Source organism: Micromonospora cabrerizensis (assembly GCF_022230955.1).
In the GTDB taxonomy this organism is placed as follows: domain Bacteria; phylum Actinomycetota; class Actinomycetes; order Mycobacteriales; family Micromonosporaceae; genus Micromonospora; species Micromonospora cabrerizensis.
The window spans coordinates 1-57533 of sequence record NZ_JAKKFI010000013.1 but is presented as its reverse complement, the minus strand read 5'-3'; the positions used below and the strand labels follow the sequence as shown (position 1 = coordinate 57533).

Annotated in this window: 48 protein-coding genes, 4 tRNA genes and 2 pseudogenes; 23 read left to right on the top strand and 31 right to left on the bottom strand. The window is 70.8% G+C overall.

Annotated elements, in window-relative coordinates; all coding sequences use genetic code 11:
* Positions 1-227: 227 nt before the first annotated feature.
* From LADH09A_RS01925 to LADH09A_RS01890, 8 genes are all read right to left on the bottom strand, one after another.
* Positions 228-301: transfer RNA gene (locus LADH09A_RS01925), tRNA-Phe, on the bottom strand.
* 102 nt (positions 302-403) lie between these two features.
* Positions 404-477: transfer RNA gene (locus tag LADH09A_RS01920), tRNA-Asp, on the bottom strand.
* Positions 478-508: 31 nt separating this feature from the next.
* Positions 509-581, bottom strand: a tRNA-Glu gene (locus LADH09A_RS01915).
* Between the two features lie 154 nt (positions 582-735).
* Positions 736-1515: a polysaccharide deacetylase family protein gene (locus LADH09A_RS01910; protein WP_238643001.1), complete on the bottom strand. Its 780-nt coding sequence runs from the start codon at positions 1513-1515 to the stop codon at positions 736-738.
* Positions 1516-1591: 76 nt separating this feature from the next.
* Positions 1592-2536 carry a MerR family transcriptional regulator gene (locus LADH09A_RS01905; protein WP_238643000.1) on the bottom strand — a complete coding sequence of 315 codons (945 nt, stop codon included), beginning with the start codon at positions 2534-2536 and terminating at the stop codon, positions 1592-1594.
* On the bottom strand, positions 2526-3143 hold the full coding sequence (idi, locus tag LADH09A_RS01900; protein WP_238642999.1) for an isopentenyl-diphosphate Delta-isomerase: 618 nt from the start codon (positions 3141-3143) through the stop codon (positions 2526-2528). The genes LADH09A_RS01905 and idi overlap by 11 nt, the downstream gene beginning before the upstream one ends.
* A complete protein-coding gene (gene crtI / locus LADH09A_RS01895; RefSeq protein WP_238642998.1) occupies positions 3140-4621 on the bottom strand; it encodes a phytoene desaturase family protein in 1482 nt (493 codons plus the stop codon). Before crtI ends, idi begins: the two co-directional genes overlap by 4 nt.
* 28 nt (positions 4622-4649) lie before the next feature.
* Positions 4650-5792 (bottom strand): polyprenyl synthetase family protein, encoded by a 1143-nt coding sequence (locus tag LADH09A_RS01890; protein ID WP_238642997.1) that lies wholly within the window; start codon positions 5790-5792, stop codon positions 4650-4652.
* A 64-nt stretch (positions 5793-5856) separates the two neighbouring features.
* Here LADH09A_RS01890 and LADH09A_RS01885 point away from each other — a divergent pair, with 64 nt between their 5' ends.
* The gene (locus LADH09A_RS01885; RefSeq protein ID WP_238642996.1) at positions 5857-6780 is read left to right on the top strand and encodes a phytoene/squalene synthase family protein; all 924 of its coding nucleotides are present in this window, start codon (positions 5857-5859) and stop codon (positions 6778-6780) included.
* On the top strand, positions 6777-8102 hold the full coding sequence (locus LADH09A_RS01880) for a cryptochrome/photolyase family protein (RefSeq protein WP_238642995.1): 1326 nt from the start codon (positions 6777-6779) through the stop codon (positions 8100-8102). Before LADH09A_RS01885 ends, LADH09A_RS01880 begins: the two co-directional genes overlap by 4 nt.
* A gap of 7 nt (positions 8103-8109) precedes the next feature.
* Here LADH09A_RS01880 and LADH09A_RS01875 read toward each other — a convergent pair whose 3' ends face one another.
* Positions 8110-9189, bottom strand: coding sequence for a serine hydrolase domain-containing protein (locus tag LADH09A_RS01875; RefSeq protein ID WP_238642994.1), 1080 nt, complete (start codon positions 9187-9189; stop codon positions 8110-8112).
* Between the two features lie 91 nt (positions 9190-9280).
* On the opposite strand from LADH09A_RS01875, the gene LADH09A_RS01870 reads away from it, so the two are divergent.
* The 9 genes from LADH09A_RS01870 (at position 9281) to LADH09A_RS01830 (ending at position 24387) form a co-directional block, all read left to right on the top strand.
* A complete protein-coding gene (locus LADH09A_RS01870) occupies positions 9281-10756 on the top strand; it encodes a dihydrolipoyl dehydrogenase family protein (protein WP_238642993.1) in 1476 nt (491 codons plus the stop codon).
* A gap of 72 nt (positions 10757-10828) precedes the next feature.
* Positions 10829-11074, top strand: a complete 246-nt coding sequence (locus LADH09A_RS01865; RefSeq protein ID WP_238642992.1) for a hypothetical protein — start codon at positions 10829-10831, stop codon at positions 11072-11074.
* Complete coding sequence (locus LADH09A_RS01860) at positions 11055-12059, top strand: LacI family DNA-binding transcriptional regulator (RefSeq protein WP_238642991.1); 1005 nt, start codon at positions 11055-11057, stop codon at positions 12057-12059. The genes LADH09A_RS01865 and LADH09A_RS01860 overlap by 20 nt, the downstream gene beginning before the upstream one ends.
* A gap of 332 nt (positions 12060-12391) precedes the next feature.
* Positions 12392-13771 (top strand): ABC transporter substrate-binding protein, encoded by a 1380-nt coding sequence (locus LADH09A_RS01855; protein ID WP_238642990.1) that lies wholly within the window; start codon positions 12392-12394, stop codon positions 13769-13771.
* Between the two features lie 87 nt (positions 13772-13858).
* Positions 13859-14815, top strand: a complete 957-nt coding sequence (locus LADH09A_RS01850; RefSeq protein WP_238642989.1) for a carbohydrate ABC transporter permease — start codon at positions 13859-13861, stop codon at positions 14813-14815.
* A gap of 11 nt (positions 14816-14826) precedes the next feature.
* Positions 14827-15714 (top strand): carbohydrate ABC transporter permease, encoded by an 888-nt coding sequence (locus LADH09A_RS01845; protein WP_238642988.1) that lies wholly within the window; start codon positions 14827-14829, stop codon positions 15712-15714.
* Positions 15715-15854: 140 nt separating this feature from the next.
* The gene (locus LADH09A_RS01840) at positions 15855-17459 is read left to right on the top strand and encodes a glycoside hydrolase family 13 protein (RefSeq protein ID WP_238642987.1); all 1605 of its coding nucleotides are present in this window, start codon (positions 15855-15857) and stop codon (positions 17457-17459) included.
* A 145-nt stretch (positions 17460-17604) separates the two neighbouring features.
* Positions 17605-20499 (top strand): galactose-binding domain-containing protein, encoded by a 2895-nt coding sequence (locus tag LADH09A_RS01835; protein WP_238642986.1) that lies wholly within the window; start codon positions 17605-17607, stop codon positions 20497-20499.
* A gap of 189 nt (positions 20500-20688) precedes the next feature.
* Positions 20689-24387 (top strand): discoidin domain-containing protein, encoded by a 3699-nt coding sequence (locus LADH09A_RS01830; RefSeq protein WP_238642985.1) that lies wholly within the window; start codon positions 20689-20691, stop codon positions 24385-24387.
* A gap of 1 nt (position 24388) precedes the next feature.
* Here LADH09A_RS01830 and LADH09A_RS01825 read toward each other — a convergent pair whose 3' ends face one another.
* The gene (locus LADH09A_RS01825) at positions 24389-25189 is read right to left on the bottom strand and encodes a crotonase/enoyl-CoA hydratase family protein (RefSeq protein WP_238642984.1); all 801 of its coding nucleotides are present in this window, start codon (positions 25187-25189) and stop codon (positions 24389-24391) included.
* Between the two features lie 176 nt (positions 25190-25365).
* Here LADH09A_RS01825 and LADH09A_RS01820 point away from each other — a divergent pair, with 176 nt between their 5' ends.
* Complete coding sequence (locus LADH09A_RS01820; protein WP_238642983.1) at positions 25366-26220, top strand: Rieske (2Fe-2S) protein; 855 nt, start codon at positions 25366-25368, stop codon at positions 26218-26220.
* Between the two features lie 756 nt (positions 26221-26976).
* On the opposite strand, the pseudogene LADH09A_RS01815 reads toward LADH09A_RS01820, so the two are convergent.
* Positions 26977-28014 (bottom strand): annotated as a pseudogene (locus LADH09A_RS01815) (LysM peptidoglycan-binding domain-containing protein); the annotation flags it as partial.
* Positions 28015-28028: 14 nt separating this feature from the next.
* Positions 28029-28490, bottom strand: coding sequence for a pilus assembly protein TadG-related protein (locus LADH09A_RS01810; protein WP_238642982.1), 462 nt, complete (start codon positions 28488-28490; stop codon positions 28029-28031).
* A 71-nt stretch (positions 28491-28561) separates the two neighbouring features.
* Here LADH09A_RS01810 and LADH09A_RS01805 point away from each other — a divergent pair, with 71 nt between their 5' ends.
* Positions 28562-29110 (top strand): HIT family protein, encoded by a 549-nt coding sequence (locus LADH09A_RS01805; protein WP_238642981.1) that lies wholly within the window; start codon positions 28562-28564, stop codon positions 29108-29110.
* Here LADH09A_RS01805 and LADH09A_RS01800 read toward each other — a convergent pair.
* The 10 genes and pseudogenes from LADH09A_RS01800 to LADH09A_RS01755 form a co-directional block, all read right to left on the bottom strand.
* Positions 29035-29559 carry a TadE/TadG family type IV pilus assembly protein gene (locus tag LADH09A_RS01800; RefSeq protein WP_238642980.1) on the bottom strand — a complete coding sequence of 175 codons (525 nt, stop codon included), beginning with the start codon at positions 29557-29559 and terminating at the stop codon, positions 29035-29037. The two genes, LADH09A_RS01805 and LADH09A_RS01800, sit on opposite strands and share 76 nt — an antisense overlap.
* Positions 29556-30005 carry a TadE/TadG family type IV pilus assembly protein gene (locus tag LADH09A_RS01795; protein WP_238642979.1) on the bottom strand — a complete coding sequence of 150 codons (450 nt, stop codon included), beginning with the start codon at positions 30003-30005 and terminating at the stop codon, positions 29556-29558. Before LADH09A_RS01795 ends, LADH09A_RS01800 begins: the two co-directional genes overlap by 4 nt.
* Before the next feature lie 8 nt (positions 30006-30013).
* Positions 30014-30223, bottom strand: coding sequence for a hypothetical protein (locus LADH09A_RS01790; protein ID WP_238642978.1), 210 nt, complete (start codon positions 30221-30223; stop codon positions 30014-30016).
* A 23-nt stretch (positions 30224-30246) separates the two neighbouring features.
* Positions 30247-31116 (bottom strand): type II secretion system F family protein, encoded by an 870-nt coding sequence (locus LADH09A_RS01785; protein ID WP_238643043.1) that lies wholly within the window; start codon positions 31114-31116, stop codon positions 30247-30249.
* A pseudogene (locus tag LADH09A_RS01780) lies at positions 31116-32059 on the bottom strand (type II secretion system F family protein). The gene LADH09A_RS01785 and the pseudogene LADH09A_RS01780 overlap by 1 nt, the downstream one beginning before the upstream one ends.
* Positions 32020-33561 carry a TadA family conjugal transfer-associated ATPase gene (locus LADH09A_RS01775; protein ID WP_238642976.1) on the bottom strand — a complete coding sequence of 514 codons (1542 nt, stop codon included), beginning with the start codon at positions 33559-33561 and terminating at the stop codon, positions 32020-32022. Before LADH09A_RS01775 ends, LADH09A_RS01780 begins: the two are co-directional and overlap by 40 nt.
* Positions 33551-34351 carry a CpaE/TadZ family protein gene (locus LADH09A_RS01770; protein ID WP_238642975.1) on the bottom strand — a complete coding sequence of 267 codons (801 nt, stop codon included), beginning with the start codon at positions 34349-34351 and terminating at the stop codon, positions 33551-33553. The genes LADH09A_RS01775 and LADH09A_RS01770 overlap by 11 nt, the downstream gene beginning before the upstream one ends.
* A 2-nt stretch (positions 34352-34353) precedes the next feature.
* Positions 34354-35013: an SAF domain-containing protein gene (locus LADH09A_RS01765; RefSeq protein WP_238642974.1), complete on the bottom strand. Its 660-nt coding sequence runs from the start codon at positions 35011-35013 to the stop codon at positions 34354-34356.
* 40 nt (positions 35014-35053) lie between these two features.
* Positions 35054-36004 (bottom strand): hypothetical protein, encoded by a 951-nt coding sequence (locus LADH09A_RS01760; RefSeq protein WP_372492206.1) that lies wholly within the window; start codon positions 36002-36004, stop codon positions 35054-35056.
* On the bottom strand, positions 35998-36564 hold the full coding sequence (locus tag LADH09A_RS01755) for a hypothetical protein (protein ID WP_238642973.1): 567 nt from the start codon (positions 36562-36564) through the stop codon (positions 35998-36000). The genes LADH09A_RS01760 and LADH09A_RS01755 overlap by 7 nt, the downstream gene beginning before the upstream one ends.
* A 743-nt stretch (positions 36565-37307) precedes the next feature.
* Between LADH09A_RS01755 and LADH09A_RS01750 the strand changes: the two genes are divergently transcribed.
* Positions 37308-38039, top strand: coding sequence for a prepilin peptidase (locus tag LADH09A_RS01750; RefSeq protein WP_238642972.1), 732 nt, complete (start codon positions 37308-37310; stop codon positions 38037-38039).
* 34 nt (positions 38040-38073) lie between these two features.
* On the opposite strand, the gene LADH09A_RS01745 is transcribed toward LADH09A_RS01750, so the two are convergent.
* A complete protein-coding gene (locus LADH09A_RS01745; protein WP_238642971.1) occupies positions 38074-38703 on the bottom strand; it encodes a phosphatase PAP2 family protein in 630 nt (209 codons plus the stop codon).
* A 170-nt stretch (positions 38704-38873) separates the two neighbouring features.
* Between LADH09A_RS01745 and LADH09A_RS01740 the strand changes: the two genes are divergently transcribed.
* The gene (locus LADH09A_RS01740) at positions 38874-41270 is read left to right on the top strand and encodes a glycoside hydrolase family 65 protein (protein ID WP_238642970.1); all 2397 of its coding nucleotides are present in this window, start codon (positions 38874-38876) and stop codon (positions 41268-41270) included.
* A 6-nt stretch (positions 41271-41276) separates the two neighbouring features.
* Here the strand turns inward: LADH09A_RS01740 and LADH09A_RS01735 are convergent, their stop codons facing one another.
* Positions 41277-41741 carry a DUF8243 domain-containing protein gene (locus LADH09A_RS01735; RefSeq protein ID WP_238642969.1) on the bottom strand — a complete coding sequence of 155 codons (465 nt, stop codon included), beginning with the start codon at positions 41739-41741 and terminating at the stop codon, positions 41277-41279.
* Positions 41742-42004: 263 nt separating this feature from the next.
* Here LADH09A_RS01735 and LADH09A_RS01730 point away from each other — a divergent pair, with 263 nt between their 5' ends.
* The 3 genes from LADH09A_RS01730 to LADH09A_RS01720 all read left to right on the top strand — a co-directional run bounded on the left by LADH09A_RS01730 (position 42005) and on the right by LADH09A_RS01720 (position 44901).
* Positions 42005-43168 carry a low temperature requirement protein A gene (locus tag LADH09A_RS01730; RefSeq protein ID WP_238642968.1) on the top strand — a complete coding sequence of 388 codons (1164 nt, stop codon included), beginning with the start codon at positions 42005-42007 and terminating at the stop codon, positions 43166-43168.
* A gap of 10 nt (positions 43169-43178) precedes the next feature.
* Positions 43179-44075 (top strand): helix-turn-helix domain-containing GNAT family N-acetyltransferase, encoded by an 897-nt coding sequence (locus LADH09A_RS01725; protein WP_238642967.1) that lies wholly within the window; start codon positions 43179-43181, stop codon positions 44073-44075.
* An 85-nt stretch (positions 44076-44160) separates the two neighbouring features.
* Positions 44161-44901 carry a hypothetical protein gene (locus tag LADH09A_RS01720; RefSeq protein ID WP_238642966.1) on the top strand — a complete coding sequence of 247 codons (741 nt, stop codon included), beginning with the start codon at positions 44161-44163 and terminating at the stop codon, positions 44899-44901.
* A gap of 34 nt (positions 44902-44935) precedes the next feature.
* Here LADH09A_RS01720 and LADH09A_RS01715 read toward each other — a convergent pair whose 3' ends face one another.
* Complete coding sequence (locus LADH09A_RS01715) at positions 44936-45814, bottom strand: LysR family transcriptional regulator (RefSeq protein ID WP_238642965.1); 879 nt, start codon at positions 45812-45814, stop codon at positions 44936-44938.
* Between the two features lie 135 nt (positions 45815-45949).
* On the opposite strand from LADH09A_RS01715, the gene LADH09A_RS01710 reads away from it, so the two are divergent.
* Together LADH09A_RS01710 and LADH09A_RS01705 are read left to right on the top strand one after the other, a co-directional pair.
* Entirely contained in the window at positions 45950-46561 is a 612-nt protein-coding gene (locus LADH09A_RS01710; protein WP_238642964.1) for a dihydrofolate reductase family protein, read from the top strand.
* Complete coding sequence (locus LADH09A_RS01705) at positions 46558-47505, top strand: GNAT family N-acetyltransferase (RefSeq protein WP_238642963.1); 948 nt, start codon at positions 46558-46560, stop codon at positions 47503-47505. The genes LADH09A_RS01710 and LADH09A_RS01705 overlap by 4 nt, the downstream gene beginning before the upstream one ends.
* A gap of 97 nt (positions 47506-47602) precedes the next feature.
* On the opposite strand, the gene LADH09A_RS01700 is transcribed toward LADH09A_RS01705, so the two are convergent.
* The 4 genes from LADH09A_RS01700 to LADH09A_RS01685 all read right to left on the bottom strand — a co-directional run bounded on the left by LADH09A_RS01700 (position 47603) and on the right by LADH09A_RS01685 (position 53822).
* Positions 47603-49189: a hypothetical protein gene (locus LADH09A_RS01700; protein ID WP_238642962.1), complete on the bottom strand. Its 1587-nt coding sequence runs from the start codon at positions 49187-49189 to the stop codon at positions 47603-47605.
* Between the two features lie 79 nt (positions 49190-49268).
* Entirely contained in the window at positions 49269-51176 is a 1908-nt protein-coding gene (locus LADH09A_RS01695) for an ABC transporter permease (protein WP_238642961.1), read from the bottom strand.
* A gap of 125 nt (positions 51177-51301) precedes the next feature.
* Complete coding sequence (locus LADH09A_RS01690) at positions 51302-52732, bottom strand: extracellular solute-binding protein (protein ID WP_238642960.1); 1431 nt, start codon at positions 52730-52732, stop codon at positions 51302-51304.
* Between the two features lie 319 nt (positions 52733-53051).
* Entirely contained in the window at positions 53052-53822 is a 771-nt protein-coding gene (locus LADH09A_RS01685; protein ID WP_238642959.1) for an IclR family transcriptional regulator, read from the bottom strand.
* 291 nt (positions 53823-54113) lie between these two features.
* On the opposite strand from LADH09A_RS01685, the gene LADH09A_RS01680 reads away from it, so the two are divergent.
* Positions 54114-54272: a hypothetical protein gene (locus LADH09A_RS01680; RefSeq protein WP_238642958.1), complete on the top strand. Its 159-nt coding sequence runs from the start codon at positions 54114-54116 to the stop codon at positions 54270-54272.
* Positions 54273-54337: 65 nt separating this feature from the next.
* On the opposite strand, the gene LADH09A_RS01675 is transcribed toward LADH09A_RS01680, so the two are convergent.
* Positions 54338-54409 (bottom strand) — tRNA-Lys (locus tag LADH09A_RS01675).
* Between the two features lie 162 nt (positions 54410-54571).
* Here LADH09A_RS01675 and LADH09A_RS01670 point away from each other — a divergent pair.
* Entirely contained in the window at positions 54572-54874 is a 303-nt protein-coding gene (locus LADH09A_RS01670) for a hypothetical protein (RefSeq protein ID WP_238642957.1), read from the top strand.
* Between the two features lie 141 nt (positions 54875-55015).
* A complete protein-coding gene (locus LADH09A_RS01665) occupies positions 55016-56098 on the top strand; it encodes an NAD-dependent epimerase/dehydratase family protein (protein WP_238642956.1) in 1083 nt (360 codons plus the stop codon).
* Between the two features lie 124 nt (positions 56099-56222).
* On the opposite strand, the gene LADH09A_RS01660 is transcribed toward LADH09A_RS01665, so the two are convergent.
* Positions 56223-57419 carry a hypothetical protein gene (locus LADH09A_RS01660; protein WP_238643041.1) on the bottom strand — a complete coding sequence of 399 codons (1197 nt, stop codon included), beginning with the start codon at positions 57417-57419 and terminating at the stop codon, positions 56223-56225.
* Between the last annotated feature and the right edge of the window lie 114 nt (positions 57420-57533).

The following is a 57533-nucleotide window of genomic DNA, read 5'->3' as shown; positions in this document are numbered from 1 at the left end:
GACGGTGACGCCGCGCAACCGACCCGCGTGGCCCCGCATGATCGACTCGTCTTTCAGGAAAGCGCGGTATTCCGCCGCCTCTGATGCCCCGATTTCCAGAAAGTCGAGTGGATCACACCCGCATCGGGCAATCACCTCCGCAACTGGCGGATCCGCACCCGTAAACAGCAAGATCCCCACCTGCGTTTCCGCTGGTGGGGACCTCTGTAGCCCGGCGAAAGGCTATGTGGCCAGGGGCGGGGTCGAACCGCCGACCTTCCGATTTTCAGTCGGACGCTCGTACCAACTGAGCTACCTGGCCGTATCGCTGCTCGGCTCATGCTACCCGGCAACCGGACGAACCGGTGGCAGGGCGACCTGCTCCGATACGCAGAACGCCGCGCGATGCGCGGCGTCAGCGCTGCGGTCCTGACGGGACTTGAACCCGCGACCTCCGCCTTGACAGGGCGGCGAGCACTCCAACTGCTCCACAGGACCTAGCTTGTGTTGCTCCGGCTTGCGCCGGTCGTGCCCCCAACGGGATTCGAACCCGTGCTACCGCCTTGAAAGGGCGGCGTCCTGGGCCGCTAGACGATGAGGGCGGCCCCGCCATCATTGCACACTCGCAACTTCAAGCGGACTTGCTCCCATCCGGCCCCGCCGGAGGCTTGGAAAGCATACGTGATGCCCGGTCGGTCGACAAAATCGGTATCGGCAAGGGCTTCGGGAGAGGTATAACCGCAGGTCAAAGCTGGTCTAGCGGAGTTTGATGATGCCGAAGCGCTTCTTCAGGTCGGCGATCAGGCTGGGGCAGGCGGCGAGCGTCGCGGCCCGGTCGCCACCCCCGTCGTGCAGCAGCACGATGGCACCGGGGCCGGCCGCGGTGTGGATCCGCTTGCCGATCGTGGCGGCGTTCGGCTTGTCCCAGTCCTGTGGGTCGACCGACCAGTGCAGCGGGCGCATGCCGAGATCCTTCGCCACCGTCAGCACCTCCGGCGTCCACCGGCCGCCCGGCTGGCGGTAGAAGGACACCTTGGCGCCGGGAGCCGCTTTCTGGATGGCCCTGTTCGTGCGGTCCAGGTCGGCCCGGATCTCGTTGACGGGCCGTCGGGCGAGGTCGAGGTCGTGTCGCCAGCTGTGGTTGCAGAGCTGGTGTCCCTCGCGGACGATCCGCCGGACCAGCTCCGGGTGGCGCTGCACCTCGCGACCGACCACGCAGAAGGTGGCGGTCACCTTGGATGCCCGCAGTTGGTCGAGCACCTTGGGCGTCCAGGTCGGGTTGGGCCCGTCGTCAAAGGTCAGGACCACCTGGCGTACGCCGGTGTTGCGCCGCAGGCCGGCCGGGAGCTTGGCCGGCAGCGGTCGCAGCGGAGGCTTGGGCGGCTTGGCGAGCGTGGGATGCGGTGACGGTGTGGGCGCGGTGGTGGATTCCACCGGGTGCGGCGCGGCGGGCGCGATGGTGTGGTCCGGCCCCGCACAGCCGGACAGGACCAGCGCCACGGCGAGGACGGACGCCAGGAAGGCGCGGGCTTGCATCTGCTCGCTCCCGGAGGGGTCGGGGTAGGCGGACCCGCCCGACGGTAGTTCACGCGATCATTGGGCGACAGTGCGATCAGTCACGCCTCGACTGGTCCAGGGAGTCACGGACCGCGACGGCGAGCGAGACCGCCTCGGCCAGGTCGACCGGCCGCACCACCCCGGCGGGCAGCGTGTCGGCGCGCCAACCGGGGCCGGCGGCGAGCGCCAGCAACGGGCGCCGGGGTGCGGCGAGCAATGCGCTGAGCTGTGCCGGATCGGCGGTGGCCCGGGTGTGCGACCAGAGCACCACGGCGGCCGGCCCGGTCCGGTTGACCGCCTCGACGAGAGCGGCCACCGGCACCCGGGCGCCGAGCATCCGGTAGCTCACCCCGGCCTCCGCGAGCGCGGCGGCCATCGCCTCCAGTGGCAGGGTGTGCTGCTCCTCGTCGGCGCAGGAGAGCAGGATCCGGGCTGGGCCGGCGGGAACCTTGGCCCGACTGGCCGCCGCGAGAGCCTCCGAGACGCAGCGGGACACCAGGTGTTCCACCTCGATCAGGCCGGTGGTGGCGGCGTGGCGTTCGCCGATGCCGGCGAGCACCGGGCGCAGCAGGCCCTCCCAGGTGGCGACGACCCCGCTGGTGGCCAGGGCGCGCGCGATCGTCTCGCTGATCGCCGCGGCATCCAGACGCATGGCGGCCCGGGCCAGTCCACGGGCTGCGGGGCCGGCTCGGCCGACCGGGATGGTGCCACCGCCGTCGCGGCCGGACGGGGGGATCCGGACCGGGGTGACGGTGCCGTTGGGTGTCGGATCGGGTGCCTGGCGAGCCCAGCGGGCCGCCTCGGCGGGGCTCACCCCCTCGGCGGTGAGCCGTCGCATGATTTCGAGACGGGCCAGGTCGGTCGGGGTGTACCGGCGGTGGTGGCCGGGGATGTGCTCACTGGGCCCGAGCCCGTAGCGCTGGTGCCAGGTGCGGAGGGTCGTCACCGCGACCCCCAACCTGCGTGCGACCGCGCCCGCGCTCAGCGCCTCATCGACCACCCGACCGCTCCGCCGAGTCATCCGCCGACGAGCCAGGCGGGGTCACGGCTAGGCCGGATGTGCCAGTCGTGCCCGAGGGGCGCAGCAGCCGGTCCACCACCCCGCCGAGCCAGGGCGCGTACGACCGGGGGTCGAGATCCAGCTCGGCCTCCAGCGCGGCCGGATCGGCCCACCGCAGCTCGGCAACCTCGTCCGGGTCCGGCAGGAGCGGGGCCCCGGGTAGGAAATCACCGCGCAGCACGTGGTCGTACTCGAATTCGACGCGACCGGTCGCCGGGTCCTCGGCGTAGTAGACGTAGACCCCGACCTCGGTCAGCTCGACGGGGCCCGCGCCAAGCTCCTCGCGTAGCCGCCGGTTGGCCGCCTCGGCGAGGGACTCGCCGGGCCGGGGGTGGCCGCAGCAGGCGTTGGCCCAGCGCAACGGGAACCGGGTCTTGACGGCGGCGCGGCGCTGGAGCAGCACCTGGCCGTCCGAGTCGACCAGCAGCACCGAGAAGGCCCGGTGCAACTGCCCCGGGGGCTGGTGCGCGGCCGCGACGGTCGTCTCGCCGTGGGCCTCGCCGTTCTCGTCGACCAACTCGACGAGGTGGTCCTCGCGGCTGCTCATCGGCCTTCCCCGGTGATCCGGCCGGCGGCGAGTTTGCCGGAGATGAGCACCATCGGTACGCCGACGCCCGGCTGGGTGCCGGAGCCGACGAAGACCACGTTCGACAGCTTGCGATGCATGTTCGACGGGCGGAACGGGCCGGTCTGGAAGAGGGTGTGGGCGGCGGCGAACGGCGTGCCCGCGGCCATGCCCTGCTCCTCCCACTCGGCCGGGGTGATCGCCCGCAGCACCTCGACCCCGGCGCCGAAGCCGACGTAGCCGCGCTCCTCCAGGGTGCCGATCAGCTGGTCGCTGTAGCGCTTCGTCAGGTCGCCGCGCCACTCGAACGGGGCCCGGTGCAGGTTGGGCACGGGGGCCAGCACGTAGTAGGTGTGCCGGTCGGGTGGGGCCACCGACGGGTCGGTCCGGCTCGGGTTGGTCACCAGCAGCGATGGGTCCGTCATCAGCTCACCCCGTCGGATGACCTCATCGAAGGTGCCCTTCCACGCGCGTCCGAAGTGGATGTTGTGATGGGCGATCTTGTCATATCCCTGTCGGGAGCCGACGTGCAGAACGACGCAGGACGGTGAGTAGGTGAGCCGGCGCTGCGGGGCGGCGGGCAGCAGGTCCCGGTAGGCCACCGGCAGGTCGGGGTTGAGCACCACCACGTCCGCCGGCACCAGTTCGCCGTCGGCGGTGAGCACGCCGGTGGCGCGGCCGTTGGCGGTCTCCACCCGGGTCACCGTGGTGCCGTAGCGGATCTGCACGCCGTGCTTCTCGGCCGCGCCGGCCATCGCCCTGGAGACCGCGTGGATGCCGCCGCGCGGGAAGTAGACCCCGGCCACCGAGTCGAGGTACGCGATGACTGTGTAGATCGCCAGCGCGTCGTGCGGCGCGAGGCCGGCGTACATCGCCTGGAAGGAGAAGATCCGCTGGGTACGCGGGTCCCGGAAGAACTGGTTGATCTTCGTTTGGAGGCGGCGGAAGGCCCCACCGGCCAGCAGCTTGAGCAGGTTGCCGGTGATCAGGTCGGTCGGCGCGTCCAGGTTGCGCTCGATGAAGTCGGCGCGCTCAAGGCGCCACAGCTCCCGCGCGTACTCGACGAAGCGCAGGTAGCCGTCGGCCTCGCGCGGCCCGCAGACCCGGGAGATCTCCGCCGCCATCCGGGTGGTGTCGGTGAGCACGTCGAGGGTGGAACCGTCCGGGTAGTACGCCCGGTAGGCAGGGTCGAGCGGGGTCAGGTCGAGCCAGTCGCGCAGCTCCTCACCGACCGCGCCGAGTGCCTCGGCGATCAGGTCGGGCATGGTGAGCACGGTCGGGCCGGTGTCGAACTCGTAGCCGTCGACCCCGAGCCGGCCGGCTCGCCCGCCCGGCACCGGCTCGCGTTCCAGCACGGTCACCTGCCGGCCGCTGCCGGCCAGGTGCAGCGCGCAGGCGAGCCCGCCCAGCCCGGCCCCGACGACCACCACCCGGTCCGTCCGTCCTGTCACCGTCCGCACGTGACCACCTCCTCGAGAAAGTCGCTCATCAGGCCCGCCGGTTCGTGGCGGCGGTGGCCAGACCGGTCAGCGCGGTCCGCGCCGTCCGGTCCACGGGCGCGGCGTCGAGCGCGGCCAGCGCGTCGCTCACCCGCTCGGCGATCATCCGCTCCACCCTGGCCACCGCGCCGGTCTCCACGACCAGCTCGGCGAGCCGGTCGACCGGCTCGTCGCCGGCCCGCTCGAGCACCCGGAGCTGGGCCGGCGTGGCCAGCTCGCGGGCCAGCATGAGCAGCGTGGTCGGCTTGCCGGTGCGCAGGTCGTCGCCGGCCGGCTTGCCGGTGGCGGCCGGATCGCCGTAGACGCCGAGCAGGTCGTCGCGGAGCTGGAACGCCTCACCGACGGCCAGGCCGTAGCGGGTGTACGCGGAGACCAGCGCGTCGTCGACAGACACCCCGGCCAGGCAGGCCCCGAAGAGCAGTGGTCGCTGGACGGTGTAGCTGGCGGTCTTGTAGCGGGCCACCCGTAGCGCCCGGTCGACCGACCAGCTCGCCGGGTCGTTCTCGCCGAGCACGTCGAGATACTGCCCGGCGACCGTCTCCACCCGCATCTGGTCGTAGCAGCGCCGCACCTCGAACAGCCGGGCCGACGGCACCGTGGTCTGGGCCAGCAACCGGTCGGCCCAGACCATGCAGAGGTCACCGATGAGCACGGCGACGGCTTCGCCGAATCGGCCGGGATCACCCCGGTGGCCTGCGGCGATGTGCTGTTCGGCGAGCGCGACGTGCGCGGTGGGCCGGCCCCGACGGGTGGTGGACGCGTCCATCACGTCGTCGTGCACCAGGGCGAAGGTGTGCAGCAGCTCCAGCGCGGCCAGCGCGGGCAGCACGGGCGGCAGCGCCTCGGTGCCGCCGACCGCGCCGCGCCAGCCCCAGTAGGCGAACGTGGAACGGATCCGCTTGCCACCGACGAGGACGGCTTCTCGCGCTGCGGCGGCGAAGCGACCCATCGAGGTGTCGATCTCGGCGAGGGAGTCGACCTCGGCGGTGAGGAAGGCGGCCAGGGTCTCGTCGACCGCGGTGATCAGGTCATGGGTGTACGCGGCCAGAACGGCGCGGACCGGATCGTCCCCGTCTCCCGACCCCGCCGGCGCCACGCGGGTCGCATTGCCCGCAACTGCGTCGTTGGCCATGCGGCTGAGCGTACCCTAGGCTACGAGTTGCGTCGATTGGTGCGTCGATAAATGAGGAGGGCCGGTGGAAACTGATCTCACCGCTGCCTATGACCGGTGCCGTGAGCTGCACAAACGTCACGGCCGCACCTACTATCTCGCCACCCGACTGCTTCCCGCTTGGAAACGACGACATGTACATGCCCTGTACGGGTTCACGCGGTACGCCGACGAGATCGTCGACCGCACCGAGGACCTACCGCAGGTCGAGCGGGCTGCCCGCCTCGATGACTGGGCCGGCCGATTCGTGTCCGGCCTGCACGGCGCGCCCGTCGACGACCCGTTGTTGCCGGCCGTGCTGCACACCATCGCCGTCTTCGATCTCGACCGGGACGACTTTGCGTCGTTTCTGAAGAGCATGGCGATGGACCTGACCGTCACCGCGTACCCGACGTACGACCACCTGCTCGACTACATGGAGGGCTCGGCGGCGGTCATCGGCACCATGATGCTGCCGATCCTGGGCACCTCCGACCCGGTGGCGGCACGGGAACCGGCGCGGCAGCTCGGCTTCGCGTTCCAACTCACCAACTTCATCCGGGACGTTGCCGAGGACCTCGACCGGGGCCGCACCTACCTGCCCGACGAGGACCTGGCGAAGTTCGGCGTCACCCGCGACGAGCTGGCCGAGGCCTGCGCCCGGGGCCGCGGTACGCCCCGGACCCGTGAGCTGATCGAGTACGAGGTGACCCGCGCCCAGGCGCACTACGCCGCCGCCGCACCGGGCATCACCATGCTGGCACCAGCCTCACAGGCCTGCATGCGCACCGCGTACGCCCTGTATGGCGGCATCCTCGACGAGGTGGCCGCGCAGGACTACGACGTCTTCGCCCGGCGGGCCCTGGTGCCGCAGCGGCGACGGATGGCGGTGGCCGCACGGGCACTGCTCACCTCGACCGGTACGCCGGTCACCATCCCGGGGCCGACGGTCCACCCGGAGACCCGGTGACCGCGAGCACCGCGATCGTGCTCCTCACCCGCGACCTGCGGGTGCACGACCACCCGGCGCTGGCCACCACCTGCGCGGCCTTCGACCGGGTGGTCCCGCTGTACGTGCTCGACCCGGCACTGGCCGGTCTGTCGGCCAACCGCACCCGGTTTCTGCACCAGGCGCTCGCCGAGCTGCGGGCCGAGCTGCGTGAGCGTGGCGGTGACCTGGTGGTACGCCACGGTGATCCGGTGGCCGAGACGATCCGGCTGGCCGACGAGGTGGGCGCCACCGCCGTCGCGCTCTCCGCCGACGTCAGCCACTACGCCCGACGCCGCGAGCGGCGACTGCGCGCGGAGTGTGAGCGGCACCGGCTGCACCTGCGGCTGTTTCCCGGGCTGACCGTGGTCGAGCCGGGCGCGTTGCGGCCCGGTGGAGGCGGCGACCACTACCGGGTGTTCAGCCCGTACCACCGGGCCTGGGCGGCCCAGCAGTGGCGCGAGGAGTTGGCCGCGCCGCACCGGGTGGCGCTGCCCGGCACAGTGAGCGTGGGCAGCCTGCCGAAGCCGCCGGCCGGAGACTCACCGGACGCGGCGGTCGGCGGCGAGCGGGTTGCCCGGCAGCGGCTCACCGACTGGCTGCCCGACCTGGACCGCTACGACGATCAGCACGACGACATGGCCGGCGACGACACGTCCCGGCTCAGCCCGTACCTGCGGTTCGGCTGCGTGTCCCCCCTGGCGGTGGCCAACCGCGCCGGGGACCGGTCCGGGCCGTTCGTCCGGCAGATCTGCTGGCGGGACTTCTACTACCAGGTCACCGCCGCCTTCCCGGAGATCTCGACCTCGGCGTACCGGCGGGGCGCCACCGAGCAGTGGCGCTACGACGACGACGCGTTGGCGGCCTGGGCCGAGGGGCGGACCGGCATGCCCATCGTCGACGCCGGGATGCGGCAGATGCGTACGCAGGGCTGGATGCACAACCGGGCCCGGCTGATCACCGCCGGCTATCTGACCAAGCACCTCGGGCAGGACTGGCGTCCCGGGGTGGCGGTCTTCTTCCGGTGGCTGCTGGACGGGGACGTGGCCAACAACTCCGGCAACTGGCAGTGGGTCGCCGGCACCGGCAACGACACCAAGCCGTACCGGGGGTTCAACCCCGTCCGGCAGGCCGAACGGTACGACCCGGACGGCGACTACGTGCGCCGGTGGGTGCCGGAGCTGGCGAAGGTGCGGGGCAAGGCCGTGCACCAACCGTGGCGACTGCCCGAGGCGCTGGGCCGGACGCTCGACTATCCGCCGCCGCTCTCGGTGCCGGGCACCGACCCCGTCTGGCTGCGTTGACCCGGCCTCAGAGGCAGGAGTGCAGCACCTCGACCAGCTCGTCCACGCGGTCGTGCTCGGCGAGGTGCGCCGTGGCGTACGCGAAGGTGTAGCCGCGCTCGGGGTCGGCCCACGCGCTGCTGCCGCCGATGCCGCCCATGCCCCAACTGCCGTCCGGCTCCCACTGCATGCCCAGCGTCCAGTGGGCGGGGCGGTCCAGCACCAGGTCGGGGCCGTCGTACTGGACCCGGGTCGCCTCCGCGACCAGGTCCGGGTCGAACAGCCGAACCCCGTCCAGGACGCCGCCAGCGAGCAGGCCGGCGTAGAGCCGGGCCAGGCTGGACGCGGTGGCGTGCAGATTGACCGCGGGCATCTCGGCCTTCCGCCAGAGCGGGCTGTTCAGCACGGCCAGGTCCAGCCCGCCGGCCGGGTTGCCCAGCGCGCGTGCCCGCAAAGATCCCGCCTTGCCGAGCTTGCCGGCCGGCCACTGCGGATCGCCGTAGCGCAGGTCGGCGCAGCGCGACTGGTCCGCCTCGGTCAACCCGAAGCCGAGGTCGAGCTGCCACCGGTCGGCGATCTCCTCGGCCAGGAACCGGCCCACCGACCGCCCGTCGACGCGGCGGACCACCTCGCCCACCAGGTGCCCGTACGTCCAGGCGTGTTCCCCGGCGACCGAGCCCGGCGACCACTCGGGGTCGGCGGCGGCCAGGTCGCCGGTGAGCAGTGCCCAGTCGGCGATCGCCGTGGCCGGTCGCGGCACCGGGAAGGCTGGCAGCCCGGCGGTGTGCGACAACACCTGACGCACGGTGGCGGGTGTGCGGAACTCCGGCCAGTACCGGTCGACGGGCGCGTCGAGATCCACCTGCCCCCGGTCGACGAGCATCAGCAGGCAGAGCGCGGCGACCGGCTTGCCGACCGAGTAGACGTTGACGAGTGTGTCCGGCCGCCAGGGCTGGCCGCCGGGCCCGTCACCGGGTCGGGACAGGCCCCCGACCAGGTCGACGACGGGCTGACCGTCGTACCAGACGACCAGGCTGGCGCCGGTCTCCCGGCCGGAGGTGAGCAGGTCGTGGAAGGAGTCCCGGACCGGGGCGAAGCGTGCGTGCATCCCGCCACGGTAGGCGTCGCGGACCGGTGAGCGCGCCGACTTTTCCGCGACCCCGGTGGTTCGGCCGGTGTCGCTGGGGGATGCTGTCGGGGTGGCAGAGCCGGAGCTGGTGGATGTGGTCGTGGTCGGGCTCGGGGTCGGCGGCGAGGAGGTGGCCGAGCGGCTCGCCGAGGCCGGCCTGAGCGTCGTCGGCGTCGAACGGGATCTGGTCGGCGGGGAGTGCCCCTACTGGGGCTGCATCCCGAGCAAGATGATGATCAGGGCGGCCAACGCCCTCGCCGAGGCGCGCCGGGTCGACGGGCTGGCCGGGACGGCGCAGGTCCAGCCGGACTGGGCGCCGGTGGCCAAACGCATCCGCGAGGAGGCCACCGACACCTGGGACGACACGGTTGCCGCCGACCGGTTCACGGGCCTGGGCGGCCGGCTCGTTCGCGGGAGTGGTCGCCTCGACGGCCCGGGCCGGGTCCGCGTCGGTGACCAGGTGTTCCAGGCCCGGCACGGGGTCGTGCTGGGCACCGGCACCCGGCCGTCGGTGCCCCCGATCGACGGCCTGGCCGACACTCCGTACTGGACCAACCACCAGGCGATCGAGGTCGAGGAGCTGCCGGAGTCGTTGCTGGTGCTCGGCGGCGGCGCGATCGGTCTGGAACTGGCACAGGTCTTCGCCCGCTTCGGGGTCCGGGTCACGGTGGTGGAGGCGCTCGACCGGGTGCTGGCCGTCGAGGAACCGGAGGCGTCCGAGGTCGCCGCCGCGGCGCTGCGCGCCGACGGCGTCGAGATCCACACCGGGGTACGCGCCGAGCGGGTCGAGCACGACGGCACCCGGTTCACCCTGTGCGGCAGTGGCGGTTCGGCGTACACCGCCGACCGTCTGCTGGTGGTGACCGGGCGCAAGGCCCACCTGACCGAGTTGGGGTTGGACACCATCGGCCTCGACGCCAGTCAGCGCTACCTGCCGGTCGACGACCGGTTGCACGTCACCGACCAGGTCTGGGCGGTCGGCGACCTGACCGGCGAGGGCGCCTTCACCCACATCGCCATGTACCAGGCCGGGATCGTGATCGCCGACATCCTGGCCCGCGCCCGGCAGGCGAGTGCGGGGGCGGACGCCAGCGGCACCTCCAGCGTGGTCGGCGGTGCGATGGGCGCGTCCAGCGCGTTGGCCTCCAGCGGATCGAGTGGGTCGGCCGGCACCGTCCCGCGCGCCGACTACCGCGCGCTGCCCCGGGTGACCTTCACCGACCCCGAGGTCGGGGCGGTCGGGCTCACCGAGCGGCAGGCCCGCGAGCGTGGCATCAACGTGCAGGTCGGTTTCACCAAGCTGGGCAGCTCGACACGCGGCTGGATCCACCGGGTCGGCGACGACGGCTTCATCAAGCTCGTCGCGGACGCCGACCAGGGCGTGCTGATCGGCGCGACCTCGGTCGGCCCGGCCGGTGGCGAGGTGCTGTCCGCGCTGGTCGTGGCGGTGCACGCGGCGGTGCCGCTCAGCCAGCTCCGGCACATGATCTACGCGTACCCGACCTTCCACCGGGCCATCGAGTCCGCGTTGCGCGACCTGTCCTGACGCCCGCGCGCCGCACCCGTCGCGCGTGCCATGCGTTGCCGTGCGCGCGTCGGGCTTGATCGACTCGGCTTCATGAAAGTCGCGGTGTCCGAGGCCTGTCGACACCGCGACTTCCTGAAACCCGAGTCGATCACTGTCCAGCCGGTGCGACCTTGCGTCGACGGGGCCGTGGACTCGCGGCCCGGCCCGATTTCGCGTGCCGTAATGGTGGGCGATGGGAAGAATGCGGCAGCCGGCCAGCAAACGCCGGGCAGTTTGCTGTTCATTTCTTTCATCCCGGTGACGTACGATTGCGACCGTGACCAAGCGGTTGACTGAAGTTGCCAAGAAGGCCGGCGTCAGCGAGGCCACCGTCAGCCGGGTGCTCAACGGCCGCGACGGGGTTTCCGAGGCGACCCGCACCGCCGTGCTGACCGCGCTGGACGTGCTCGGTTACGAGCGGCCGACCAAACTGCGCGGCGAGCGTGCCCGGTTGGTCGGGCTGGTGCTGCCCGAGTTGCAGAACCCGATCTTCCCGGCGCTGGCCGAGGTCGTGACCGGCACCCTGGCGCAGCGCGGCTACACCCCGGCTCTCTGTGCCCGCACCATCGGCGGTGTCTCCGAGATGGACTACGTGGAGATGCTCCTCGACCACCAGGTCTCCGGGGTGATCTTCGCCGGTGGTTCGTACGCGCTCGCCGACGCCCGACACGACCACTACCGTCGGCTGACCGATCGGGGTCTCCCGGTCGTGCTGGTCAACGCGGGTGTGGACGAGTTGGGCTTTCCCCGCGTCTCCACGGACGACGCGGTGGCGGTGGAGCAGGCGTACGGGCACCTGCGCTCGCTCGGGCACGAGCGGATCGGGATGGTGCTCGGCCCGGAGGGGCACGTGCCGTCCCGGCGCAAACTGGACGCGATGATCCGGGCCGCTGGCTGGGACGAGGGTGACGCCGAGTGCGTCGAGCGTTCCAGCTTCTCGATGGAGGGGGCGCGGGTCGCCGCGACGAAACTGGTCGAGCGTGGCGTGACCGGCATCATCTGCGCCAGCGACGTGCTCGCGTTGGGCACGATCCGCGCGGCCCGACGGCTGGGTCGCTCGGTGCCGGCCGACATCTCGGTGGTGGGCTTCGATGACTCGGCGTTCATGACCTGCACCGATCCGCCGTTGACCACGGTGCGGCAGCCGATCGAGACGATGGGGCAGGCTGCGGTGGATCTGCTGGTCACCCAGATCGAAGGCGCCGGCGTGCTGCACGACGAGCTGCTGTTCGAGCCCGAGCTGGTGGTACGCGGCTCGACCGCACCCGCCCCGGGTCGCTAGGCACCGCACCGACCCAGGCTTCGGCCGTCGACCGCTCCCGCGGTCGGCGGCCGTTTTCGTCGTTGCTCGTCCTGAGCGGCATCGACTCTGCCGAATGACCCGCCATAAGTGATCAAAGGCCCCTAAATCTGGCTGCTTTCAGGGCCTTGCCAACATCTGCCGTAATCACGTCGTGTCCTTTCGGAACAGGGTCGATACCTTGCCGAAATGAGTCCCCCTCGCTACAGTGACTCCACTCACACCTGGCTCCGACGCAGCTACTGGGCGTCAGGTCGCATCACCGCAGATCAGCGAAGGTCATTGGAGACACCCGTTCCCGAAGGGATGGACAGATGTCCGTACCGCAATACCGAAAGGCTGCGGCGGTTGCGCTCGTGGCCGGCCTGGGGCTCAGCCTCACGGCGTGCTCCACGAAGAGTGACGACAAGGACGCGACCGCAGGCGGCAAGGTCACCATCACCGTCGACTGCCAGCCGGTCGGCGCGCAGAAAGAGCTGCTGAAGAACTGGAACGACGACGTCGCCGAGTTCCAGAAGCAGAACCCCAACATCGTCATCAAGAGCGTCAGCGTCGGCGAGCAGTGCAACAACCCGCCGGACTTCACCGCCCGCCTCGCCGGCGGCACCGTCACGGACGTGTTCTACGGGTACATGACCGATCTCCAGCAGGTGCTCGACTCCGGCCAGGCCATGGACATCACCTCCAAGGTCAGCAAGGACACGATCCCCACCTGGGACAGCGTCGACCCGGCGCTCAAGGGCGTCTTCACCGACGGCGGCAAGCTCTACGCCGTTCCGGTGAAGAACTACTCGATGGGTCTGGTCTACAACAAGGCCCTGTTCCAGCAGGCCGGGCTCGACGTCAACAACCCGCCGAAGACCTGGGCCGACGTCCGGGCCGCCGCCAAGAAGATCTCCGCACTCGGCAACGGCATCGCGGGCTACTCGGAGTACAGCGCCGGCAACACCGGCGGCTGGCACTTCACCTCCCTGCTCTACTCGCAGGGCGGCCAGGTGCTGACCCCGGACGGCAAGAAGGCCGACTTCAACAACCCCATGGGCAAGCAGGTCCTGCAGAACATCAAGGACATGCGGTACGGCGACAACAGCATGGGCGCCCGTCAGCTGCTCCAGTGGGGCGACCTGCTGACCAACGCCGGTGCGGGCAAGGTCGGCATGTTCATCGGCGCGCCGGACGCCACCCAGGCGATCGTCAGCCAGTTCCAGGGCAAGTTCCAGGACTGGGCGATGGCCCCGCTGCCCGGCCAGGACGGCGCGGCGAAGGGGACGCTCGGTGGTGGCGAGGGCTACTTCTTCAAGAAGGACCTCACTCCCGAGCAGGTCGAGGCCGGCCTGAAGTGGATCGCGTACCAGAAGCTCACCCCGGGCAAGGGTCAGTTCGACTACGTCCGGGCGAAGCCGCAGAACTACCCGGTGGGTCTGCCCCAGCCGCTGCTCTTCGCCAACGGCAGCGACGCGCAGAAGCAGGAACTGGAGCTGCGCAAGGCGAACGCGAACGTCGACACCGCGAACTTCGCCCTCTTCGAGGCGACCCCGGTGCCGATCAAGGGTGAGCCCCGCAACGCACAGGCGATCTACGCGGTGCTCGACGCCGCGATGTCGGGTGTGCTGACCAACCCGAACTCGAACATCGACGCCCTGCTCAAGACCGCCGAGGAGAAGGTCAACCAGCTCCTCACCGCGGAGAGCTGACCGAGCGTGTGGGGGCCGGTACGCCGACCCGGCCCCCACACCACCCGCGCCACATCGTCGACGTCACCGACTCACCCAGGAGTTGCCTTGGCGATCACCACCGTCCCGGAGACCACCAGGAAACCGGGCCGTCCGCCGTCGCCGTACTCGGCGAGGCCGCAGCGTACGAGCCTCGGCCGCAAGGTACGGGACAACCTCACCGGGCACGCGTTCCTGATCGGCGCGGTGCTCTGCTTCGTCGTCTTCTCCTGGTACCCGATGGTCCGCGGCATCATCATGAGCTTCCAGCGGACCCGGCGCGGCGAGACCACCTGGGTGGGTTGGGACAACTACTCCCGCATCATCGCCGACCCCAGCTTCTGGACGGCCTGGCAGAACACGTTCTACTTCACGGCGCTCGCGCTCGTCCTCGGGTACGCGGTGCCGTTCTTCGTGGCGATCCTGCTCAACGAGTTCCGCCACGCCAAGGGCTACCTGCGGATCCTGGTCTACCTGCCGGTGATGCTGCCGCCGGCCTCGGCGCTGTTCCTCTTCAAGTTCTACGCGTACGACCCCAGCGAGGCCGGGCTCTTCAACGCGATCCTCAAGGCGCTGCACCTGCCCACCTCGCAGTGGATGCAGTCGCCCGAGATGACGATGCCGGCGATGGTGGTCGCGTCGACCTGGATGAACATGGGCGGCGCCGTGCTGATCTACCTGGCGTCGTTGCAGAACATCCCCGGCGAGTTGTACGAGGCGGCGGAACTGGACGGCGCCGGGATCTGGCGCCGGATCCGCCACGTGACGATCCCGCAGACCCGGCTGATCCTCGCGCTCCTGGCGATGTTGCAGATCGTCGCCACGATGCAGCTCTTCATCGAGCCCCTGATCCTGGCCAACGGCGCGGGCGCGGAGGACTCGGCGACCTCGGTGGCGTACCTCATCTACCAGCACGGGTTCTTCCAGAACGACCTCAACGGCGCCGCCGCCCTGGGCGTGATCATGCTCGTGGTGCTGGCCGGCTTCTCCGCCGTGTACGTGCGGCTGACTGCGAAACAGGACTAGGACGGCGAGGAATGGCACAGGATTCCGGAACCCGGACCCTCATCTCCCACTCCCAGCTCAGCCGGGGGCGAGGCAAGGTCATCTACTGGACGTTGCTGGTCGTCGTCGTGGCGGGGTTCACGCTCGTGTTCCTCGGACCGCTCTACTGGATGGTCACCGGCGCGCTCAAATCCGGTCAGGAGATCGCCCAGACCCCGCCGTCGCTGTTCCCGAAGGACCCCCAGCCGCAGAACTACATCGACGCGTGGAACAACCTGGCCCTCGCCAAGCTGCTGTTCAACACGTTCTACTACGCCATCGGCGCGGTGCTGTTCCAACTGGTCTTCGACAGCGCCGCGGCGTACTCGCTGTCCAAGCTCCGACCGATGTTCGGCAACGTGATCCTCGCCCTGATGCTGGGAACGCTGATGATCCCGGCAATGGTCCTCATCGTCCCGCAGTACGTGACGGTGCTGGACCTGCCGATCCTGCACATCAACCTGCTCGACTCGCCGTTCGCGATCTGGTTGCCGATGGTCGCGAACGCGTTCAACATCTTCCTGCTGAAGCGGTTCTTCGACTCGATTCCCGAGGAGCTGATGGCGGCGGCCCTCATGGACGGGGCCTCGTCGCTGCGCACCCTCTGGTCGATCATCCTGCCGCTGTCGCGCCCCATCCTCGGCGTCGTCTCGATCTTCGCCGTGACGGCGGTGTGGAAGGACTTCCTCTGGCCGAAGCTGGTCATGCCGTCGCCGGAGACCCGGACGGTCAGCGTCGGCATCTACACCTTCGCCGGCGGCACCCCGATGAACGTGGTGATCGCCGCCTCGGTGATCGCCGCGATCCCGACTGTCATCATCTTCCTGATCTTCCAGCGGAACATCATGTCCGGTCTGACCACGGGCAGCATCAAGGGATAGCCACCACCGGTCCCCCCGCGCGGCGAACAACGACCGTTCGCCCCGATACATATCTAGGTCCGGCGAACCCGCCGACGTACTGACGCAGAAAGCAGGTGCTCGTGTCCACAGCTGACAGAAGTCCGTGGTGGCGTGGAGCCGTGATCTACCAGGTGTATCCCCGCAGCTACGCCGACGGAAACGGCGACGGCATCGGTGACATCGCCGGCATCCGGTCCCGGCTGAACCACCTGTCCGCGCTCGGCGTCGACGCGATCTGGTTCAGTCCCTGGTATCCCTCGCCGATGGCCGACGCCGGCTACGACGTGTCCGACTACCGCGACATCGACCCGGTCTTCGGCAGCCTGGCCGAGGCGGAGGCGCTGATCGCCGAGGCGCACGCGCTGGGCATCCGGACCATCGTCGACGTGGTGCCGAACCACTGCTCCGACGCGCACCCCTGGTTCCAGGCGGCGCTCGCCGGTGGGCCCGGCGCGCCCGAGCGGGACCTGTTCTGGTTCCGGCCGGGCCGGGGCCCGAACGGCGACCAGCGGCCCACCGACTGGGTCGGCGAGTTCGGCGGCGAGACCTGGACCCGCACCACCAACCCGGACGGCACCCCCGGCGACTGGTACCTGCACCTGTTCGCCCCGCAGCAGCCGGACTTCAACTGGGACCACCCCCGGGTGCGGGCGGAGTTCGAGGACATCCTGCGGTTCTGGTTCGACCGGGGTGTGGACGGCATCCGGATCGACTCGGCCGGGCTCCTGGTCAAGGACGGGGAGTTGCCCGAGGTCCGCCCCGACCACCCGCACCCGTTCCACGACCTCGACGGGGTGCACGACATCTACCGGGGCTGGCGGCGGGTCGCCGACTCCTACCCGGGCGAGCGGGCCCTGATCGGTGAGGTGTGGCTGCCGGACCGGCAGCGGTTCGCCAACTACCTGCGCCCGGACGAGCTGCACGCCGCGTTCAACTTCGACTTCCTCGGCTGCGCCTGGGACGCCTCGGCCCTGCGGGAGAGCATCGACGGGACGCTGAGCGCGCACGCGCCGGTCGGCGCGCCGGCCACCTGGGTGCTCTCGAACCACGACGTCACCCGACACGTCACCCGCTACGGTCGCGCGGACACCCGGTTCAGCTTCGCCGCCAAGCGCGAGGGCACCCCCACCGACCTTGAGCTGGGCACCCGCCGGGCCCGCGCCGCCGCGCTGCTGTCGCTGTCGCTGCCCGGCGCCGCCTACGTCTACCAGGGCGAGGAACTGGGCCTCTACGAGGTCGAGGACATCCCGTACGCGATGCGTCAGGACCCCATGTGGGAACGGTCCGGCCGGATCGACCCGGGCCGGGACGGCTGCCGCGTGCCCCTGCCGTGGGCGGGGGACGAGCCGCCGTTCGAGTTCAGCCCGACGGGTGCGGCAGCGCCCTGGCTGCCCCAGCCGGCCGACTGGAAGGACCGGACGGCCAGCGCGCAGACCGGCGACTCCGCCTCGATGCTGGAGCTGTACCGGGCGGCGATCCAGGCCCGCCGTGCCGACCCGGCGCTCGGTGACGGTGAGCTGACCTGGCTGCCCGCCCCGGACGGGGTGCTCGCCTTCAGCCGCGGCGGTGGCTTCACCTGCCTCGTCAACCTGTCCGACACGCCGGTTCCGATGCCGGCCGAGGGGCAGTTGCTGCTGGCCAGCGGGCCGCTCGACGACGGGTTGCTGCCGTCCGACACCGCGGTCTGGCTGCGTACCACCGAATCGGCGGACGGGCCAGCCTGACCTGACTCTGCTCGCCGTGGTGCCGGCGGCCCGTCCCGGCCGTCGGCACCACGCCACCGAAGGAAAGGAGAACCGAGGGGAGACGCGTCACGCCGCACCGACACGGGGGGACCTGGCCTGCCTGACGAAAGGGAGAGCGCAGCTCATGGCCAACCACACCACCGGCACCCCGCACCACCGACACCCGACCCGGGCAGGGTTGGCCGCCATTGCCGCCACCCTGCTCGCCGCCACAACGGTGACCGCTCTCGCGGTCACCGGCACCGCGACGCCGGCCTCGGCGGCTGGACTGTCCCCCTTCGACATCCCCAATCGAGGCGCCACCGTCCCGTTCATCGAGCAGGAGGCCGAGGAGGCCGCCCACAACGGCTCGAAGATCGGCCCGGACCGGCGCTACGGCACGTTGCCGTCCGAGGCGTCCGGCCGGGAGGCGGTCACCCTCGACGCCGTCGGCGAGTACGTCGAGTTCACCCTCACCGCGCCGGCCAACGCGGTCACCTTCCGCTACAGCCTGCCGGACAGCCCGTCCGGCACCGGCCGGGACGCCGCCATCGACCTGCGGGCCAACGGGTCGCTGCTGAAGTCGGTCCCGGTGACGTCGAGGTACGGCTGGTACTACGGCGGATACCCGTTCAACAACAACCCGGGTGACACCAACCCGCACCACTTCTACGACGAGACCCGGGCGATGTTCGGCAGCACCCAGCCCGCCGGTACGAAGATCCGCTTCCAGGTCTCCTCGACCGCCCAGTCGCCCACGTTCACCATCGACCTGGCCGACTTCGAGCTGGTCGCCCCGGCCATCACGAAGCCCGCCGGTGTGCTCGACGTGGTCACCGACTTCGGTGCCGACCCGAGCGGCGCGACCGACTCGACCGCCAGGTTCCAGGCGGCGGTCGACGCCGGCAAGGCCCAGGGCCGGGCCGTCTGGATCCCGACCGGCACCTTCACCCTCTGGGACCACGTGGTGGTCGACGGGGTGACCCTGCGCGGCGCCGGGCCCTGGTATTCGGTGCTCGGCGGTCGGCACCCCACCGACCGGAACCGTTCCGTCGGGATCTACGGCAAGTACGTCCCCGGTGGCGGCTACACCGGCCCGGTCCGCGCGCACGAGGCGAACGGGCCGAGCCGCAACGTCACACTGCGGGACTTCGCCATCATCGGCGACATCCGGGAGCGGATCGACGACGACCAGGTCAACGCCCTGGGCGGGGCGATGACCAACTCGGTGGTCGACAACCTCTGGCTGGAGAACACCAAGGTCGGGGCGTGGATGGACGGCCCGATGGACAACTTCACCATCCGCAACAGCCGGATCCTGGACCAGACCGCGGACGGCGTGAACTTCCACACCGGCGTGACCAACTCGACGGTGACCAACACGTTCGTGCGCAACACCGGCGACGACGCGCTGGCGATGTGGGCGCAGAGCGTGCCGAACGTCAACAACTCCTTCACCCACAACACCATCGGTGTGACCCTGCTGGCGAACCACCTGGTCAGCTACGGCGGTCGGGACATCAAGATCACCGACAACGTGACGGCCGACTCGCTGACCAACGGCGGCGGCATCCACGTGGCCAACCGCTATCCGGGTGTGCAGGGCGACACCGCGGTCCGGGGCACCTGGACGATCGCCCGGAACACGTTGATCCGCAACGGCAACTCGGACTACAACTGGAACTTCGGCGTCGGAGCGATCTGGTTCTCCGCACTGAACGAGTCGTTCCAGCAGGCCACCATCAACATCACCGACACCGACATCCTGGACAGCTCGTACGCCGCGCTGCACTGGATCGAGGGCCAGACCAGCGGCATCAACCTGAGCAACGTGCGGATCGACGGCGCCGGCACGTACGCGCTCCAGGTGCAGGCACCCAGTCAGGTGTCGTTCACCAACGTGCGCGCCACCAACATCGCGCAGAGCAACCCGATGCACAACTGCGTGGGCGGTGGCTTCCAGATCACCCAGGGCAGCGGCAACTCCGGTTGGTACACGCCCACCCCGTACTGCGGCCCGTGGCCCAACCCGCAGTGGGGCGGTGGACCCACGACCCCGCCGCCGACCACTCCGCCCCCGACCACCCCGCCGCCCACCACCCCGCCTCCCACCACCCCGCCTCCCACCAGTGGAAACCTCGCCCTGAACCGGCCGGCGACCGCGACCAGCACCAACCAGAGCTACACGGCGGGCAACGTGGTGGACGGCAACGCGGCCAGCTACTGGGAGAGCGCCAACAACGCCTTCCCGCAGTCGGTCACCGTCGACCTCGGCTCGGCCCGGCCCGTCGACCGGGTGGTGCTCAAGCTGCCCGCCGGCTGGGGAAGCCGCACCCAGACGGTGTCGGTCCTCGGCTCCACCGACGGCTCGTCGTACGCCACGTTGGCGTCGTCCGCCGGTCGGGTCTTCGACCCCGGCGCCGGCAACGCCGTCTCGATCGGGTTGCCCTCCGGCGACCGTCGCTACCTCCGGGTGACCGTCACCGGCAACACCGGCTGGCCGGCCGCGCAACTCTCCGAGGTCGAGGTGTACGGCGGCACCCCCACCACGCCGCCGCCCACCACACCGCCCCCGACCACGCCGCCGCCGACCACGCCACCGCCCACCACCCCGCCGCCCAGCGGCAACCTGGCGGCCGGGCGGCCGGTGACCGAGACCAGCCACTCCGACGTCTACGCCGCCACCAACACGGTGGACGGCAACCCGAACACCTACTGGGAGAGCGCCAACAACGCCTTCCCGCAGTCGCTGACGGTGGACCTGGGCACCAACCGCACGGTGTCCCGGGTCGTGCTGAAACTCCCACCGTCGTCGGCCTGGCAGACGCGCACCCAGACACTGTCGGTGCTCGGCTCCACCAACGGCTCGACGTTCGCCACCCTGAAGGCGTCCGCCGGCTACACCTTCAACCCGGGCAGCGGCAACACGGTCACCGTGACCTTCACGGCGACCAGCCAGCGGTACCTGCGGCTGACCGTCACCGGCAACACCGGTTGGCCAGCCGGTCAGCTCAGCGAGTTCGAGGCCTACTCCAGCTAGGCCGGGTGCCCCCGCCGCCCAGGGCGGGGGCATCCCGGTCCGGGCGGTCCGGCGCAACGCAGCCCCGGCCGCCCACCCCGTCCCCCAACCCGCACCGTCCCCCACCTGTCGCGGAACGACGGGCGTACCCCTGCACCCGTCGCCGGGCAACGCACCCACACCCACCCCCGAAAGAGGTGTAGCGACCCCATGTTGAGAAACGGCACCAGACGAGGCACGCCGCGAACCGGCGCGCCCACTCCCGTCCCCGGCACCACCCGCTCCGGCCGCCGTCGGCTGCTCTCCAGCGTGCTCGCCGGGATGCTCCTCGTCACCGCACCGGTCGTCACCCCCGCGGCGGCCGGCGCGGCACCGGTGGTCGACCCGGTCGCGGCAGCCGCCCGCGTCGCCATGCTCGCCGGGCTCTCCGCCACCATGACCGCCAGCAGCTACAACCAGAACTACGTGGCGAGCAACGCCAACGACGGCAACGCGTCGACCTACTGGGAGAGCGCCAACAACGCCTTCCCGCAGTGGATCCAGGCCGACCTGGGCGCCACGGTCAGCGTGGACCGGGTGGTGCTCAAGCTGCCGCCCGCGTCGGACTGGCAGACCCGCACCCAGACGCTGTCGGTGCTCGGCTCCACCAACGGCTCGACCTTCACCACCCTGAAGGCGTCCGCCGGCTACACCTTCAACCCGGCCAGCGGCAACACCGCGACGGTCAGCTTCACCGCAGCCAGCACCCGCTACGTACGGGTGCAGGTCACCGGCAACACCGGTTGGCCGGCCGCCCAGCTCTCCGAGGTCGAGGTCTACGGCGCTGCCGGCAACACCGACACCCAGGCCCCGAGCGTTCCCGGCAACCTGGCGTACACCCAGCCGGCCAGTGGGCAGATCCGGCTCACCTGGTCGGCGTCCACCGACAACGTCGGGGTGACCGGGTACGACATCTACGCCAACGGCGCGCTGCGCGGCAGCGTCAACGGCTCGACGCTCACGTACACCGACAGCCAGTCGACCAGCACCACGGTCTCGTACTACGTGCGGGCCAAGGACGCGGCCGGCAACCAGTCGGCGAACAGCAACACCGTGACCCGGACCGGCACCGGCAACCCGCCGACCGGTTCCAACCTGGCGATCGGCAAGCCGATCACCGCCTCCGGGTACGTGCACACGTTCGTGGCCACCAACGCCAACGACAACAACGTGGCCACCTACTGGGAGGGCAACGGCAACCCGAGCACGCTGACCGTGCAGCTCGGTGCGAACGCCAGCCTCAGCCAGGTCGTCGTGAAGCTGAACCCGGACTCGGCCTGGGGTGCGCGTACGCAGAACATCACCGTGCTCGGCCGGGACCAGGGTTCGTCGTCCTTCACCACGCTGGTGGGCGCGGCGAACTACTCCTTCAACCCGGGCAGCGGCAACACGGTGACCATCCCGGTCTCCGGTGCCGCGGCCGACGTACGGCTCTCGATCGCCTCGAACACCGGCGCACCGGCCGGGCAGGTGGCCGAGTTCCAGGTCTTCGGCACCCCCGCGCCGAACCCGGACCTGACCGTGACCGGCATGTCGTTCAGCCCGTCCGCACCCGTGGAGACGAGCACCATCACGCTCTCCGCGACCGTGCGGAACGCGGGCTCGTCGGCCTCCGGCGCGACGAACGTCAACTTCTACCTGGGCGCCACCCGGGTGGGCACCGCGTCGGTCGGCGGCCTCGCGGCCGGCGCCTCGACCACGGTCAGCGCCAGCATCGGCACCCGTGACTCCGGCAGCTACCCGCTCAGCGCGAAGGTCGACGAGTCGAACACCGTTGTCGAGCAGGACGACACCAACAACAGCTACTCCAACCCCAGCCCGCTGGTGGTCAGCCCGGTCGCCACGTCGGACCTGGTCGCCTCGGCGGTGGCCTGGTCGCCGGGCAACCCGTCTGCCGGCAGCACGGTCACCTTCTCGGTGTCGGTGCGCAACGCCGGCAGTGTGGCGTCCGCGTCCGGCGCGCACGGCATCACGCTCACCGTGCTCAACGAGTCCGGCACCGTGGTCCGTACGCTGACCGGCTCGTACTCCGGCGTGATCAACGCCGGCGCCACGGTCGGCCCGGTCAACCTGGGCACCTGGACCGCCGCGAACGGTAAGTACACCGTCCGGGTGGTGCTCGCCGCCGACGGCAACGAGCTGCCGGTCAAGCAGGCCAACAACACCAGTGACCGCCCGCTCTTCGTCGGTCGCGGCGCCAACATGCCGTACGACATGTACGAGGCCGAGGACGGCGCGGTCGGCGGCGGCGCCAGCGTCGTCGGTCCGAACCGGGAGATCGGCGACCTGGCCGGCGAGGCGTCCGGTCGACGGGCGGTGACCCTCAACTCGACCGGCAGCTACGTCGAGTTCACCACCCGGGCCAGCACCAACACGCTGGTCACCCGCTTCTCCATCCCGGACGCACCGGGCGGTGGTGGAATCAACTCGACGCTGAACGTCTACGTCAACGGCACGTTCCACAAGGCCATCGACCTGACGTCCCGGTACGCCTGGCTCTACGGCAACGAGGCCAGCCCGGGCAACTCGCCGAGCGCGGGCGGACCGCGGCACATCTACGACGAAGCCAACGTCATGCTCAACTCCACCGTGCCGGCGGGCAGCAAGATCCGCCTCCAGAAGGACCCGGCCAACACCACCACGTACGCGATCGACTTCATCAACACCGAGCAGGTGTCACCGATCGCCAACCCGGACCCGGCCCGCTACACCACGCCGACCGGCTTCACCCACCAGGACGTGCAGAACGCCCTGGACCGGGTGCGGATGGACACCACCGGCAACCTGGTCGGGGTGTACCTGCCGGCCGGTAACTACTCCACCTCGTCGAAGTTCCAGGTGTACGGCAAGGCGGTGCAGGTTACCGGCGCCGGCCCCTGGTACACCCGGTTCAACGGACCGGCGGGTCAGGACAACACCGACATCGGCTTCCGGGCCGAGGCGTCGGCGGCGAACTCGTCCTTCAAGAACTTCGCCTACTTCGGCAACTACACCTCACGCATCGACGGTCCGGGCAAGGTGTTCGACTTCGCCAACGTGTCGAACATCGTGATCGACAACATCTGGAACGAGCACATGGTGTGCCTCTACTGGGGCGCGAACACCGACTACATGACGATCAAGAACTCCCGGATCCGCAACATGTTCGCCGACGGCATCAACATGACCAACGGCAGCACCAACAACCTGGTCAGCAACAACGACGCCCGGGCCACCGGCGACGACAGCTTCGCGCTGTTCTCGGCGATCGACGCGGGCGGCGCCGACATGAAGGACAACATCTACGAGAACCTGACCTCGACCCTCACCTGGCGGGCCGCCGGTGTGGCCGTCTACGGCGGCTACGGCAACACGTTCCGCAACATCTACATCGCGGACACCCTGGTCTACTCGGGCATCACCATCAGCTCGCTCGACTTCGGCTACCCGATGAACGGCTTCGGTGCCAACCCGCCGACCCGGTTCGAGAACATCTCGATCGTGCGGGCCGGTGGGCACTTCTGGGGTGGGCAGACCTTCCCGGCGATCTGGGTCTTCTCCGCCTCGAAGGTGTTCCAGGGCATCCGCGTCAGCGACGTCGACATCGTCGACCCGACCTACAGCGGCATCATGTTCCAGACCAACTACGTCGGCGGGCAGCCGCAGAACCCGATCACCGACACGGTCTTCACCAACGTCTCGATCAGCGGGGCGCGCAAGAGCGGCGACGCCTACGACGCCAAGTCCGGCTTCGCCATCTGGGCCAACCCGATGCCGGAGGCTGGGCAGGGGCCTGCCGTCGGGTCGGTCACCTTCAACAACCTGCGGCTGAGCAACAACGCGGTGGACATCCAGAACCCCACGTCAACCTTCACCATCAACCGCAACTGACCTAGCTCGCACCGGGTGCCGCCGGGAGGGTCCCCCCTCCCGGCGGCATCGTGCCGTGTCGGCCCTCGCCGGCCGCGAACCGTGCCGCGCCGGCCGCCGCGTCCGTGGCCAAGGAGTCCATCCCGTACGCCAACTCGGTCGCCAGCGCCTCCGGCTCCCCTCTCCCGACTCCGGCCAGCAGCGCCGCCCGGTCGTTGCGCAGGCAGGTCTGCGGGTGCCGGGCGATCGCCGCCGCCAACTCCTCGGCCGCGGCCCGCGCCTGGCCGGGTGGCACCAACCGATTGACCAACCCCATCGCGTACGCCTCCTCGGCCGGCACCGGGCGGCCGGTGAGGATCAGGTCCATCGCCCGGCTCTCGCCGATCAACCGGGGCAGCCGGACCGTTCCACCGTCGATCAGCGGCACTCCCCAGCGGCGGCAGAACACGCCGAGGGTCGCGTCGGACTCGGCGACCCGCAGGTCGCACCAGAGCGCCAGCTCCAGGCCGCCCGCCACCGCGTACCCGGAGATCGCCGCGACCACCGGTTTGCTGAGCGCCATCCTGGTCGGGCCCATCGGCCCGTCCCCCTCCGGCTCGACCCGGTTGCCGCTCGGCGTGCCGATCGCCTTGAGGTCGGCGCCCGCGCAGAACGTGCCGCCGGCGCCCCAGAGCACGGCCACCGCGGCGTCGGGGTCGGCCTCGAAGGCCCGGAAGGCGTCGGCGAGCGCCCGAGCTGTCGGCCCGTCGACGGCGTTGCGAGCCGCCACCCGATCCAGCACGACGGTCGTCACCGGCCCGGCACGCTCCACCCGTACACCCATCGACTCAGCATGCCCGTACGGTCCCGCACCCACAATCCCCGTCGATCTTGTGGCCGGTGCCGTGCTTCGGCCAGGTGTGGGCGGTTTGCCGGGGCAGCAACTGCAAGATCGCGCTCAGTGACGATTTTGTCGCCCGAGACCGGTTTGCGACCCCCTTCGCCGGGAAGTCGGTACGGGTGCGAGCACTTCTGACGAAAGTTGAGCAGGCATCCAGCCTCGACCGGACGGGTGACCGGTTGCAGCGCGTGGTCCTGAGTACGCTGCGTCCGCGGCGGCTGCGGGACCTGCTGCACGGGGTGACCCTCGGGCATCCGCTGCACCCGGCGATGGTGCAGGTGCCGGTCGGTGCGTGGATCAGCGCCGCGGTACTGGACCTGATGCCCGGGCAACGCCGGCCCGCCACCATGCTGGTCGGCCTGGGCACCGTCAGCGCGTTGCCGGCGGCGGTCGCCGGGTTGAACGACTGGGCGGCACTCGCCCGTGACCAGCGTCGGGTCGGCCTGGTGCACGCCGCCGCCAACACCGTCGGCCTGACGCTGTACGCCGGGTCACTGGCCGCACGGCTGTCCGGCCGGCACGGCGTCGGCCGCGCCCTCGGCTTCCTCGGGCTCTCCACCGTCAGCCTGGGGGCGTACATCGGGGGACACCTCGCGTACAAGCAGGGGGCGCAGGTCAACCAGAGCATCTCCGAGTTGCACCGGATGACCGACGGCTGGCACTCGCTGGCCGACATGGCGACGCTGCCGCAGCGCACCCTGATCACCCGAGAGGTGGACGACGACATCTCGGTGATCCTCTACCGACACGGTGACGAGGTGACCGTGATGTTGGAGCGCTGCCCGCACCAGAGCGGTCCGCTCGGCGAGGGTGAGGTGCAGGAGATCGACGGCCACGCCTGCGTGGTCTGCCCGTGGCACGGCAGCGCCTTCCGGCTCAACGGCGGCGAGGTCATGCAGGGACCGTCCGGCAACGACCAGCAGATCCTGCCCACCCGGATCGAGAACGGCGTGCTCCAGACCCGCCTGCCCTGACCCGCCGGCGTGGTGGCCGCGGTTCGCCCGACCGCCACCGGCTCGGCGGTGCCGGCCAGCCTGAGTTGTGGCCAGCTTGATTCGTAGCCGGGCGAGTTGTGGCCGGGTGGGTCGTGGCCCGGGCGACGGAGAGCCAGCCCTCGCCCATCCGAATCAGGTGCGGCGGTGGCGGCCGACCGGAGGTCCGTCCGGTACGGAGTCCAGGCCGTGCCCGCCGGCGAACAGCCCGCCCTCGGCGCCATCGCCGGCCCAACCCTCGTCACCACCCCAGTCCGATGTGCCGGCGGCCCCCGCCCCTCCGCCGGCCGACGAACCACCGGACAGAGCCATCCCGCCACCGGGGAACGCCGTGCTGCCGGGAGGAGCCATCCCACTGCCGGCGGGCGAGACCCCGCCGGGAGGAGCCATCCCACCTCCGTGAGGCCCGCCTCCGCGAGGTGTCCCACCGTCGCGAGGCGCGAAGACATCGCCGCTCGGTGCCGTGCCGTTAGGCCGCGTTGTTGGGGATTCGATGGCCGCGGCCGCTCGGCGGGCGGCCCACGCGGCACCGCTTCCGGCCGCTCCACCGCTCGTCCGCCGGGCCGCGCTGCTGGTCCGGTCCGCACTGCTGGTTCGGTCTGCACTGCCGGTTCGGCCCGCGCCGCCGGTACTGCCCGCGCCACCGGTTCGGCCTGCACTGCCGGTTCGGCCCGCGCCGCCGGTGCTTCGGGCCGCACCTCCCCGGGGCTTGCGGGAGGACGCGGCCAACCGGGGCGCCGCCCCGGCGGTCGCCGGGCGTCGGCGTAGGCCCAGCACCGCACCGATCTGTGCTCCGACGATGCTCGCCACGGCCAGGACGGCGGACACCGCCAGTGGACGGTTCACCCCGTCGGCCGTGCCTGCTCGGGCTGCGCCGACGGTCATGGTCGGTGGCTGGCCTGCTGACTCCGTACCGCTGGGGGGTGCCGGGTCCACGCGCTCCGGCGCGGCGCGCTCGGGCGCCGGCCGGGGCGCGGGCGGTTTGGGTGCCGCGGGCCGGTCGACCAGGCGGCCGGTGGCGTGCTGCCGGGCCCCCTGGTCGGCGGCCTCGGTGGGGAGCCGGAGCAGTTGGCCGGGGCGGATCCGGTCCGGGTCGTCGAGCTTGTTCAGCTTGGCGAGCTGCCGGTAGTCGCCGAACTCGTCCAGGTAACGCTCGGCCACCTCGCCGAGGTAGTCGCCCCGCGCCACCCGGTACACCGGCGCGGCCTCGTTGTTGGCCGCGGAGCCGCCGAATGCGGTCTGCTCCGTCCCGGCCAACCCGAGTGGCCCGCTGCGGGCCAGCGGAGCCGCCGTGTCGGGTGTCGCACCCGCGTGGGCCGGCGCGGCCACGGCACCGACGCCCGGTGCGCCGGTGTACGCCGGCGCGCCGTAGACCGCAGCCGCGCTGGCGGCGGCCGGGCTGGCGACGAGGATCAGCGCGACCGAGCCGACCAGCGCGGCGGCGGCCTTCTGCTGGCGGCCCATCCCGGGCAACTTCGGCGCGGGTCGGCGCAGGCTCTGTGCCCCCAGCTCGACGAGGACGGAGAAGGCGAACGTGGCCCAGCCGAACCAGCCGGCCACCGCCAGTGCACGCAGGAAGAGTTGGCCGTCGTCCCGGCTGGTCAGCGCGGTGCCCACCTCGCTGATCGTGGGCAGGTGATCGGGCAGCGGGTTGCCGGCGAAGGCCAGCAGCGCGATCGGTGCGCCGACCAGCAGGGTGCACAGCACGGCCAGGGAGCCGATGCCGGTGAGGAACCGTCCGGTTCGTCGTACGACGGACCCACCCGATACGGGCATGGCTGCCTTCCTTCCTACGGTCCGGCGGTGATGGCTCGCGCGGTCGCCTCGCCGGTGACGGTGACGGTCTTCTGCTGAACGAACAGCCCGAGCATCGTGCGGTTGTAGGTGATCGGAACGGTTACCCGGATCAGGGTCTCCCCGTCGACAACGGGGAAGGTCACGACGTGGCCGGATACGCCGGCGGCAGCCAGATAGCTGTCGACCGCCACGAGGGCCTCGGACTCCTTGATGCGCTTCGGCCCGCCATCGATGGCGACGGCCCGGTCGATGGCCTGACCGCCGGTCCGGGCCGCCTCGGCCGCCAGGTTCTCGGCACGTTGCAGGGTGCGGAGCTGCCCGGCGCCGTCGTAGGTGAGGCCGATGATGGCCAGTACGCCGATCATCGTCACCGCGAAGAAGATGCTCACCCGGCCGTGCTCACCGTGCGACTCTGCCCGCCGGCACTGCCCTGAGCGACCCGGCCACCTGATCATCGGACGCTCCCGAACGCCGCAGGACGGGTCGACGGGCCGACACGTCCGCACCCACGCATTAATGTTTGACGATGGATTGTTTCTCCTGCCACCACAACGAACGGCTCGGCTCGCTGCCGCCACGTGAGCTTGTCGCGGCCGACGACCACTGGCGTGTCGCCCACGCCTTCGACTCGGCCCTGCCGGGCTGGCTGATACTCGCCCCGCGCCGGCACGTGACGTCGATCGCCGACCTCACCGACGCCGAAGCGGAAAGCCTCGGCACCTGGCAGGTGCGGCTCTCCCGAGCGCTGCACGCGGTGACCGGGTGCTCCAAGACGTACGTGGTGCAGTTCGCCGAGCAGGAAGGTTTCGCCCACGTGCACTTCCACGTGGTGCCCCGAATGCCGGACGCTCCCGCTGACCGGCGTGGCCCCCGCGTCTTCGCCTACCTGGGCGCAGCGGAGGAGCAACGCGTCGCCGAGCAGCGACGGGACGACCTCGCGCTGGCACTCCGAGCGGAGCTGGACCGCGCCGGCCAGGCCCGACTGCCTGTCGACGTTCATCAGACGCCACCCGCACTCGTGTCCGGCGCGGCACCCACGCCCACCGCACCCGGCCCCAGGGCCCTGCCCCGGTAACGGTCCAGTGGCGAGGTGAAATGCGCCTTGATCCGTTTTCCGGATGTCATGCCGGGCAGGATGTCGAGCGAGATGTCGCTGAAGGACACGTCACAGATGATCTCGACCGTCACCGTGGCGTTCTCACCCACCGCGCTGGTGAAGGCGGCGTCGAAGGTGGTGGACACACCTGCCACCGTGCCTCTGAACGTGGGTGCCAACCCGTTCGCGCAGGCCAGGCCGTGCCAGTCCAGCTGCTGCCGGGCGGCTTCGAGCGCGGCGCTCTCGGCGGTGCTCGAAGTTCGCGAGATCGAGGCGGCGCGGGCGGCGTCGTGCGCGGCGGCATCGACCGCCTCAGCGGCCAGGGCGGTACGCCCGACAACGCCGGCCAGCACCATCAGCGCGATGAACGCGGGCGCGAGCACCGCCACCTCGATGGAGACCGAGCCCCGCTCGGCGGTGCGCTTCATGGTGTGGTCACCCTCTCCACCGTCCCGTGGGCGGTCTGCTGCACCGCGAAGTCCACGCCCGGCACCACCGAGAGGGACCGGCCACTCACCGTGCAGGTCACCTCGGTGTCGTCGTTGATGACGACGCAGGTCGGGCCGGGTGTCTCCCAACCCACCAGCCAGCCGCCGGCGGCATTCAGGAAGCCGGTGGCGCTGTTCACCCCGGCGCCGCCCCCGGCCTGGTACGTCCGCTGGGCGTTGACGCCGCTCTGCGCGGCGTTCAACGCGGTGGAACGGGCGAGGAAGACGGCCGCGATCTGGATCGAGGCGAAGAGCAGCACCAGGATCAGCGGCATCATCACGGCCAGCTCCACCGGGTTGGCACCCCGCTCCCGGTCGCCGCCCACGAGTCGGCGCCGGGTGGCGGTGACCACCCGACGCCACCTCGAAAATGCGGCTCTGCTCACGCTGGCTGCTACGGGGCCGTGGGGTTCGAGAAGGTTGGGATGTTGGTCATCCAGTTGTTGGCCCTGCTCAGAGCCAGGCCGGTGACGATGGTCGCCACGAAGACCAACCCAAAGATGATCACCGCGGTGGGCACCGGGCTGTCGCCGCGCTCGCCGTCGTGGCGTAGCTCGGCCAGGCGCGTCGTCAGCACGACGTGCAGGTAGCTGAGGATGGACATGGCGTGCTCCTTCAGGGGTGGGGTCAGATTCGGGCGATGAACGGATAGACGACGAAGCCGAGCAGCACGAAGACGAGCAGTGCGCCCGGAATGTCGAGTCGGCTGGTGACCCCCTCGGCGCGAGCGAGGTTGTCGGTGCGGATCTGGTCGCGCAGCGAGTCGGCCCGACTGCGCAGGGTCTCGTGCACCTGCGCGCCCTCGCTGCCGGAGGAGCGCATGATCGCGCCGACGTCCCCCAGCTCCGGAATGCCGATCTTGTCGGCGAGGTCGCGCAGCTCGTCCCAGGGCGCGTGCATCTGCATCTGGGCGATCCGCAGCGACTCCTGGAGTCGATCGAACACCCAGCCGTCACAGACCGCCGCCGCCCGCTCCAGCGACTGCACCGGCCCGTGGGCGGCGGAGAGCTGCAACGCCACCAGGTCGAGGTAGGTGCAGACAGCCTGGCGGAACTCGTCCCGGGCGGCATCGGCCTTGGTCAGCACGGCCCGGTGCGCCAGCAACCCGCCCAGCAGCGCCAGGCCGAGACTCCCGAGCACCGGTATGACGAGCGGGAACGAGACGCCGAGCACCAGCAGCGCCACCCCGAGCAGGGTCGGCGTGGCCAGTCCGATCAGCGCGGACAGCAGCACCGACAGCGCGTACTGCTCGGGGGTCTGACCGATCAGGGCGAGCTGTCGGTGCGGCGGACGCAGCCAACGCGACAGCCCGGTCAGTGAGTCCAGCCGTCGGGAGGCGGGAGTGGCGACCTGGCCGGTGCCCGGTGGTTGGTGCAGTCGACGTAGCGCCGGCCCGAGCGCCGGGGTCGCCGGCACCAGCTCCCGGACCACCAGGAAGACTCCCAGCCCGATCCCGGCACCACCAGACACCGCCATGGCCAACTGCCAGTTCAGGATCACGCGGTCACCTCGCTCGGGTCGGGCGCCGGCAGGAACCGGGTCGACCGCTGCGGTTGGCTCATCGACCGCACCCAGGCCAGCAGGGCGATGAAGGCGGCACCGAGCGCGGCCATCACCACCTGCCCGACCGGCGTGCCGTACGGCTTGATGTACTCGGTGTTGATCAGCCCGTACGCGAGGGTCGCCAGGGTCATCCCGGTGAGGAAGCGGACCGCGAACCGGGGCTGGGTGCGCTTGGCCTCGATCTCCCGGCGGGTGGCGACCTCGGCGGATGCCGCGCCGGCGATCGAGCCGAGCACGTCACCCAGCCGTTCACCCCGGTCGGAGAGGTGCAGGATCAGCGCCGCGACCACCTGGTCGCAGACCGGGTCGGCGATCTCGTCGGCGAACGCCAGCAGCGCCGTGCGGGCCACCCAGCCGGCCTGCAGACGGGCGGCGAGCAGCCGTACCTCGTCCTCGACGCCGGGTGGCACGCTGCCGATCGTGCCGATGATCGACTGTTGGAGGCCCTGCCCGGTGTTGGAGACGTCCTTGAGGCGGCGGGTCCACTCGCCGACCGCCTCGATCCGGGCGATCGCCCGCTGTTCGGCCTTGCCGACCCCGAACAGCCACGGGGTGCCGGGCACCGCGACCGCCACCAGCAGCCCCACCACCGGCAACCCGGTCAGCAGGAACGCGAACGCGCCCGCGACCAGCGCGGCGAGCAGCAGGGCCTGGTAGGACCGCTGCTCGGTAGGCGTGGTGCCGGGGCCGCGCCACAGCCGATCGAGGCCCCGACCGCCACCGGGGCGCGGCCCGGGAGGACGTCGGGTGCCGACCAGCGCCACCACGGCCAGCAGCAGCCCGGCCACACAGGCGGCCCCGGAGACCACCGCGATCAGCTCCAGGCTCAGCATCAGGTCACCGCCGGGCCAGTCGGGTCTGCCGGGGTCGCCGCCACGCGCCGGCGCCGGCCTCGATCCACCGGGTCAGCAGCCGTACGTCGTAACCCACCCGCAGCAACTGGTCACGCACCCGCTCCGGCAGGTGCCGGGGGACCGCACGACCGTCCGGGCCGGGCCCGAAGACCGTGGTGGTGGTGATCCGACCGGCCTCGCCAGCGCCGATCACCTCCTCCACGTGCGACACGAACCGGTGTTTACGCCCGCCGATCGCGGTCTCGTCCTCGACGGTGACGTAGACGATCAGGTCGAGGGCGTTGCCGGCCATCCGGCGGGCCTGGTCGACGGTCATCTCACGGCCGTGCGCCAACGCCAGCTCGACGATCCGTTCACCCACCCCCGAAGCGGTGCGGGCGTGGATGGTGCACATCGAGCCCCGGCTGGTGGTCATCGCCTGGAGCATCGGCACGATCTCCCGGGACCGCACCTCACCCACGATGATCCGCAGTACGCCCATCCGCAGCGACAGCGGGATCAGGTCGGCGATGGTCACCTCACCGGCCGGTCGGCCGTCGAAGCCGCGCTCCCCGTGGCCCTCCCGGGCCTCGAAGCTCATCACCGCCCGGTGCCGCTCGCGACGGCGGGCCGGCAACAGTTCCCGGCTCTCCTCCAGCAGCACGTACGGCTCATCCTGCGGGATCTCGTTCATCAGCGCGCGGATGATCGTGGTCTTCCCGGCGCCGGCCAACCCGGCGACCATGATGTTCAGCCCGGCGCGCATCGCCGCGCGGAGGAAGTCGCGCAGGAGCGGGTCGATCATCTCGTCCAGGTCACCCCGTGCACCGGCCACGTCGTCCAGGCTCACGTCCAGGGTGTTGTGCTTGCGGATCACCGCGTACGGGCGGTGGCTGACCAGGAACACCGCGGCCAGCCGGCTGCCGTCGGGCAGTTGCAGGTCGAGAGTGGGCTTCACGGTGGACAGGGACCGCTCGGTCGCGCCCGCCCGGCGGGCCGCCGCCTGGAGGATCTCCACCAGCTCGGCGTCGCTGTCGGCGATCGGTTCGGCCCAGTCGACCCCGCCGCCGTGCCGGCTGATGCGCACCTGGTCGCAACCGAGGATGTGCACCTCCTCGATGGTGTCGTCGACCAGCAGGGTCTGTAGCCGGCCCAACCCCACCAATTCGGCGGTCACCTGGTCGAGCAGCAGACGTTCCTCACCGGCGGCCATCGGCGTGCCGGCCCGGCGCACGGAGTCGGCGTACGCGGCGACCACACCGACGGCGAGCCGCGCCCGTTCGGTGTCCTCCTCGTCGACGGTGAACTCCCGGCCGCGCTGCCACAGGGTGAGCCGTTCGGTGAGTTCCCGGCGCAGTTCCCGGACCACCTGGAAGTCCATCCGGGGGCGGGGTGCCGCCGCCGGAGGCGCCGTGGCCGTGGGCGGCGGCTGCGGCGGCGGCCCGGCCTGCTGGTGCCGCCCGTTCGACGCGGCCAGGGGCGGCACGGTGGAGGTGGCGCCCGGCGGCTGTTGGCGCGGGTCGGTGGAGACCGGCTCAAACCGCATCCGGCACCCCCTGCTGCACGGGCCACGCCAGCCGGGCCCGACGCCGGTCCAGGAGCGCGCCGATCGGCACCTCCAGCGCGGCCGCCGCGCGCATCAGCGGCCGTCCGGCGCGGACGGTCCCGCCCAGGGCGAGAACCCCGGCGGTACGCGGGTCGTGCGGCAGCCGTGCGATCACCGGCAGTTTCAGGGCGCGACTGATCTCGGCTCGCCCGTGCCCGCCGCCGACCAGCAGCAGCCGCAGGGTGCCCGGCGGCACCCGGTGCTCGGCGAAGTCCCGTTCGATCGCGGTGACCACCGCCCGGGTGCCGGAGAGGTCCGGTAGTTGCGCCCCGGTCACCAGCAGCACCACCGACGCGGCCCGCAGCACCGGCCACGGTGGCCCGGTGACGTGCAGCCGGCCGCAGTCCACCAGGACGTCGTAGCCGGGGGTGCCGCGATCCAGGGCGTCGAAGTAGTCGGCGAAGCGCTGCCAGAGCGGGGTGACACTGCCGCCCTGGGCCGGGTCGACGAGCCCGGGCAGCAGCAGCCGTTCCCGACGGGGGGCGTCCAGGTCGACGAGCTGGGACCAGAACGCGGTTTCCAGGTTGCCGTCGCGCAGCTCCCCGACGGCCAGCTCCCCGATGCCGCGCGGGCCGTCCAGCTGGCCGCCGAGGTAGCCGGCGAGGATCGAGCCGCCGGCCGGGTCGCATTCGGCGAGCACCAGTCGCCGGTGCCAGGCCAGTGCACAGGCCAGCGCCGAGGTCGTGACGCCGGGCGAGCCCTTCGCGGACACCAGCGCGATGATCGCCATGCTCAGGCCGCTTCGGTCAGCACGACGGCGAGCCGCTTCTGTGCGGCGAGCGCCACCACCGCGGGGACGTCACGGGTGAGCAGCGCCAGGTACAGGACCTTGTCGTCGTTGGCCGGGCTGACCATGTCGATCACGGTGGCCGAGAACCGGGTGCCCGCAGCGGCCGCGTCCCCGGTGGCGTTGCTGTCCGGCGTGCTGACCAGCAGGACCTTGTCACCGGGGTGCAGTTCGCGGGCCGGCACCTGGGCGGTCTTCAGACCGAGCGCGATCTGCTGTTGGCCGGGGCCGAGCAGAGGGTCGTCGGTGACCTGCGCCAGCGTGAGCAGGGTGCCCGGGACCAGCGCCACCGCGGCCCGTTTGCCGATCACCTCGTCGAGCCGGCCGGCCGGCACCGGGCGCAGCCCCTGACCTCCGGCGACCTGCACGCTGACCAGGTCGGCGGCGCTGATCTCGCGGCCCACCTCCACCGGTCGGGCCACCGCGAGGTAGCTACCGGTGGCCCGGACCGAGGTGACCGCGAACGCCGCGCCCAGCCCACCCAGGGCGATCAGGAGTACGGCGAGACCGAGCAACCCCGGGCGGACCCGGCGCTGCCGGACAACAGTGGGTGGGGTGACCGGCGCGTCGACCGACCCGGTCCCGTTGCGCGTCGCGAGGCTCACTGCGTCATCTCCGTTCGCGGGGCTCGCACACTGGGCTGGCTCACCGGGTCACCACCTGGAGTTCGTTGATCCGGATCTGCACGATGCCGCTGCGACGGGTCACCAGGATCTCTCCGGTCTGGCCACCGCCGCGCCACGTCACCGTCCAGTGCGTGGTGGCGCTGATCCGGTACGTGCCGGCCTTCTGGTAGCCCTTGTCGTAACCGCAGGTCGGGGAGGTGCCGCCCGCACCGGCGCCGGTCCGCGTGTACTCGGTGCCCGCGCCGTAGCAGGTGACCGTCTCCTTGTTGCCCATGTCCCAGACGATCCGGCCGACCGTCGCCGTGATCTCGACGGTCACGTCCCGGTCGGTCGCCTTGGCCTCGATTGGGCCGAAGTAGTTCTTGCCCGAGTCCGCCCACATCCAGACCGGCAGGCCGACCAGGCCGGGGCCGTTGCCCTTGCGGGGTGCGACCTTCAGTGGCGCCGGCAGCAGCTTGATCGACGCCAGGGCGCGACGGGCGAGTTCCTCCGGGTTGGGCGGCGCGCCGTAGCCGGGTGGCGGCTCGGCCCGCAGCACCATGTTCCGGTTGCCCACGTCGGCACCGCCGTTGCAGGTCTGCACGTACCACTGCTGACCCTCGGGTGCCTCGTTCTGCGGCGAGGCCAACTTGTAGTAGCAGCCGTCGCTGCTGCTGAACCAGCCCTTGAACTCGTCGTAGCAGGGGATGGTCCGCCCGTCCCACCGGCAGACACCACCGCCACCGCCACCGCCACCGCCACCGTCGTCCCCGTCGTCCCCGTCGTCGCCGTCACCGCCGCCGCCCGGGTCACCCGGGTTGCCGGGCTCGTCGTCCCAGACGCTGCAGTCGGGCTGGTCGGGTGGGCAGCCGGCTCCCGGGTCGGCGCGGCCAGCGGCGGCGGCCGGCGGGGTCGCGCCGGCCACCAACAGGAGCGCGAGGCCGATCCCGGCGAGAGCCCGCCAGGATGCGCCAGCCCGACGCGTCAGCACGGCTGATCCCGGTGCGTGGTGCCGTAGTTGATCAACCAGCGGCCGTCGGGATAGCGGGTCGCGGTGGCGGTGGAGAAGTGCTTGCCGCCCCCGCTGCCCGGGACCACGCGCTTGTCCTTCGCGTAGACCAGTCGGTAGCCGGTCGTGTCCAGGCAGTCCTGGATCTCCACTGTCGCCGGCTTCGCGTCGAGGCTGACCGCGGTCACGGTCGGGTCGGACTTCACCGTCCCGGTTCGCATAGCGCCGTGCTCCTTAGCGTCGCGAATGGACAATTGCACCCGACTGAGAAGTGGATCAGCGAGAAACCGGGCGAGTTCCGGCGCGTGTGGATCACTGCGCCCACTTGCCGTGCGCGAGGCTGCGAGATAACCGGAGTACGCGTCGAGGGCTGCCTTCTCGGCAGCTCGCCGTGCCGCGTCGGGATCGGCCCGTTGTCCGTCTTCACGGGCTGCCGCCGGTCGTCCGACCGGCTCCCGTCCGCTGGCGCAGGCGGTGACCGGCACCGCCGCTACGACCGCCAGCAGGCAGATTGCCGCTCGTCTGAGCTGCCGTCCGCGCACCGTCGAGCCTCCTCGTGGTCGCCCCGCGCGGTGTCGGTCCACCGCCGCCGGGCATACGGAAGCGCGCCCGGATCAGCACATCCGGAGCCGTTCATTGCGCTTCTGCATTCACCGTTACGGATCTTCTACAAATGCAAGGTCCTGTGTCTTCCGGTTGTCGAGGTGAGGCTTGCGTCACACCCAAGGGGCGAGCATAGGCTGACGTTCGCCGATACAACAGAGGCAATTCAAGTGAACACTCTCCGTGATGACAGGTGGTGGTGGCGGGTGTCCGCACTGCGCCCGAGGCAGTGGCCGAGCAAGGGGTCTTCGAAGATCGGGCCTCGTCAGGACGGGTCGGGTCCGGTACGCCCCGTCGCCGGTCCCGGGAGTAGGACATCGCGGCCTCATCCCGGCATCCCAGCGCCGTTGTCGGCCCTTCGAGGGGTGGCCTCGTCCGGCGAGACGCCCACTCGGAGGCCGGCCGAGAGCGCCGTGCGACGGTCGGGCGGCAAGGTCGCTTTCTGCGCCATTCGCCACACCACAGCGATCGTTCCGTCACGATCCGTGTTCACCTTCGCGGGGGAGCGCCGGGGCGTAATGGACGGGACATGGCGCTGACCGGCCCCCCGGCAGCCGTCCCGGGGCGGGAGAACCCAGCCGATCGGCGTCCGGCATCCCCACCGTCCGGCGACACGACCAACCCCGCTGGCCGGGCAGCGCCCCCGCCGGAACGTCGGCCGACCGCGGAGCGCGTTCCTGCGATGGCTCGCACCCGAGCCGCCACCGTGGTCGCGATCCTCGCCATCGGTCCACTGATGCGGATCGCCGCGCTGCGCTACGCCGTACCCCCGGGTATGCCCAGCCGCACCGGCTGCGACGCCTGCGGCGCGCCGCTCGGCCTGACCCGTCCCTGGCCGGCGCTCGGCCCGACAGCCCGCTGCGGTCGCTGCCGGGCGCGGGTCGGGCCGCCACCGGGCACGGTCGAGCTGGCCCTGCTCGCCGCGGTGGTGCTGCTGGCCCTGGTCGGTCCCTCGGGTGGGGCGCTCCCGGCGCTGGCCTGGTGGCTCGGCTGGACGATCCCGGCGGTCTTCGTCGACCTGGCCGTGCACCGGCTGCCGGACCGGCTCACCCTGCCGGCGGCAGCCGGGACCTGGCTCCTGCTCGGCGTCGCCGCGCTCGACGCCGAGCCCGGGCACTGGTTGAGAGCCGCAATCGGCGGCGCGGGACTGGCGCTGTTCTTCGCCAGCACCACGTTGCTGCTCGGCCGTCGTGGCTTCGGGCTGGGTGACGCCAAGCTGGCGCTGAGTGTGGGGGCGCTGCTCGGCTGGTACGGCTGGCCGGTGCTGCTGCTCGGGCTGCTGCTCGCCTCCGGGCTGTCCGCGCTGGTCAGTCTGGCTCTGCTGGCCACACGGCGCGCCCGCTGGAGTTCGCACCTGCCGTTCGGCCCGTTCCTGCTCGTCGGCACGGTCGGCGCGCTCCTGCTGGCGACCTGACCACCCGTCACCCGCCGCGCAATCTCAAGATCGTTCAGGGGCGTGAGCGGCTCGCCAGTTTGGGGGCCGGGCTGTCGGCGCGGTCGGCGCGGCGGCGCAGCACCTCGGCGGTGGGTCGGGCCAGCAGCGGGGTTGCCACCACGGCGACCAGGGCGCCGAAGAGCACGCCCGCGACCACGTCGTGCGGGTAGTGCACTCCCACGAAGACCCGGGAGAAGGCGCCGAGCGCGGCCAGTGGCAGCGCGATCAGACCGAGCCGGCGGTTGAGCAGCAGCGTGGTGACCGCCAGCGCGCCGGCGACGGTGGCGTGGTTGCTGGGAAACGACCAGTCGCCCGGGGGTGGGCAGGTGCCCGCGATGATCGCCCGCCCGATCGTCCGGCAGGGGCGGTCCTCGTCCACCACGGTCTTGAACCATTCGCTGCCCACGTACGCCAGGAGGGCCGGCACCGGCGCGATCAGCGCGAGTGCCCGGTCGTGTGGGCTGCCGGCGCGGCGGCTCAGCGCGGCCATCAGCAGCAGCGCGCCGAGTAGCAGGATCACCCCCTCGGTGGCGTGTCCGACGAACCATTGCACCGGTTCCGGGCTGCGGGCGGCGGCGTCGACGACGTCGCCGTACCACTCAGCACTGATCTCCGGAACGTCCATGCTGCCGTTGTGGACCATGCATCACCTCACTCCACGTTCATACCTTGTTCACCTGGGGGACAACCTAGGAACACGGCAGAGGGCACCGCAGCTGTCGAAGGTCGGGTGGTCTTCACGACCTTCGTCCAGGATTCGTTCAGCCGGCTCTGCTTGGCTGGTCGGGGACGTCGGCATCCACAGGAGGCTTTGTGCACACCAGTTCGGCCACCGGCCAACCGCCGCCCGCCACTGGCACGTTGGACGACCAGACCTGGCAGATTCGGCGTACGGAGGCCGATCTGGACCGGCTCGGCGAAACTGAATCGATCTTCGCGTTGGGTAACGGGTGGGTCGGCTGGCGTGGTGTGCTCGACGAGGGCGCACCCTGCGGGATGCCGGGCAGCTACGTCAACGGCCTGCACGAGCGGCGGGAGCTGAGCTACCCCGAGGAGGGGTACGCGTTTCCGCAGGCCAGCGACACCGTCATCAGTGCGCCGAACGCCGCGCTGATCCGGCTCTGGGTCGACGACGAGCCGCTGGACATCCGCACCGGGACGCTGCGCAGCCACGAGCGGGTGCTCGACCTGCGCAACGGTGTGCTGCGCAGGGAAACCGAGTGGATCTCCCCGGCGGGGCGTGGAGTGCGCATCCGCAGCACCCGGCTGGTGTCCCTGCCGCGCCGTCCGGTGGCCGCCGTCCGGTACGAGGTCGAACCGCTGGACGCCCCCGTCGAGCTGCGGGTCTGCTCGGACCTGCTGGCCAACGAGAAGGTGCCGGAGCGCTCGGACGACCCCCGGGCAGCCTCGGTGCCCACCGACCCGCTGAGCGCCGAGTCGTACAGCGCGACCGGCCTCGACGGGATGCTGGTGCACCGCACCGAGCGCAGTGGTCAGCGCGTCGCGGTCGCGGTCAGTCACCTGCTGGACGGGCCGGACACCGTCACCGCCACCGGTGACTGCACCCCGGACCGGATCCGGCTGACCGTGACGGGTCGCCTGCACCCGGGGGAGCGGCTGCGGCTGACGAAGTTCGCCGCGTACGAGTGGGCATCGGTCGACGGGACACCGGCCGACGAGTTGGCGGCCCTGGTCGTCGCGGAGGCGGACGCGGCCCGCGCGGACGGCTTCGACGCTCTGCTCACCGACCAGCGCGCCGCACTGGACGCGGCCTGGCAGGTCGCCGACGTGCAGCTCGACGGCGACCAGGATCTCCAACAGGCGGTCCGGTTCGCGATGTTCCACCTGGTCCAGGCCGGCCGTCCGGACTCGGACCGGACCATCTCGGCGAAGGGGTTGACCGGCAACGGCTACGACGGGCACGTCCTCTGGGACACCGAGACCTACGTCCTGCCGGTGCTCACCTACCTGGCCCCGGCGGTGGCCCGCTCGGCGCTGACCTGGCGGCACACCCACCTGCCGCAGGCTCGGGAACGGGCCCGCGAGCTGCGGCTGACCGGCGCCACCTTCCCGTGGCGCACCATCGGCGGCCGGGAGTGCTCCGGTTACTGGCCGGCGGGCACCGCGGCGCTGCACGTCAACGCCGACATCGCCGACGCGGTGCTGCGCTACCTGGCGGTCACCGACGACCAGCGGTTCCTCGCCGAGGCGGGGCTGGAGTTGCTGGTGGAGACCGCCCGGCTCTGGCACGGCTTCGGGCACTGGTCGGAGGAGGACTTCCACCTGCACGGCGTGACCGGCCCGGACGAGTACGCGGCGCTGGTCGACGACAACGTCTTCACCAACCTGATGGCGAAGCGCAACCTGCGGGGCGCGGCGGACGCCGCCGAGCGCCACCCCGACGTGGCCGGTCGGCTCGGCGTGGACCCCGACGAGGTGGCCGGCTGGCGGGCCGCCGCCGATGCGATGTTCGTTTCGTACGACCACGAGCGCGGGGTGCACCAGCAGGCCGCCGGCTTCACCCAGCAGCCCGAGTGGGACTTCGCGAACACGGGCGAGGACGACTACCCGCTGCTGCTTCACTTCCCGTACCTGGAGTTGTACCGCAAGCAGGTGGTCAAGCAGGCCGACCTGGTGCTCGCCATGCAGCTCTGCCCCGGTGAGTTCACCGCCGACGAGAAGGCCCGCAACCTGGCCTACTACGAGGCCCGCACGGTCCGCGACTCGTCGCTGTCGGCCGCCCCGCAGGCGGTGCTGGCCGCCGAGGTCGGGCACCTGGATCTGGCGTACGACCTGTTCGCCGAGTCGGTCCTCCAGGACCTGGCGGATCTGGGGGACAAGACCGCCGACGGGCTGCACCTGGCCTCGCTGGCCGGTGCGTGGCTGGCGCTGGTGCAGGGTTTCGGCGGGCTGCGCGACGACCGGGCGGTGCTCTCCTTCGACCCCCGGCTGCCGCGTCGGATCGACCGGCTGGTCTTCAGCCTGCGCTGGCGCGGCCACCGGCTGCGGGTCACGCTGACTCCCACCGAGGCCCGCTACGAACTGCCCGACGCCGCCGCCGACACCGAGGTCGAGCTGTGGCACCACGGTGAGTCGTTGCGGGTCACCGGTGCCGAGCCGGTCACCCGGCCGATGCCCCCGGTGCCCGACCCGGGGCCGGAGCCGCCCTCCCCGCCCGGCCGCCGCCCCACCCGCCGCTCGGCCGACTGAGCCGCCTCAGGCCGGCGGGAGGCCGCCGGCCATCCGTTCGCGGACGGCCTCCAACTCCTCGAAGGCGTACGCCCAGTTGTGGCACTTGAAGCTGCGCAGGCCGTCGATCGCGGTGCGGCAGTCGGCGCAGCGCACGCCGGCGATGGCGTCCGGGATCTCGGTGTTGACGTACTTGCGTTCGCCGAGGATGACGGTGGCGATCATGGCCTTGTCGTGCAGGCCGGAGAGCGCCGACGACACGATGTCGTACCAGGTGACCCGACGGCCGCACTTCGGGCAGTCCGGCTCGTCACCGCTGACCCAGAGCGGGGCGCCGATGCTGCGCGTCGGTATGCCGAGCAGCTTCTCCAACCGCCGGACGTCTGACTCCGGGGTGATCCAGCGGTGTCGGCCGGGCAGTGATGCGGGTGAGTCGTACACGGCGCGGAACAGGTCGTGGTCGACCTGCACGGTCTCCCGCTGAGCGGTCATCGGCGTCCCTCCTCGTTGAGTCGGTGCCCCCACCGTGGTCAGCGACGACCATGGGCGCTGCCGGATCAACGACACGAGGGGTCAGCGGGTCGTCGCCGGGGGTGCCAGACATCGAGATCCCCCGCATCGCCGAAGGGATCTCTCATGACCGACCTCCGCCAACGCGGGGGTCGGCGTCCGCCGTTGACCCGTTTCCACCTCCGGTGGCCGGCCTCGGGTGGTACGACGGACGCGGGGCGTGCGTGCCACCGGGAGGAGCGCCGATGGCCAGCAGGCCCGAACGGCTGCTGCGGGGCAGCAACTCACCGCTGAGCGCCTCGTTCCTGGAGCTGTTCTTCGACCTGGCGTTCGTGCTGGCCCTCAGTCAACTGGCGGGGCACCTGTTGCACGACCTCACCCTGGTCGGCGCGCTGCGTACCGCACTGCTGTTGGCGGCGGTGTGGTGGATCTGGGTGACCACCACCTGGTTCGCCGACTGGTACGACCCGGAGAGCCCGTGGGTCCGGTGGCTGCTGGTCGGTGCCGCGCTGGGCAGCCTGCTGGCCGGGGTGGCGATTCCGCAGGCGTTGGACGGGCGGGGCGTGCTCTTCGCCAGCGCGTACGTCGCGGTCCACATCGCCCGGGGCGCGGTGACCGCGTTCGCGCTGCGCGGTCACCCCCGACAGAAACGGGCGGTGCGGATCCTCTGCTGGTTCGGTGTCTCCGCCGTACCGTGGCTGGTCGGTGGGTTCCTGCCGGAGTGGCGGGTGCCGCTCTGGGTGCTCGCCCTCGCCATCGACTTCACCGGCCCACGACTCGGCTGGCCCACCCCACGGCTTGGACGGACGAGCAGGCAGGAGTTGCGCCTCGCCGGGGAGCACTTCGCCGAGCGGTACCAGCAAATCATGATCATTGCCCTGGGCGAACTCGTCCTGGTCGCCGGCCTGTCGTACGCCGACACCCACCTCGACCTCCCGCAGACCGCCGCCTTCCTGCTGGTCTTCGCCACCGCCGTGCTGACCGGTCTGCTCTACGTGACGCCCGCCGGCCAGCGCCTCGGCCCGGCCATCGAGCAAGCCGACCCGTCCCGGCTGGGCGTCATCACGGGATACCTGCACCTCGTGATGGTCGCCGGGCTGGTGGTCACCGCCGTCGGGGCGGAGCTGAGCATCGCCCACCCCACGAAGGAGGCCGACATGACCGCGGCGGTCGTCATCCTGGGCGGTCCGATGCTGTTTCTCGCCGGGCGGATCCTCTTCTCGCTGGCGATCCACCGACGGCTCTCCTGGACGCGGGTGGCGGCGCTGCTCGCGTTGGCCGTCGGCGGGGCTGTTCTGCGGCTGCCGCTGCTGGCGGTCAGCGCGGTCGCCACCGGGGTGGTGCTCACGGTGGTCGTCCTGGACCACGCCGGCATCCTCTCCTACCACCGCATCAGAAATCCTGACTAAAGTCAGGTGTATGGACTCCACGCTCATCGCCGCCGTGCGGCGGTTCAACCGGACGGTCACCCAACGGGTGGGTGCGCTCGATGACGAGTACATGGCCCAGGGGCGGCCTCTGGGGCAGGCCCGTCTGCTCTGGGAGATCGGCCCCGCCGGTGCCGAGGTCGCCGCGCTACGCGCCCGGCTCGGCCTGGACTCCGGATACCTCAGCCGGCTCCTGCGCACCCTGGAGAACGACGGCCTGATCACCGTGGGGCCGGCCGACCAGGCCGGCGGCGACGGCCGGGTCCGCAGCGCCGCGCTCACCGACGCAGGCCGCGCGGTCTGGGCCGACCTCGACGAGCGGTCGGACGACCTCGCCGCCTCCATCCTCGAACCGCTCAGCGAGCACCGCCGCGAACGACTCGTCGCCGCCATGGCCGAGGTCGAACGTCTCCTCGTCGGGTCGATGGTCGTCATCGAGCCGTGCCCGCCGAGCGACCCACGGGCCCGCGCCTGCCTGCGCGCGTACGCCCGGGACATCGCCCGTCGATTCGACGACGGATTCGACCCGGGGCTGAGCAACCCCGTTCACGACGAGGCACTCGTCCCGCCCGCCGGGGTGCTCCTGCTCGCCACCCTCAACGCCGAACCGATCGGCTGCGGCGCGGTCAAACTCCACCCCGGCGCGCCCGCCGAGATCAAACGCGTGTGGGTGGCCGACACCGTACGCGGGCTCGGCGTCGGGCGGCGGCTGCTGGGCGAGCTGGAACGCTACGCCGCCGAGCGTGGCGCGACGGCCGTCCGACTGGACACCAACCGCAACCTGACCGAGGCGATCGCCATGTACCGGGCAACGGGTTACCGGGAGATCGAGGCGTACAACACCGAGCGCTACGCCCACCACTGGTTCGAGAAACAGCTGCGACGGTGACGGCGAGCTGCCGACATCGTGGACGTGGGCGTCAGTCGTCGGTGGGTTGCGTACCGCCTTGCCGACCATCGTTACCGTCGGAGGAGTGGAAGGTGACGCCGCCGGGAGCCGTTGGCGGTTCCTCGGCGGCAGCCTCGTCGGCATGGTGGGCGTCGTCGCCGTCTTCGGAGCGTTGGCGATCGGCTTCTGGGTGTTGGCCGACCTCTCCAGCGACATCCCACTTGTTGGCCGATTGTTCGACATGCTCGGGCGTCTTGCCGCCGTCGGCGGGGCGTTCTTCTTCACGTACTGCCTTCTCGCTGTCGTGCTGGGGCCCGATCTGTTCGAGAAGCTGTTCTTCGTACGTGGCAAGGCCCTCACCCCGGGTGCCATACGCGAGTTGGTGGCGATGGAAGCGGCATCTGCCACGATCCCGGTCGCGTCCGGGCAGGGCGTGCTGCGGATCATCCCGATCAAGCCCCAGTGGTGGCTTGACCCGAACGCCCATGCCGACGACACCAAGCCGGTTGTCGTGGTCGAGGGAATCGAGCACCGGCTGCCCGGGTGGGACCCGTACGACGTCGCGGTTCCAGCCGGGACCGTCGAGGTCGTGGCCTGGCTGCCCCTTCGCAGCGGCATTCCGGGGCGACGGGCCGGCAGTTCTGTCCCCGTGTCGGAGGGGCGTGTGGGTGCGGTGGTGTTCCGCCCCTCGTCCCTCCCGGAACTCCCCGGCACCGCGACTCCGCTGGCCGGCGAGCTGAGGGGCGACCTTTCGTCGCACCGGATGTGGGGTGCGACCGCGCTGCTCGTCGGGCTTGTCTTCCTGGTGTGGCTGGCCGTCGGCTAGCGCAGACCTGCCCTCGTCCCCGTCCGTCCGCAGGCTATCCGACGGCTGTGGCTTGCGCGGTGCTCGCGAACGACCGGATGAGTGCGGTCTCGCTGCCGGTACGCCAGATCAGCCCCCACCGGCCCGCCGGAGCGTCAGAAATGGGCACGTAGGCGATGTCCGGTCGCGCGTAGTAGCGGGCGGCCTGGGCGTGGACCGGCGAGACGGCCTCGCCCGTGACGAGGATCGGGATCATCTCCTGGAAATTGGAGACCGACGGGCCGATCGGGATCAACCGCCCGCTGGGTGTGCGTACGGGCACCAGGATCTCCCGCCAGTAGTCCGGCCGGGCACCGCCCATGACCGTCTCGTCCGCCAGGTCCTCATAGGAAACCGATGCGCGGCTGGCCAGCCGGTGGGTGGCCCCGACGGCCAGCACGATGGGTTCGGTGTAGATGACCGGGCCGACGGTGAGGTCCGGCTCCCGGACGGGCAGCCACACGATCTGCACGTCGATGTCGCCGGCGCGCAGCCGACCGAAGGGGTCACCGAAGTCGACATGCCGCAGCTGCACCTCGCACTCGGGATGCTCCTTCGCGAACGCGTCGAACAACTCGCGGAAATCGTGCAGGTTGACGGCGATCGACCCGACCCGCAGGACCCCGGTCTTGCCGCGGGCGGCCAGCCTGGCCCGGTCCATGCCCTCGCACAGACCTCGGTACATGGGCTGGATGTCGTCGACGAGCCGTTGCCCGATCGGTGTCAGTGCCACCTGCCGGTTGTTGCGCTCGAACAGCGCGGCGCCGATCCGCCGCTCCTGCTTCTTGATCGCCTGGCTGACCCGGGCCTGGGTCACGTGCAGCCGCTCGGCGGTGCGGGTGAAGTGCAGTTCCTCCGCCAGGGTCAGAAAGATTTCGATGTCGCGGAGTTCCATCACTGTTCCGATCCACCCATTAGCGATGGGTTATGGCACGTTACCAGGTGTGATCTTGTAGCCCGGGGTCTCGCCCGGCAGGCTGACGGACGTCGAAGCGGAACAGCATCCGGCACCCTGAACGAGGAGATCGTCGTGCGCAAGCTCGTGTATTACATCGCCGCCACCCTGGACGGCTTCATCGCCGGTCCCGACGGCGCCGACCCCACCGGCCCCGACGGCTTCTGGCCCATCCCGGAGGACTACCTGCACCACCTCGTCAGCGAGTATCCGGAGACCCTGCCCGGTCCGGCCCGGCAGGCGTTCGGCATCACCGACCAGGGCGGCCGGTTCGACACCGTGCTGGAAGGTCGCCACTCCTACGAGGTGGGCCTGAAGGTCGGCGTGACCGACGCGTACCCGCATCTGCGCCACCTGGTGTTCTCCCGCACGCTGGGTGGCAGCCCGGACCCGGCCGTCGAGGTCATGGCCGAGGACCCCATTGCCACCGTACGAGAGCTGAAGCGCCACGACGGCAAGGACGTCTGGGTGATCGGCGGCGGTGCCCTGGCCGGTGCCCTCTACCCCGAGATCGACCAGCTGATCATCAAGCTGGCACCGTTGACCATCGGCGCCGGCGTCCCGCTGTTCGGCCGCGACGCCGTCTTCACACCGCGCACCTGGCGCCTGACCGACCACACCGTCCTGGACAGCGGCGCTCTCTTCCTCACCTACACGCGCGCACAGACCGGGAACGAGTCCGCATGAGCGCATCTCCCAGCGCCGTCACGATCCGGCCCATCACCGGGGCGGACGAGATCGCCCTGTTCAACCGCCTGCCGTACACCATCAACCACGAGCTGACCGACGACCTCGCCGGGCAACGCCGCCGACCGGAGTGGATGTGGGTGGCCCTGCGCGGCGACCGTCTGCTGGCCAGGGTCGCCTGGTGGGGCCGCAGCGGCGACAGCACTCCGCTGCTGCTGGACATCCTCGACGTGGACGACACCGCAGAGGATCTGACCGAGGTGGCGCAGGTGCTGTACGAGACCGCCGCCAGGCAGGTCCTGACACCCGGCGCTGTCCCTCCCGAATACGGTCGCTTCATTCCTGCGGACTGGCGGGAGGACCCGGACGCGTACCGGGCGGTGCGGACCAGGATGGGCGTCCTCGAGAACACCGGCGCACGCCTGACGGTCGAACGGCTGCGCCTGGAGTGGCGTCCCGCTGCGGGCCTGCCCACGCCCGACCAGCGACTGGCCTTCCGCCCGGCTCTGGACACCGGCGAACTGGTCGCGCTGATGACCCGTGCGCTGGACGGGACCCTGGACGCACACAGCCGTGCCGACCTGGCACAGATGTCGCCTGACGAGGCCGCGCTCAAGCACTACGAGCAGGAGCTCGCCACGTACTCCAGCCCTCGGGAGTGGTGGCGCATCGGCACGTTGGGCGACAACGGCGAGCCGGTCGGGTTCGTCGTTGCGGCGCGCAACGCCTACCACCCGGTGATCGCCTACCTCGGCGTCGTTCCCGAACACCGGGGCCACGGGTACGTCGACGGCCTCCTCGCCGAGGGCACCCGAATCCTGGCCGCCGAGGACGTCCCACGCATCCGCGCGGCCACCGACCTGGGCAACGTACCCATGGCGAAGGCCTTCGCCCGCGCCGGTTACGTCAACTTCGAGCGCGCGCTCAACATGGCCTGGGAATGAGCGACGGCCAGCGCCACACGAGCGGCGCTGGCCGCGGCACTGGTCACGGCGGCTGGAGCGGGCCGGCCCGGCCACACCGGCCGGGCCGGACCGGACGTCAGTCGGCGACCACGGTCAGGACCAGTGGCCCGTTGGGGATCGGGTTCCCGGCGTCGTTCGGATAGTTCCACATGCTCGTGTTCCCGGCCTCGTCGTTCAGCGAGAAGCCGATCGTGTACTGCCCGGGCTCCAGCCGGTCGGTCGACACCGCCAGGTGGAGGACACCGCTGCCGTCGTCGTGCTTACCGCCGTACATGCCGCCCTTCGGGGCTCCGGTGCTGTCGTAGATCGTCGCGCTGAACCCCGCGATCGGGGCGAACTCGTCCACCTCGAACGTGACGTCGAAGCCGAGGCCCCACGCGTCCTCGGTCTCCTGCTGTGTCCACGTCGCCTTGGGCAGCGTCGCCGAGAGCACCACCGGTGCCTTCTCGTCGGGCACCTGGGTGATGGTGATGCCAAGGTCGGGAGCGCCGTAGGCCGTGCCGTAGAACGCGACGTTGCCCGCTCCGTCGGTCAGCTTGACCCCGCCGATCGTGCAGGAGCGGGCCCACCCCGACGACACGACGATCTCCACCGAGACGGTGCCGTCGTCACCCACCACCGGCGTGCGCGACGGCTGCGAGCACGAGTCGAGGTCGACGTCGACGGAGGTCAGGCCGCCGACCGCACCTCGCGGCGTGAAGGTGAGCGCCGTCGACGCCGGCCCGCGCCAGCTGTTCACCTGCGGCACGGTGAGGGCGAAGTTCGACGCACTGACCACGTCGTTGCGGCTCACCTGGACGGGAGCCGGCCCATCCGGCGAGGTGTCGGCCCGGGTGTTGCCCCAACTGTCGGTCAGGTCGAGCCGGGAGACCCGCCACGTGCCGGACGGCGAGCCGGCCGGCACAGCGACCGAGACAGGGCAGGTGACCCTGGTCAGTTCCCAGGCCGTCTCACCGTTGCAGGTCCACCGCGAACCGCTCTGGGTGACCTGGAACGAGGAGGTGACCCGCTTACCACCCGGGCCGGTGAGCGTGATCTTGCCCTTCTTGAACGCGGACTCGTCGACGATGTGTGCCCGGTAGCGCAACGTCACCCCGGAGCCGTCGTCGTAGAAGCCGCGCGGTTGGTCGAAGTCGAAGTAGAACAGCTCGGCGAGTGGCCCCTCGGAGTCGACGAGCTGGGTCACGGCGAGCGCCGCCGGGCCCGGGTCGCGCACCGTGCGGGCATGGGCAACGTCGTCGGCGATGGTCACCTTCGTGACCCGCCAGACCGTCTGGGCCGCCGACGAGTAGCGCGGCACCACGAACTCGTAGGAGTAGGTGGACTCCTGTGCGGTCCCGGAACCCCCGATCTGCGCCCGACCCCATTCCAGGTCGTACGTGACAGTGCGGGGCTGGCCGATCTGCTGGTCCCCGTCGAACTGGCGCAGCTCGACCGCGCCGCTGACCCGCTGGGCCCGGGCAGCCTGGTTGGTGATCGTCCAGCTGAGATAGGCGACAGCGAAGTCCTGTGTGGCGTCGACCTGCGTACGGTCGAAGGCGATCGACGTGATCTCGAGAACCGGGCCGGCAGCCGGCGCCGCCATCACCGGTGTGGTGACCGACAGGGCGAGCGCGGCGGCGGCCGCGGTCGTGACCAGCGCGCGGAGGCGCGAAGATGTCATGTGCTTTCCCCCGTGTGACAACATTCCTCGATGGATTTGTCGCCGAAGATAGCCGTGGAGCGCAACCGTAATTCGCCGATCAGCCCTTCACCGCGCCAGCGGTGAGTCCTTCGGTCAGGAAGCGCTGCCCGAGGGCGTACATGATGACCACGGGGATGCTGACGAGCAGCGACGCCGCGGCGAGTTGGCCTTGCGGCACGACGTCTCCGGCGATCATCGACTGCATCCCCACCGGCAGCGTCTTGTACTCGTCCTTCGTGATGAACACGAAGGCGAAGAGGAATTCGTTCCAGGCGTTGGTCAGGGTGAACAGCGCGACCGCCAGCAGCCCCGGCTTGGCGAGGGGCAGCACCACCCGGCCGAAGGCCTGAACGCGGGTGCAGCCGTCGACCAGCGCGGCCTCCTCCAGCTCGATGGGAATCGACGAGAAGTAGCCCACCAACAGCCAGGTGGCGAACGGCAGCGTGAAGGTCGGATACGTCACCACCAGGGACCACAGCGAGTCGGTGAGTCGCGCGCCGATGAGCATCTGGTACAGCGGGATGAACAGCAGCGCACCCGGCATCACGTAGGTGAGCAGCACCGTGACGGTGAAGCCCTGCGCCCCGCGGAACCGCAGCCGGGCCAGCGCGTAACCCGCCAGGGCGGCGCAGACCAGTGCCACCGCGGTCGACGCCGCGGACACCAGCAGCGTGTTGAGGTACCAGCGGCCGAAGGGCTGGTTGTCGAACAGGGCGCCGAACTGCTCCAGGGTCCACGGCGTCGGCCACAGGTCGTCGGTGCGCATGACGACCTGGCCCTCGGACTTGAAGGCCGTGACGGCGATCCAGTACAGCGGGCCCAGCACGAAGAAGAGCAATCCGGCCAGCGCGACACCGGACCCCAGGCCCGACACCACGGACGACGACCGGCGACCGCCCCGGGACTGGAGGGTCGAGACCACCCGGCCGACCGCCGCCGCGATCAGCAGGATCACCCCGAGGACCACCGCCGCCTTCCAGAAGATCTGTGGCGACGCCCAGACCAGCAGGCCGGTGACCACCGCGGTGACGACCCACGGCAGCGCCTTCCGCACCGGCCCGGCCCACCGCCGCGTCCCGATCCACCACGCTGGCCGGCGTCGCCGGGGCAGTTTGATGCTGGTGTCCTGGCGCAACAACCGGACCAGGACGAACACCAGCCCGCCGATGACCGGCAGCATGACGAGCGTGACCGCCGCCCCCGCGCCGTACTGCAGTTGCAGGATCGCCTTCGAGTACGCGACGAGCACGTACGGTGCGGTCACGTCGCCCGGCCCGCCCTGGGTCAGCAACCAGACGAGGTCGAAGTTGTTGAACGTCCAGATCGACGACAGGGTCACCGTCACGGTGATCACGTGGCGAAGTCCGGGCAGCGTCACGTTGGCGAACCGCTGCCACGACGAGGCGCCGTCGATGGTCGCCGCCTCGTAGAGGTCCGCCGGGATGGCCTTCAACCCCGCGAGGAAACACACGGTGAAGAACGGCACGCCCTTCCAGACGTTGACGAGGATCACCGACGGCATGGCCAGCGACGGGTCGGACAGCCAGCCGGCCGGCCAACTGTCGACCAGGTGCGCGCTGGCCAGCAGCGGCCCGATCCCGGTGGCGGTGAGCAGCGTGTTGACGCTGCCGAAGATCGGGTCGAGCAGCGCGCGCCAGCTGAACGCGGTCACCACCGTCGGCACCACCCACGGCACCAGGAGCAACCCCGCCAGCACGGCCCGCCCGCGGCGTCGATGGTGCAGCAGCAGGGCCGCGGACAACCCCAGCACGACCTTGAACACCTCGGCGTACGCGGTGAAGACGAACGAGTTCACCACGCCGGTGTGGAACTGCTCGTCACCGACGAGGGCGAGGTAGTTGTCCAGACCGACGAACACGGTGTCCTGCCCGTGCCGTTCCGTGGTGCTGGTGAGGATCGACCGGGCGATCGGCACGAGGACCAGGCTGCCGACCAGCACAGCCATCGGTGCCAGGAACAGTGCCGCCAACCGCCAGTCACGACCCAGCCGCCGCTGGGTCGCCGTGAGAGAGCCGGGTCCCGGCGGCGGGGACTTCCTCGCCGCCGGGACCCGCGCAGGACGAACCGACCTCACTGCGGCATCCCCTGCTGGGTGAAGATCTGCACCATCTTCTCGTGGGCGGTCGTCACGGCCTGCGACGGCGCAGTTCCCTGAACGACCTGCTGCATCATGTCGGTGAGGACGTAGGCCGACCCCACCGCCTGCTGGCCCGCGCTGGCCTTCTGCGGGAAGGCCAGGCCGTTCTTCGTGTTCAGCGGCAGCTTCAATTCAGTGATCTTGCGCAGCATGGGGAACGCCGGGTCGCCGCTGGTGAAGAACGGGTCGGCATCCCAGACCTTCTCCCAGGCGGGCATCACCAGGCCGGGCGCTTCCTTCGCCACCCCGAGCAGCGCGGGCGCGCTGACCAGGTACTGCGCCAGGAGCTTGGCGAGCCCGGGGTTCTTGGCGCCCTTGAAGACGACGAATCCCTGCGACTGGCCGAGCAGCAGGGGGTTGCTGGTCGCCGGCCCGATGCAGTCGGAGAACACGTGGGTGTTCGCGTGCACCGGGTTCTTCTTGGTCCTGGAGTCCGCGTAGACGCTGAACTGGTTGCGGGTGTAGCCGAGGACCCCGGCGAGCCAGTTCTCGTTGTTGCTGGTGTCGGTCCAGCTCGCCACCCCGGGCGGCAGCATCGGCTTGTACCTGGGGTTGGTGTAGATATCGCCCAGGAAGGTCACCGCCTGCACCGTCTCGGGGGAGTTGAAGGTGACCTTCCGGCCGTCGTTGGAGGCGATCGACCCCCCGTAGGCGTTGATCAGCGCCTCGATCATTCCGTTGCCGTCACCGGACCGGTTCACCGTCATGCCCCAGCCAAACCGGCGCTTGGCGGGATCGGAGATCTCCAGGCACACATCCCGCAGCTCTTCCCAGCTGTAGATGTCCTTGGGGGAGATGCCCTTGTCCTGCATCCAGTCCTTGCGCAGGAACGACCCGATCCCGATGAAGTGGTACGGGATTGCGAACCACTTGCCGTCGAATACGCAGAAGTTCTTGGCCTCGGCGCAGGGTTCGCCGTATCTGGCCGTCAGCGCCTGGACGACGTCCGTCACGTCCTCCAGGTCGCCCAGCGCCTGGAACTGCGCGACGAACCGTGAGTCGGTCATGAACGCCAGGTCACGCGCCACCCCGCCCTTGACCTCGGCGTCGATCTTGGCCACCACGTCACCGGCGTCGGCCTGGACCAGACTGTTCTCGATCTTCGTTCCGGTGGTGTCGGCGAACTTCTTGATCGAGCTGTCGAGGGCGTCGTTCGCGGCCGTCGAGTACAACTTCTGCGACAGCATCCCCATCGAGGAGCCCTTCATCGCCGCCGCGGCGTCGATCAGCTCCTGCGGAACCTCCGGCTGCACCTTGGTGGGTGAGTCGGACTCGCCCCCGCACGCGGCCAGACCGGCCGCGCCGAGCACTCCCACCCCCATCCCCAGAAAGCCGCGCCGTGACCAGGCTGGATTGTTTTCCATGGACATTCGCCTCCTCCAAGTCCCCGCACCCCTGCACGCCGACGGCGTGCTCGACGATCACCTCAGTGCTCGTGCTCCGGGTGTGTCTCCATGACGGCGACCAGGAAAAGCCGCCCACATCGATCAGTGCGTTGAGGCGATCGGCGACCGGGCCGAGATAGCAGCGCTGACGTTCCAGTTCGGTCGGGCCACGAGACCACCACCGTTCGAGATTTCGAACTGAGTTCGAGATATCGCATCGAGTGGACGCGACGCTAGAGCAGCGCTCTTACAAGTGTCAATGTTTCGATGTGGTTTCGAGCCGAAAGCGGGAGGTCGGCTATCGAGGCGGGGCCCGGTAGCCCATCTGTGTGGACAGCGCGGCCGCGCCCTCACGAATCAGCCCGGTCCACTCCACGTGCGCCTCGGGCGTCCACCGGATGATCGGCGCGGACAGGCTCATCGCGGCGATGGTGGTGCCGGAATGGTCTCGGATCCCCGCGGCGACGCAACGCATGGCGCTGTCAGACTCACCGATGTCGACCGCCACGTCGTCCGCCCGGACACGATCGAGATGCTCGCGTAGACGGTCCGGGTCGGTGATGCTGTCCGGCGTCATGCCCGGCAGGTCGCCCTTCGTCAGGACGGCGTCCAGGCCCGCCTCGTCGAGGGCGGACAGCAGGATCTTGCCGACCGCCGTGCAGTGGGCCGGCAGCCGCCGCCCGACCGCAGAGACCATCCGGACCGGGTGCGTGCTGTCGAACTTGACGAGGTAGATGACATCGGCACCGTCGAGCACGGCCACGTGGACGGCCTCGTCGCAGGCGGCGGCCACGTCCCGCGCGACGCACTGCGCCTCGCGGACCAGGTCAAGCCGGCCGGCGAACGCCGCGCCGAGCTGGAACAGCGGCATGCCGAGCCGATAGTGCACCGGCTGGCCCGGAACGGAGATCAGGTACGAGCGAGCCTCGAGCGTGACGAGCAGTTCGTGGACGGTGGTCCGGGGCAGGTCGAGCCGCTCCATCACCTGGCGGGCCGACAGTTCAGGGCAGTCCAGGAACAATTCGAGGACGTCGAGTGCGCGGATGACCGCCGGTACGACACGGGGCATGTCGAGAGTCCCTTCGCAGCGCCGGACCCGTGTCAACGATCTCCACGGGCCAGCACCTGAAGAGGATAACTGCGTCAGCCGCTGGCGCCAGGTTCCGGACCAGCGCTCCCGCGCGGTGGCCCGGCGCATCCCGCGCCATCGAGCCTGGTTGGGTGTCTATCCCCGCATGGCGCCGGGCGGGAGGTCGAGGAACTGCTCGATGTCGGCGATGGCGTCCTTCACCATGCCGCCGACCTGCGGGTCGCGCAGGCGGGCGCGCAGGACGGGCAGGACGGCGTCGAGCCGCAGGAGGTGCAGAAGGCGCTACGGCACGCCAACCTGCGGATCACCCTGGAAACCTACGTCCACTGGTTGCCGAAAAAGGACCGTCCGCGCGGCCTGGTCGGCAACCTGCTGCGGCAGGCAGACGGCAAGCGGGGGGAACCTTCCACCGGGCAAGATCGGATCTAGCTTGTGCCCCGGCTGTGCCCGATGATCTTCGCTCGGGGTTCTTGCAGCTCAGGATGGGTAAGAGGTGGGCCGCCAGGGACTCGAACCCTGAACCTATGGATTAAAAGTCCACAGCTCTGCCATTGAGCTAGCGGCCCGCGCGCTCAGGTTACCCGACGGTGAGCGTCGGCGACTCTCGGCTTCCGGCCGGCCGTCGATGCCTGCGTCAGCCAGCGCTCGCCGTGCCGATCATCAGTGCTGGTGCGGTGAGATTGATCAGGCGACGCATGGGTGTGGGCCGGCGGGGAACCGGGACAGTCATGAGGGCGAGCAGTATCCCGGCCGTGGCGGCGTCGGGTGAGGAGATCGGGCCGGACGGCGTACGCCAGCCGGGTGGCGAGGTGCACGCCTGGCGGCCCGGTCAGAACCAGACCGTGTGCGGCCTGGCTCTCAGCCGGACCAGGCTGCGTCGTTTCCCGCACGTGCGCTTCGACTACTCGGGCACCGACGTGCTCACCGAGGCTGACGCGGTGGGCTGGATCTGTCCGCGTTGTCTGGCGGCCACCACCGGCCGACGTGGGACGGAGAAGCACGGCTGGGTCCGGGAGTCTCCTCGCCCTTGATCGACTCGGGTTTCCGGAAGTCGGGGTGTCGTGCCCGCCGGGATACCGCGACTTTCAGGAAGCCGAGTGGATCAAGCGGCAAGCCGCAGGCCGCCGGCGGGTGGGTGGTTGAGCTGCTGCTGGGCGGGTACGGGGTCGGACATGCGGATCGTGGTGGTGGGGGCGAGTGGCAACGTCGGTACGGCGCTGCTGCGGCGGCTGCGCCGGGAGCGGGGCGTGGAGCTGGCCGGGGTGGTCCGGCGGTTGCCCGGCCCGGACGCCGGCGAGCCGTACGACCAGGTGGAGTGGCACTCCTGCGACATCGGCGCGCCGGGAGCGGCGGGGCAACTCGCCGAGGTGTTCGCCGGTGCGGACGCGGTGGTGCACCTGGCCTGGCAGATCCAGCCCAGCCACGACCAGCGGGTGCTGCGGAGGACCAACGTCGACGGCAGTCGGGCGGTGATCGACGCGGTGGTCCAGGCCGGTGTTCCGGCTCTGGTGTACGCCTCGTCGGTCGGCGTCTACGCGCCCGGCCCGAAGGACCACCCGATCAGCGAGCGGTGGCCGGCCACCGGCGTGCCCGGCTCGTCGTACAGCGAGCACAAGGCCGAGGTGGAGGCGCTGCTGGACGGGGTGGAGCGGGAACACCCGACTCTGCGGGTGGTGCGGATGCGACCCGGGTTGATCTTCCAGCGGGCCGCCGGCACGGAGATCACCCGCTACTTCCTGGGCCCTCTGGCACCGGTTCGGCTGCTGCGCTTCGGCCGGATTCCCCTGGTGCCGACGAACCGCCGGTTGCGGATGCAGGCGGTGCACGCCGATGACGTGGCCGATGCGTACACCCGGGCGGTGATGGGTGATGCGCGCGGCGCCTTCAACCTCGCCGCGGACCCGGTGCTCAGCCCGGAGCTGGTGGCCCGGCACTTCCACGGTTGGACGGTGCCGGTCGCCGCGCCGGTGCTGCGGGCGGCGGCGGCGCTGACCTGGCGGGCGCGCCTCCAGCCGGTCGACGCGGGCTGGGTGGAGCTGGGTCTGAACGCCCCGCTGATGTCCAGCGAGCGGGCGGAGACCGAGCTGGGCTGGCAGCCCACGATCACCGCGCTGACGGCGCTCAAGGAACTCTTCGCCGGCATGGCCGACGGCGCCCACACGGGAAGCCCGCCGATGTCCGGCGCACGCGACCTGCCGGGCCGCCCCGCAGCCCTGCTCGAAGCCCGCCCGCCGGGCCAGGGCAACCCCTACTGACCCCAACCCGCTGGCTGGCCCCGGTGATCAAGAGGTTTCGGTCAGAAAACCGGGCCCCGGTGACCGAAACCTCTTGATCACCGGGGCGGAGGCGCAGCCGCACCGGGGCGGGCCGCAGGCCGGGTCAGCTCAGTTTGGAGCCCGTTACCGTGGGGTTCTGGGCACCCAGGAAGAAGATGCCGGGGAAGCCGCGCGTCTCGAACTTGCCGCTCGGGTTGCGGCGCAGGGTCGAGTTTTCGATCTTCATGGTGCCGGTGCGGTTGTTGCTCACGAAGAAGACCGCACCGCCGCCCTCGTTGGCCTTGTTGTTCTCGATGATCGTGCCGGCGATCCGTACGGTGAACTCGTTGCCGTCGCAGTAGATCGCGCCACCGCTGCCGCCGCCCGGGGTGCCGGACTTCGCCGGGTTGGCGCCGCTGCCGATCGCCTCGTTGTGGCTGAGCACGCTGTTCAGCACCACCCAGGAGACGCCGATGCTGCTCAGCGCGCCCCCGTTGGAGCAGGAGCCGCCCTGGCCGGCGGTGCCGCCGAAGGTGCTGCCCACCACGTACACCGGCTTGTTCTCATGCTGGCTGAGCACCCGGATGGCCGCGCCGCCCAGGTCGGGGCCGGTGCGGTCGCAGCGGTTGCGGACGAAGCGCGAGTTGACCACCTTGAACCGCCCACCGCGGACGAAGATCGCCCCACCGCCGCCGCCCTCGGCCTTGTCGCCGGTGGAGTTGCCGTCGGCGAACGTCAGGTTCTGCACGGTGAGCTGCGGGTGGTCCTGGTTCTGGCAGTGCGAGGTGGTCCAGCCCTGGGCCCCGTCGCAGGTGTTCATGTAGAGGATGCGGCGCTGGCCCTGGCCGCTCAGCGTGACCTTGCCGCCGCCGTCCAGCACGATCTTGGGCCCGTTGGCGTTGCGGACCTTCGCGGTGGCGGTCATCTTGATCGTCACCGGGGCCGGCCCGCAGTTGAACGTGATGACACCGCCGGCCGCGACCGCCTTCACGACGGCCGCGGAGGTGCAGCTCGCCGGGGTGCCGGTGCCGATGGTCCGGGTCGGCTTCGAGGTGTCCACCGCCCGCGCCTCGGCCGGCACGGTGGCCCTGCCGTTCGGGTTGCCGGCCGCGAGCACCTTCTCGGCGGGCTTCGGGCTCGCGCTGGCCCCTGGGCCACCGAGGCCGTCGCGGACCTCCGGTGCTTCGCCCTGCGCGCTGGTCGGTGCCGTCGGCGAAGCGGACGCGCCGGCCTCGAAGGCGGGGGCCGGGTCGTTGGGCGCGCAGGCGGGCAGGGTCGCGGTGGCGACACCGAGGACGAGCAGAGCGGCAAGCGACGTCATGCGCACCCCGTGATGCTAGGAGTCGCACCGGCGTCCCGACGAATCCGCCGTGCCGGTTTAATGCACCGCTAAGCCACGGCCACGGCCACCGCCGCTCGCCACCGCCCGCCGCCC

Excerpts from the sequence above, each read along its gene's own strand:
- LADH09A_RS01910 (WP_238643001.1), bottom strand. The coding sequence starts at position 1,515 with ATGCAAGCCCGCGCCTTCCTGGCGTCCGTCCTCGCCGTGGCGCTGGTC.
- idi (WP_238642999.1), bottom strand. The coding sequence starts at position 3,143 with ATGAGCAGCCGCGAGGACCACCTCGTCGAGTTGGTCGACGAGAACGGC.
- LADH09A_RS01890 (WP_238642997.1), bottom strand. The coding sequence starts at position 5,792 with ATGGCCAACGACGCAGTTGCGGGCAATGCGACCCGCGTGGCGCCGGCG.
- LADH09A_RS01875 (WP_238642994.1), bottom strand. The coding sequence starts at position 9,189 with ATGCACGCACGCTTCGCCCCGGTCCGGGACTCCTTCCACGACCTGCTC.
- LADH09A_RS01865 (WP_238642992.1), top strand. The coding sequence starts at position 10,829 with ATGAAAGTCGCGGTGTCCGAGGCCTGTCGACACCGCGACTTCCTGAAA.
- LADH09A_RS01855 (WP_238642990.1), top strand. The coding sequence starts at position 12,392 with ATGTCCGTACCGCAATACCGAAAGGCTGCGGCGGTTGCGCTCGTGGCC.
- LADH09A_RS01845 (WP_238642988.1), top strand. The coding sequence starts at position 14,827 with ATGGCACAGGATTCCGGAACCCGGACCCTCATCTCCCACTCCCAGCTC.
- LADH09A_RS01835 (WP_238642986.1), top strand. The coding sequence starts at position 17,605 with ATGGCCAACCACACCACCGGCACCCCGCACCACCGACACCCGACCCGG.
- LADH09A_RS01830 (WP_238642985.1), top strand. The coding sequence starts at position 20,689 with ATGTTGAGAAACGGCACCAGACGAGGCACGCCGCGAACCGGCGCGCCC.
- LADH09A_RS01825 (WP_238642984.1), bottom strand. The coding sequence starts at position 25,189 with ATGGGTGTACGGGTGGAGCGTGCCGGGCCGGTGACGACCGTCGTGCTG.
- LADH09A_RS01810 (WP_238642982.1), bottom strand. The coding sequence starts at position 28,490 with ATGATCAGGTGGCCGGGTCGCTCAGGGCAGTGCCGGCGGGCAGAGTCG.
- LADH09A_RS01805 (WP_238642981.1), top strand. The coding sequence starts at position 28,562 with ATGGATTGTTTCTCCTGCCACCACAACGAACGGCTCGGCTCGCTGCCG.
- LADH09A_RS01800 (WP_238642980.1), bottom strand. The coding sequence starts at position 29,559 with ATGAAGCGCACCGCCGAGCGGGGCTCGGTCTCCATCGAGGTGGCGGTG.
- LADH09A_RS01790 (WP_238642978.1), bottom strand. The coding sequence starts at position 30,223 with ATGTCCATCCTCAGCTACCTGCACGTCGTGCTGACGACGCGCCTGGCC.
- LADH09A_RS01775 (WP_238642976.1), bottom strand. The coding sequence starts at position 33,561 with ATGCGGTTTGAGCCGGTCTCCACCGACCCGCGCCAACAGCCGCCGGGC.
- LADH09A_RS01770 (WP_238642975.1), bottom strand. The coding sequence starts at position 34,351 with ATGGCGATCATCGCGCTGGTGTCCGCGAAGGGCTCGCCCGGCGTCACG.
- LADH09A_RS01750 (WP_238642972.1), top strand. The coding sequence starts at position 37,308 with ATGGCTCGCACCCGAGCCGCCACCGTGGTCGCGATCCTCGCCATCGGT.
- LADH09A_RS01745 (WP_238642971.1), bottom strand. The coding sequence starts at position 38,703 with ATGGTCCACAACGGCAGCATGGACGTTCCGGAGATCAGTGCTGAGTGG.
- LADH09A_RS01735 (WP_238642969.1), bottom strand. The coding sequence starts at position 41,741 with ATGACCGCTCAGCGGGAGACCGTGCAGGTCGACCACGACCTGTTCCGC.
- LADH09A_RS01730 (WP_238642968.1), top strand. The coding sequence starts at position 42,005 with ATGGCCAGCAGGCCCGAACGGCTGCTGCGGGGCAGCAACTCACCGCTG.
- LADH09A_RS01725 (WP_238642967.1), top strand. The coding sequence starts at position 43,179 with ATGGACTCCACGCTCATCGCCGCCGTGCGGCGGTTCAACCGGACGGTC.
- LADH09A_RS01715 (WP_238642965.1), bottom strand. The coding sequence starts at position 45,814 with ATGGAACTCCGCGACATCGAAATCTTTCTGACCCTGGCGGAGGAACTG.
- LADH09A_RS01705 (WP_238642963.1), top strand. The coding sequence starts at position 46,558 with ATGAGCGCATCTCCCAGCGCCGTCACGATCCGGCCCATCACCGGGGCG.
- LADH09A_RS01700 (WP_238642962.1), bottom strand. The coding sequence starts at position 49,189 with ATGACATCTTCGCGCCTCCGCGCGCTGGTCACGACCGCGGCCGCCGCC.
- LADH09A_RS01695 (WP_238642961.1), bottom strand. The coding sequence starts at position 51,176 with ATGGCTGTGCTGGTCGGCAGCCTGGTCCTCGTGCCGATCGCCCGGTCG.
- LADH09A_RS01690 (WP_238642960.1), bottom strand. The coding sequence starts at position 52,732 with ATGGAAAACAATCCAGCCTGGTCACGGCGCGGCTTTCTGGGGATGGGG.
- LADH09A_RS01685 (WP_238642959.1), bottom strand. The coding sequence starts at position 53,822 with ATGCCCCGTGTCGTACCGGCGGTCATCCGCGCACTCGACGTCCTCGAA.
- LADH09A_RS01670 (WP_238642957.1), top strand. The coding sequence starts at position 54,572 with ATGAGGGCGAGCAGTATCCCGGCCGTGGCGGCGTCGGGTGAGGAGATC.
- LADH09A_RS01665 (WP_238642956.1), top strand. The coding sequence starts at position 55,016 with ATGCGGATCGTGGTGGTGGGGGCGAGTGGCAACGTCGGTACGGCGCTG.
- LADH09A_RS01660 (WP_238643041.1), bottom strand. The coding sequence starts at position 57,419 with ATGACGTCGCTTGCCGCTCTGCTCGTCCTCGGTGTCGCCACCGCGACC.